Genomic DNA, 57,671 nt, shown 5'->3' with positions numbered 1-57,671 from the left:
AGGCTTCGGCCTCCTGGATGGCTTTCACCGTCTGGTTTAACTGCGCGCCCAGCGAGATTTGCGCGACATAAACATGACCATACATCATCATGCTGACACCAAGATCTTTACGGGCTTTACGCTTGCCATGTTCGCCAAACTTAGTGACGGCGCCAAGCGGCGTCGCCTTCGACGCCTGGCCGCCAGTATTGGAGTAACACTGCGTATCCAAAACCAGAATATTGACATTCTCCGTCAGGCTTAACACATGGTCTAAACCGCCAAAGCCGATGTCGTATGCCCAACCATCGCCGCCAATCAGCCAGATTGATTTTTCTACCAGCGCATCAGCATCCTTTAACAGTTCCTCTGCGCCCGCAACCGATTTCAGATGTTGGCGTAATGCGGCGACCTGCTCACGCCGAACGTCAGGCGTTGCTTCGGCATGCAGCGCATCGTTTAATTCCGCCGGAATACGATCGGCGAATTGCGCCAGTAAACGCATGACGCGCGCCCGGTGCTGATCCACGCTCAGACGGAAACCGAGGCCAAATTCCGCGTTATCTTCAAATAACGAATTCGCCCATGCCGGGCCGCGTCCGTTGGCATCGGTGGTATAAGGCGTCGAGGGCAAATTACCGCCGTAAATAGAAGAACATCCCGTGGCGTTAGCGATTAACATTCTGTCGCCATATAACTGAGTCAGCAGTTTAATATACGGCGTTTCACCGCAGCCGGAACAGGCGCCGGAATATTCAAACAGCGGCGTAATGAGCTGCGATGTGCGGATATCAATTCGTTCCAGTTTGCTGCGATCGATTTCCGGTAAGTCGAGGAAGAAGTCATAATTCACTTTCTCTTCTTCCACATGCTCAAGGCGCGACATCATGTTAATCGCCTTGATCTGCGGATTTTGCCGATCTTTAGCCGGGCAGACCTCTACGCATAAATTACAGCCAGTACAGTCTTCCGGAGCGACCTGCAGCACATATTTCTGGCCGCGCATATCGCGGGACTTCACGTCCAGCGAATGCAGACTGGCTGGCGCGTTCTCCATCGCCTGCGGGGAAACGACTTTCGCACGAATTGCCGAGTGAGGGCAGGCGGCGACGCAGTGATTACATTGTGTACACAGTTCCTCTTTCCAGACAGGAATCTCTTCGGCGATATTGCGTTTTTCCCAGCGGGTGGTGCCCATTGGCCATGTTCCGTCCGGCGGCAGCGCGGAAACAGGCAGTGCGTCGCCGAGGCCCGCCAACATGGCGGCGGTAACGGTTTTCACGAAATCCGGCGCGGCGTCGGAGACGACCGGCGGGCGATGCGCGCTATGCGGATTAACCGCCTGCAACGGCACTTCCGCCAGCGATTCCTGCGCCAGAGCCAATGCCTGCCAGTTACGCTCAACCAGATCCTGTCCTTTGCTGCTATAGCTTTTGGCAATCGCGCCCTGCAGCTCAACCAGGGCGCTATCGCCCGGAAGAATATGCGTCAGGTGGAAGAAAGCCATTTGCATGACGGTATTGATGCGGGCGCCAAGTCCACATTCGCGGGCGATTTTCGCCGCGTTAACCACGTAAAAACGCGCCTTTTTCTGATTCAACACCGCCTGAACTTCTTGCGGCAGACGCGACCAGACCTCGTCGGCGCTGTACGGCGTATTAAGCAGAAAGATACCGCCGGGCTTTAGACGCTCCGCCATCTGATATTTATCGATAAACTGTAATTGGTGGCAGCCGACAAAATCCGCCTGAGCAATTAAGTAAGCGGAACGAATGGGTTTTTCGCTGACGCGCAGGTGCGATACCGTGAGCCCGCCAGCTTTTTTAGAGTCATAAACGAAATAACCTTGCGCATACCACGGCGTAGAATTACCGATAATTTTAATATTATTTTTCGTGGCGGATACGCTGCCGTCGCTTCCCAGACCGTAAAATAACGCTTCAAGTTTAGCGCTGCCGGGCAGGGTATTTTCCGGTAATGGCAGCGAGAGGTTAGTAACGTCATCATAAATGCCCACCGTAAACCGTGGCTTGGGTTTCGCATGGCTGAGTTCATTAAAGACCGCCAGTACGCACGCCGGGCTGAACTCTTTGGATGATAGCCCATAACGGCCGCCAATGGTGCGCGGCAACGTTTCGCGCTCGCCATTATTAAAGGCTTCCGCCAGTGCGGTCATCACGTCCAGATAAAGCGGCTCGGCCTGCGCGCCAGGCTCTTTGGTGCGATCCAGCACGGCGATAGCGCGAACGGTTTCCGGTAATGCCTGTAACAAATGTTTGGCGGAGAAGGGGCGGAACAGACGGACTTTCAGAACGCCGACCTTTTCTCCGCGTATCAGTAGCTCGTCCACGACCTCTTCGCAGGTGCCGAGGGCGGAGCCCATCATAATGATGACGCGTTCAGCCTGGGGATGGCCATAATATTCAAATGGCTGGTACTGACGGCCCGTAGCGTCGCCAAATGCCTTCATCGCCTCTTCAACATGATCATAAACGGCGTTGTACCACGGGTTGGTCGCTTCGCGAGACTGGAAGTAGGTGTCCGGATTCGCTGAAGTTCCACGAATCACCGGATGTTCCGGATTCAGCGCGCGGGCGCGGTGAGCGTCGATCTCCGCCTGCGGCATCAGGTTCAGAATGGTTTCATCCGTTAGCGGTATAATTTTGTTGATTTCATGCGATGTACGGAAGCCATCAAAAAAATGAATAAACGGAACGCGGCTTTTCAGCGTAGCCCTGTGCGCGATCAGCGCAAAATCCTGCGCTTCCTGAACGCTGGCGGCGCATAACATCGCGCAGCCTGTCTGGCGGACCGCCATCACATCGGAATGGTCGCCAAAAATAGAAAGCGCGTGTGTGGCGACAGTGCGCGCGGCAACGTGCAGTACAAACGGCGTGAGCTGCCCCGCCAGTTTATACAGCGTTGGAATCATCAGCAGCAGTCCCTGCGATGATGTAAATGACGTAGAAAGCGAACCGGTTTGTAACGCACCGTGAACGGCGGCGATCGCGCCGCCTTCCGACTGCATCTCTACCACACGCGGCGTATCGCCCCAGACATTTTTAAGCCCATTGCCGGCCCAGGCATCCGCTTGTTCAGCCATTGTTGAACTGGGCGTAATCGGGTAAATGGCGATAACCTCGCTGGTACGGAACGCCACCGACGCTACTGCGCCATTACCGTCAATTGTTTGCATATGACACCCTTACATTGCGCAAAAAAGAGGGACACGCATAATCGTGAGCGCATCCTGTAGTTATCCTTTTATTTTAGCAAAGCCCTTCAAGCCCCATTTTCGCTTTTGTGTCCCTGGCGGGAGGAGAATGACGATTTCTTGCCGAAAAGACGTAAAAAATTGCCAATAAATGTTAATGAAGCGCATAAATGCGCGCTTTGCCTCTCGACGCGTCAGTTTCTGCTGCCTATTATTTAGGGCGGTGTCGTTTGGATGAATAAACAGAGGGGAGAGAAATGCGCGCAGCGTTTTGGGTGGGATGTGCCGCGTTATTATTATCGGCTTGCAGTAGCGAACCTGTTCAGCAGGCAACCGCGGCGCATGTTTCGCCAGGGATGAAAGCGGCGATGTCCAGCGCCGGCGAAGCGAATTGCGCTATGATTGGCGGTTCGCTTTCAGCGGCCCGGCAGCTTGATGGTTCAGTAATTGGTATGTGCGCGCTACCCAACGGCAAACGTTGTAGCGAACAGTCGCTTGCCGCCGGAAATTGCGGGAGTTACTAAGCGCGGCGTTTCGCCTGACGCGTATAACTTTTCACTTAATGGCTTAGTGCGCTAAATCCGCCAGTTTATACATTAGCGTTGTTTCTGCCGTCGCCAGCGTTAATTGGTTCGCGGTTAAATCGACCTGCGCGCCTTTGCTGAAGAGCTCGCTGAGGGTGCCGTCCAGCGCATTAAGCTGCGGATCGGCGCACATCATTCGGGTCATCGCTAAATTTTTCACTTTTAATTCGCCGTCCGACAGTTTTCCTTCGCCGGTGAATTGATTGCACATTTTGCCGGATACCGTCATGTCCTCGCCAAAGCTGAGCTCCGGGCCGGTGACCGTTTTACCGTTTACGCTTTCCAGAACAAAGCGGTGGTGCTCCAGTTGCTCGCGTTTGACGGACACTTTTCCACTGCTCACACACCCCGTCATTATGATGCTCAGGGCGACCAGCGTGACGATTTTCTTCATTGATATTCTCTGTAATCTGATAGTTAACACTGACTATAGTAATGATATGACCGGATAGATCTTCAGGGGTTATCCGAAAATGCTCCCCAGGGCGCAGGGGAGCGACAGGATTAGAACAGCGCGTTCGGGCAGGCTTCGCCCTTCTCAAGCTGGCTTAAGTTTTGTAACGTGGTTTCAGAGATGCTGATCAGCGCTTCTGCGGTCAGGAATGCCTGGTGCCCCGTAAACAGTACGTTATGGCAGGCCGACAGACGGCGGAAAACATCATCCTGGATAACATCGTTTGACTTGTCTTCAAAGAACAGGTCGCGTTCGTTTTCATACACATCCATCCCCAGCGAGCCGATTTTCTGATTCTTCAGAGCTTCGATAGCCGCCTGGGAATCAATCAGCGCGCCACGACTGGTATTAATGACCATAACGCCATTTTTCATTTGATCGAATGCCGCATGGTTCAGTAAATGGTAGTTTTCCGGCGTGAGCGGGCAGTGCAGGGAAATGACATCCGATTCGGCAAACAACGTTTGCAGATCCACATACTCTACGCCGAGGTCAAGCGCGGCGGTGCTGGGATAGGGATCAAACGCCAGTAAACGCATTCCGAAGCCTTTCAGGATACGCAGCGCGGCGACGCCGATTTTACCGGTACCAATGACGCCAGCGGTTTTTCCGTGCATGGTAAAGCCGGTCAGTCCCTCAAGGGAAAAGTTAGCGTCGCGGGTGCGTTGATAAGCGCGGTGGATACGGCGGTTCAATGTCATCATCATGCCAATCGCATGTTCAGCGACGGCTTCCGGAGAATAAGCCGGTACGCGCACCACCTGCAAACCGAGCTCTTTAGCGGCATCCAGGTCGACATTATTAAATCCGGCGCAACGCAGCGCGATGTATTTCACGCCGTGTTTTTTCAGCTCTTCCAGTACCGGTCGGCTCCCGTCGTCATTCACGAAGATACAAACTGCTTCACATCCATTGGCGGTTTTCGCCGTTTTCTCGGTTAGCAGAAAATCAAAAAACTCCAGTTCAAAACCGAACGCTTCGTTCACTTGCTGTAGATATTTCTTGTCATACTGTTTGGTACTATAGACGGCGAGTTTCATATGACCTTCTCCAGTGATGTTAGAATCACACAAATATGCTTAAAATTATCTTACAAAAAATCAAAAATAATTGATAGTCATACATATAATGAATAATTTTAGGTTATCATTCTCCACAACGCCTCAAATAGCCGGAGGGCGTCCCTGCAACATGAACTATTAGGCTATGTACGGGCAATCATGCCAAAATAAAGAGATAGCCGACTGAATTTTTCGTTAAATCAGGAAATTAATGGCCCATGAAGGGTAAATATAAAGCCGCCCTTGCGCTACTGTTACTGCTGATTCTTATCCCTCTGACGCTACTGATGACCCTCGGGCTGTGGGTTCCCACTCTGGCGGGAATTTGGCTACCCGTCGGTACCCGTATCGCTCTGGAACAAAGTCCACGCCTGACACGTCATGGGTTAGTGATTCCCGATCTTCGCTATCTGGTCAATGATTGTTCGTTAGCGCATATTACCCAGGCGGAACTGACGCATCCCAGCCGTTGGTTGCTGAATATTAAAAGCCTCAAACTGGATGCCGCATGCCTGGCGAAACTGCCCGCAACAGAAGCTTCTCCCGCCGCGCCGCGTACGCTGGCGCAGTGGCAGTCAATGCTGCCCAATACCTGGATTAACATCGATAATGTCATTCTCGCGCCCTGGCCGGAATGGCAGGGCAAGCTGGCGATCTCCATGACGCCGGTCATTCAGCAGATACGTTATCAGGGCGAAAAAGTAAAATTTCAAGGGCAGCTACGCGGTCAGGCATTGACGGTGAGCCAACTGGAGATCGCCGCGCTGGCCAACCAGCCTCCCGTTAGCCTGGCGGGGGAATTTGTGTTGCCGCTGGTACCGGATGGCCTGCCGGTCAGCGGTCATGCGGCAGCGACCTTGCGTCTGCCGCAGGAGCCGTCGCTGGTGGATGCGGAACTGGAGTGGCGTGATAACGCCGGACAGCTCATCGTGATGGCGCGAGGTAATCCTGACCCGATTCTCGATCTCCCCTGGGCGGTAACGCGTCAGCGGCTTACCATCAGCGATGGCCGCTGGAACTGGCCATATCAGGGATTCCCCTTGAGCGGACGTCTGGCTTTTAATATCGATAACTGGCAAGCCGGGCCGGATAATGCGCGAGTCAGCGGACGCCTGAATATTCTGACCCAGGGCGATGCCGGTAAAGCGAACGCTGTACTGACTATCGGCCCGGGAAAACTCAGCATGGATAGCAGTGAGATGCCTCTACAGCTTACCGGCGAGGCTAAACAGAAGGATTTAATCTTTTATGCCGTATTGCCCGCTATGTTCCGCGGCAGTCTGGCCGATCCGCAGCTCACCTTTGCACCTGGCGCATTGCTACGCTCGCGCGGACGGGTGATTGATGCGTTAGATATTGATGAAATTCGTTGGCCGCTGGCGGGCGTTAAGGTGACGCCGCGCGGCGTTGATGGTCGATTACAGGCTATTTTACGGGCGCATGAAAATGAGATGGGCGATTTCGTTCTTCATCTTGATGGCCTGGCGAATGATTTTCTCCCTGATGCTGGTCGCTGGCGGTGGCGCTATTGGGGGCAAGGAAGCTTTACGCCAATGCGCGCCCGCTGGGATATTGCCGGACAGGGCGAATGGCATGATAACACCATCAGGTTGACCAGTTTGTCCACCGGTTTTGATCAGTTGCACTATGGCGCAATGACCGTCACATCGCCAAGACTGGCGCTGAATAAACCTATTGTCTGGGTTCGCGACGCCACAACGCCGTCGCTACAGGGCGCGCTGTCTCTGGAGGCGGGAAAAACCGTATTTACCAGCGGGAGCGTGCTGCCGCCTTCTACCATTAATTTTAGCGTTGAAGGGCGCGAGCCAACCCTGTTCCAGTTTAAAGGCGACCTTCGGGCGGGGGCGATAGGGCCGGTACGGCTGAATGGGCGCTGGGATGGCGAACGCCTTCGCGGACAGGCCTGGTGGCCGAAGCAGTCGCTTATCGTTTTCCAGCCGTTGCTTCCACCAGACTGGAAAATGACGCTGCGCGAAGGCTCACTGTATGCGCAGGTGGCTTTTTCCGCCGCACAGGGGCAGGGATTTGAAGCAGGTGGACACGGCGTGTTAAAAGGCGGCAGCGCATGGATGCCGGATAACAAAATCAACGGCGTCGATTTCATTCTGCCATTTCGCTTCCACAACGGCGCGTGGCAATTGGGGACGCGCGGGCCCGTCTCGCTGCGTATCGCCGGGATAGTTAACCAGGTCACGGCGAAAAATATCACCGCTGATTTACAGGGCGGTTATCCCTGGAGCGAGTCGAATCCATTACTGCTAAGCGATGTCAGCGTAGACGTGCTGGGCGGTCAAATCATTATGAAACAGTTGCGAATGCCGCAGCACGACCCGGCGCTGTTACGGGTGCAAAATATTTCATCCAGCGAATTGATTAGCGCCATAAATCCAAAGCAATTCGCCATGTCTGGTCCGGTTAGCGGCGCGCTGCCGCTGTGGCTGAACAATGAAAAATGGATAATCAAAGATGGCTGGCTTACGAATCCTGGGCCAATGACGTTGCGCATCGATAAAGATACTGCGGATGCGGTGGTGAAGGATAATGTTACGGCAGGCTCGGCGATTAACTGGCTACGTTATATGGAGATTACGCATTCGTGGACGAAAATTAACGTTGATAACCTGGGCGTACTAACGATGCAGGCGGCTATTACCGGCAAAAGCCGGGTAGATGGTAAAACCGCGATCGTTAACTTGAACTATACCCATGAAGAAAATGTGTTTACGCTGTGGCGCAGTTTGCGTTTTGGCGACAATTTACAGGCATGGCTTGAACAAAATACAGCATTGCCGCAACCTCCTTGCCGGAAAGACAAGGACTGTGAGGATAAATAATGAAAATGAGTATTGCCATGCTGTCAGCGCTTGCGTCATTTATCGTGGTGGGCTGCACGCCACGTATTGAAGTCGCCGCGCCGGAACAGCCGATTACCATCAACATGAATGTAAAGATCGAGCATGAAATACATATCAAAGTCGATAAAGATGTTGAAGAACTCCTGAAATCACGCAGCGATCTATTCTGAGGCCATAATGAAAAAGTATTTAATGCTATGGGTGCTGACGCTGAGCTTGCTCACACCTTCTGTGTGGGCCTTAACCCTGGACGAAGCGCGCACGCAGGGCCGGGTTGGGGAAACGCTGAATGGCTATCTGGTGGCCTTAAAGAATGATGCCGAAACCCAGAAGCTGGTGCTTGATATCAATCATGCCCGCCGCGCCAGTTATCAGCAGTTAGCGGATAGCAATCATCTTCCCGTGGACGAGGTGGCGAAGATGGCAGGGCAAAAACTGGTTGAGCGCGCCAGGCCGGGAGAATATGTCCAGGGAATTAATGGCAAATGGATGCGTAAATAACCGCTTCCCGACAATTTTTTTACCGCAAAATGCATTTTTATATGGGTAATTTTTGAATACGAAGGTCGTATTTACATTAGGCGAACCGGAAGGCTATTTCTATACTGTCGACTGGTATCACTATTCGCGAGAGTAACCAGGTATGACGTCTGAAAAATTATCTGCTGCTTGCCATTGTGGCAGCGTCGTGTTTACCGTTCAACTTAGCGATGGCTTTCATACCGCCAGGCGCTGCAACTGTTCCTTTTGCCGGATGCGCGGAGCGGTGGCAGTGTCTGCGCCGCTATCGGGTATTAAAGTGCTAAAAGGGCAGGATAAGCTTACCGAATATCGCTTCAATACGGGCAAGGCGGTGCATTTTTTCTGTTCGGTATGCGGGATATATACTTTTCATCAGCGTCGATCCAATCCCGATCAATATGGGGTCAATGTGGCGTGCATCGAAAATGTGTCGCCTTTTGATTTCGCCTGCGTTGAAGTCAATGATGGGGTAACGCATCCCAGCGATGGCGGCAGTAGCGGCGTGGTAGGATATTTGCGCTACGAACCGAAGAAGTCACCTCCCGTCGAAACGGGAGGCAAAAATATTTAAGCGGCCACGACGCTGTCAATCGCGGCTTTTGCATCGGCCTGAGCTTTAGCCGCCACTTCCGGCCCGTAGGCGATGCCTTCGGCAAAGACAAAATTCACGTCGGTAATACCGATAAAACCAAGGAACACTTTCAGGTAAGGCGCAATCAAATCCGTCGGGGTGTCTTTATGGATACCGCCGCGACTGGAGAGAACCACCGCGCGTTTACCGGTTACCAGACCTTCCGGGCCTTTTTCGGTATAGCGGAAAGTGATACCGGCGCGGGCAATCAGATCAAAGTAGTTTTTCAGCTGCGTCGGGATATTGAAATTGTACATCGGTGCCGCAATAACGATGACGTCGTGGGCTTTCAGTTCAGCAATGAGTTCATCAGACAGCGCCAGAGCGTCCTGTTGACGTGGCGTTAAAGGCGCATCGCCCGGACGCATCGCGCCCACCAGCTCGCCATCCAGTACCGGAACAGGGTTGGCCGCCAGATCGCGGACAGTAATTTCATCTGCGACGTGTTTTTCGCGCCATTGTTCAATAAAATAGTCAGTCAACTGACCAGACTGAGAGTACCCTGCCAGAATACTGGATTTAAGAACTAATACCTTGCTCATGGGTGTTTCCTTTTATGTGTTTGAAGGGGCGTGCCCCGTTGCTTGTTGACACTTTATTCACAAATATGTCGCAGGGATAGCGCAATATATCGAACCCTTTGTTCGAAATTATTGAACAACACAAAAAAAGCCCCAATGTGGTACTCTATACCTATCATTTAAAACGATTTTAAACAGGCAGAATGCTGCCCAAGAGCTTTATGACTGAACAATCTATGTTGACGCTTCAGGTGTTACAGCAGCGGCTGGATGCACTGATGCTGCGCGACAAACAGCGCTTTGCGCGCCGCCTGCATGGCGTAAAGAAAGTAAAAAATCCTGATGCGCAACAGGCCATTTTCCAGACGATGGCGAAAGAAATTGAACAGGCTGCGACGCAGGTCGCTCTCCGCGAAGCGGCGCGTCCCTCAATCACTTATCCGCAAAATCTGCCTGTTAGCCAGAAGAAACAGGACATTCTGGAAGCGATCCGCGATCATCAGGTAGTGATCGTGGCAGGGGAAACCGGTTCCGGTAAAACCACCCAGTTGCCGAAAATTTGTATGGAACTGGGACGCGGAATTAAAGGACTTATTGGACATACTCAACCGCGTCGCCTGGCGGCGCGCACCGTCGCTAACCGCATTGCCGAAGAGTTGCAAACGGAGCCAGGCGGCTGCATCGGCTATAAAGTTCGTTTCAGCGATCATGTCAGTAGCAACACCATGGTCAAACTGATGACGGACGGTATCCTGCTGGCGGAAATCCAGCAGGACAGGCTATTGATGCAGTATGACACCCTCATTATTGATGAAGCGCATGAACGCAGCCTGAATATTGACTTCTTGCTCGGCTATCTGAAAGAGCTTCTGCCGCGTCGCCCCGATCTGAAAGTGATTATTACCTCTGCGACCATCGACCCGGAACGCTTCTCGCGCCACTTTAATAACGCGCCGATTATCGAAGTCTCTGGCCGAACGTATCCCGTAGAAGTTCGTTATCGCCCCATCGTGGAAGAGGCTGACGACACTGAACGCGATCAGCTACAGGCAATTTTCGACGCTGTTGATGAACTGGGGCGTGAAAGTCCCGGCGATATTCTGATTTTTATGAGCGGAGAGCGGGAAATCCGCGATACCGCCGACGCCCTGAACAAGCTGAACTTACGGCATACCGAAGTGTTGCCGCTGTATGCACGCTTGTCGAACAGCGAACAGAACCGCGTTTTCCAGTCGCACAGCGGACGCCGTATCGTGCTGGCGACTAACGTGGCGGAAACCTCGCTGACGGTGCCGGGTATCAAGTATGTGATCGATCCTGGCACTGCGCGCATCAGCCGCTACAGCTACCGCACTAAAGTGCAGCGCCTGCCGATTGAACCGATCTCACAGGCTTCCGCCAACCAGCGTAAAGGGCGTTGCGGGCGCGTATCGGAAGGGATTTGCATTCGTCTGTATTCGGAAGATGACTTTTTGTCACGTCCGGAATTTACCGACCCGGAAATTCTACGTACCAACCTGGCGTCGGTTATTTTGCAGATGACCGCCCTGGGGCTGGGTGACATCGCCGCCTTCCCGTTTGTTGAAGCGCCGGATAAGCGCAATATTCAGGATGGCGTGCGTTTGTTGGAAGAGCTGGGGGCGATTACCGCCGACGAACAGCAAACGGCATATAAGCTGACGCCGCTGGGCCGACAATTATCCCAGTTGCCGGTCGACCCGCGCCTGGCGCGTATGGTTCTGGAAGCGCAAAAGCATGGCTGTGTGCGCGAAGCGATGATCATTACTTCCGCACTCTCTATTCAGGATCCGCGCGAGCGCCCAGTGGATAAGCAGCAGGCTTCCGATGAGAAACACCGGCGTTTCCATGATAAGGAGTCCGATTTTCTGGCGTTTGTTAACCTGTGGAATTACCTCGGCGAGCAACAAAAGGCCCTGTCGTCGAATCAATTCCGCCGGCTGTGTCGCACCGACTATCTGAACTATTTACGCGTGCGTGAGTGGCAGGATATCTATACCCAACTGCGTCAGGTGGTAAAAGAACTGGGGATTCCGGTAAACAGCGAACCCGCAGAATACCGGGAAATTCACGTTGCGTTGTTAACGGGGCTGTTGTCGCATATCGGGATGAAAGATGCCGATAAACAAGAGTACACCGGCGCGCGTAACGCCCGATTCTCTATTTTCCCCGGATCCGGTTTATTCAAAAAACCGCCGAAATGGACAATTGTCGCCGAGCTGGTGGAAACCAGCCGTTTGTGGGGGCGCATCGCTGCCCGCATTGAGCCAGAATGGGTGGAACCGGTAGCCCAGCACCTGATTAAACGTTCATATAGCGAACCGCACTGGGAGCGGGCGCAAGGCGCGGTGATGGCGACGGAAAAGGTTACTGTCTACGGTCTGCCGATTGTCGCCGCGCGCAAAGTGAATTACAGCCAGATTGACCCGGCGTTGTGTCGCGAGTTGTTCATCCGCCATGCGCTGGTGGAGGGGGACTGGCAAACCCGTCACGCCTTCTTCCGTGAGAATCTAAAATTGCGTGCGGAAGTCGAGGAACTTGAGCACAAATCTCGCCGCCGCGATATCCTGGTGGATGACGATACCCTGTTTGAGTTTTATGACCAGCGTATTAGCCATGACGTTATTTCCGCCCGCCACTTTGATAGTTGGTGGAAAAAAATCAGCCGCGAGACGCCGGATCTGCTCAACTTTGAAAAAAGTATGTTGATTAAAGAAGGCGCGGAAAAAATCAGCAAACTGGATTACCCGAATTTCTGGCACCAGGGCAATCTCAAGCTGCGTTTGAGCTATCAGTTTGAACCGGGCGCGGATGCTGACGGCGTGACCGTCCATATTCCGTTGCCGCTACTTAACCAGGTTGACGAGAGCGGTTTTGAATGGCAGATCCCAGGGCTGCGCCGTGAATTAGTGATTGCGCTGATTAAATCGTTGCCAAAACCGGTACGTCGCAACTTTGTTCCGGCGCCAAACTATGCTGAAGCGTTTTTAGGTCGCGTAACGCCGCTGGAGCTGCCGCTGCTGGACGCTCTGGAACGTGAACTGCGCCGGATGACCGGCGTCACGGTCGACCGGGAAGACTGGCATTGGGATCAGGTGCCCGAGCATCTGAAAATCACGTTTCGCGTGGTGAATGACAAAAACAAGAAACTGCAGGAAGGGCGTTCGCTCGCCGAGCTTAAAAATGCGCTGAAAGGCAAAGTGCAGGAGACGCTCTCGGCGGTGGCGGATGACGGCATTGAGCAGAGCGGGCTGCATATCTGGAGTTTCGGCGAGCTGCCGGAAAGCTACGAACAGAAACGCGGTAATTATAAAGTGAAGGCGTGGCCGGCATTAGTGGATGAGCGTGACAGCGTCGCTATCAAATTGTTTGATAATCCGCTGGAACAACAACAGGCGATGTGGTGCGGTTTACGCCGTCTGCTGTTGCTCAATATTCCTTCACCGATTAAGTATCTGCATGAGAAATTGCCGAATAAAGCCAAGCTGGGGCTGTACTTTAACCCGTACGGCAAAGTGCTGGAGTTGATTGATGACTGTATCGCCTGCGGGGTAGATAAGCTGATAGATGCCAACGGCGGACCGGTGTGGAGCGAAGCAGGTTTCACCGCGCTGCACGAAAAGGTACGCGCCGAGCTGAATGATACTGTGGTGGATATCGCGAAGCAGGTTGAGCGCATCCTGACGACCGTATTCAATATCAATAAGCGTCTGAAAGGGCGGGTGGATATGAGCATGGCGTTGGGGCTTTCCGATATCAAGGCGCAGATGAGCGGTCTGGTATACCGTGGTTTTGTGACTGGCAACGGCTTTAAACGTCTTGGCGATACGCTGCGTTATCTGCAGGCAATTGAAAAGCGGCTGGAGAAACTGGCTGTCGATCCGCACCGCGATCGGGCGCAAATGCTGAAAGTCGAAAGCGTCCAGCAGGCGTGGCAACAATGGATAAATAAACTGCCTCCAGCGCGTCGCGAAGATGATGATGTTAAAGAGATCCGTTGGATGATTGAAGAACTGCGTGTCAGTTATTTCGCCCAACAGCTCGGTACGCCTTATCCTATTTCCGATAAGCGTATTTTACAGGCCATGGATCAGATTACGGCCTAAAAAGCCAGGCGACGACGTCTTTCAAAGCGATCCGGTACAAGTTCGGAACAAAAAGGAGGAATTATGAATACAACGCCATTTCCGGCGCTCTCTGCGGAAACATTGCTGGCGGTGAATACCGTCGGACAGTGGCTGGCGCAAAATGATTTTTCCGGCGAACAACCTTATTCGTCGGATTGCGTCGTCCTGGCGGGCAATGCGGTGATCCCCACTATCGACGCGGCCTGTCGCATCGCCAAAGCGCAAGGCGTTCCTTTACTGATTAGCGGCGGTATAGGTCATTCGACGCCGTTTTTGTACGCCGTGATTGCCCGGCATCCGCGCTACCATACTATTCGCACAACCGGACGCGCTGAAGCCGCTATCCTCGCGGATATCGCGAACCAGTTCTGGCATATTCCGGCTGAGAAAATTTGGCTGGAAGATCGGTCGACTAATTGCGGCGAAAATGCCCGTTTCTCCTGCGCACTGATCCGTCAGGCGAAAGAAAACATTAACACGGCTATCGTTGTGCAAGACCCCACCATGCAGCGGCGCACTATCGCGGCATTCCGGCGCGTGACAAACGACGACACCGATGCGCCGCGCTGGCTGAGTTTTCCTGGTTTTGTTCCGGTACTGCGCCACCTTAATGACGGTACACGTTTTGCCAATGTTGAAGAGGGCATCTGGACGGTGGAGCGTTATCTGTCTCTGATTGCCGGCGAGCTGCCCCGTTTGCGTGACGATGAAACAGGGTATGGACCGCGTGGTAAAGATTTTATCATTCACGTTGATATCCCACGCGATATTGAAAACGCATGGCAGGTATTGCAGGCAGATACTACGCTGCGCAGTGCGTTAGGACAGAGAGCTTTACGCTAAAAATCGCCCGTTTGCGAGGGTGAACGGGCAAGTGCGACCACCATTTCATAAATTTGATGAATTATTTATAAAAGCTGGTTATGTTGTCGCTTTACGGTTTTCATTCAGGACGCGCTATGGGCAATAAGTATTCCGGCCTGCAAATTGGTATTCACTGGTTAGTCTTTTTTCTGGTTATTGTGGCTTACGCCGCGATGGAGCTACGCGGTTTTGCGCCGCGTAGTTATCGGCCCTGGTTTAATATGACGCATGTTTCATGTGGCATCACTATTTTGCTTTTAATGGTGGCGCGCTTGATTATTCGGCTGAAATATCCCACGCCGCCCATTGTTCCTCGTCCAAAACCGATGATGACCGGAATGGCGCATTTGGGACATCTGGTGATTTACCTGTTATTTATCGCGCTGCCTGTTATTGGTCTGGTCATGATGTATAACCGCGGCAATCCCTGGGTCGCATTTGGCATTACTATGCCGCATGCCGCCGAAGCTAATTTTGAACGCGTAGATATGCTGAAATCCTGGCACGTCACGCTGGCGAATCTGGGCTATTTTGTTATTGGACTTCATGCCATCGCTGCTTTGATGCATCACTATTTCTGGAAAGACAATACGCTGTTACGGATGATGCCGCGTAAGCGTGACTGACCGTCCCGCATGACGTTTGTCGCTGGTGGGGTTAACTGCTTTAGGCAAACAAGGCATCTATCGGAGGGGATGGCGTATTCCATACAGAAAACGCCTGCGTCGAACCAGGACCCGTGACGCAGGCGAAGGAGGACGGGTCTACATCGGAAGCGGGTATTATACTTATTTGTATGACAAATAAAATAAGCAATTACTATTCCGTAATCCAATGTTTAATCAACGGGTTAAACCCACATGATCGCGCTGCCGACCGCCCGGAAGTGCCTACACTTACAATGAACGTGGCATAGTGGCGGAAAATAGCGCAACGGCGCCATGTTGCTCCAAAGTCACCTTAGCGAAATGTTCGTCCAACACGCTGCGTAACGTATCGGCTGAATCATTGGTATTACTGAATATTCCTTTCTTGTTATAAACAGCCATTAATTTCTTACCAAAAGCATTGTGAGGAACCTCTTTGCCCAGAATCGTGGCACCAAAAAGTGTGCCGCCGGGTTTAAGCGCCATACCGGCATTTTTAATTGCCTTCGCTTTTGTTGTCATCTCACCAGGTAAGCAGTGCAGAAGATAGTACATCGAAACGGAATCGAAGCGCCCGTGCCAGTCCGCCGGGAACGTGTCGAAAACATCGTGTTGTAGTGTGGCGCGGATTTTCGTATTACCCACTCGGCTGGCGGCTATTTTCAGGCTATCCGGATTTAAATCCATCAGCGAAATGGCATGAGTCGCAGGTGCATGTTTCAGGTAATAACCTGTACCTACGCCAATATCCAGGTGAGTCTCGCCCATGTGATGCAGGAAGAAAGGAAGTAGTCGCGTATCAGTAGGACACTTCCAGGCATATTTGTTTGAGATATTGAGTACCCACCAGTCATATAAGCTAAGCGTGAATGGGTTATAGACTTTTGCGCCTGATTGTTGTGTATGCTTCATTGTTCTCTCACTAAATAATTTCGCGCTGGAATTAAAACAACGAAGCAATCGTTAGGCAAGCATTAATCAGGTGAGTGAGTAATTTAATACGATGAATAAAGGCGATATTATGAATTAAGCGGCTATCTTAAAGAATATAGAGGATAATAATAGCTGATAAATGAATTGGGCAGTCATATTATTATAAGCTGATAATTAATAATCGTTAATATAAATATATTAAGCCTTATGATAATAGCAATGCAATTAAAAGCATGAGAAACAATATTTATTCATACACATAAAGCGATTATTGCACATTAATTGATATTTTAAATGTTACGCTGAGATAGCCATCTTTATTTAATATCACCTACCTGGAGGCGATATGATTGAGGTTTTTGAAGCGTTTGGCTGGACCTTACTTTTAGGCGGTCTGGCAGTGGCAGTACTGTTTATCACTGCACTGGATAGAAAACGGTAATCATTGCATTTGACGCGCCTGTTGAGTTGGTATTACAAATAATTGTACCTGAAATCTACCACTTCTGAATTTTGCGATATTTTGCCATTCTGACGGCAAGGGGTAATCCTGACTAAAGTTACCGCCGCTTACCAACCAGACACGATGGTAACTTTTTGAAAGCGTTGTCAGAGTATCAATATATGTCTGATCGGCTTGCGCATAAAACAGTGAACCAAAGCCATAGGCATTCGGTCTTCCTGATGTTCCGTGTGCGTTAGGCGGTGTATAAAGAAACGTACGATAATCTCGCTTATTATAATACACATAACTTAAATAATCGAACATTTTACTGACTACCACGGCATCATTAGGCTGGTGACGAGTATTAATATAGTTTACCAGTGGTTTAAACTCGTCTATGTGCTCAGGGTTATTATGATATGAACCATAGCCGAATAATAAGGTGAATAAGATAAACCAGAAGCCACAAACCGCTTTTTTTGCGCGGGTAAGTAATACCGCGAGCAGGGGAGGAATGCTCAGCGATGAGAAGAAGAAATAACGATCGATAAATAACGGCATCCACCAGGAAATGATGAAGACCAGCATTACAGGGATGACCAGATTACAAAATAATATCAGCTGATATCTTTCATATTCTCCGTTGCATAAAGATATTCGCCCCACAGTACCGATAAAACCTCCCACAGCCAGCCACAGAATGAACGACGGAAAACCCTGTCCGTTGTTTCCGGTAAAGAAATGCCAGTACATTACAGGCAGATCACGCCATGTTACGGGGGGAATCCAACCGATATCATTACCGGCTCTCAACTGCGCCAGATGAGTCAGTAAATTAAACAATACGGGCAACCAGGGGAGATAAGCGACAGCAATCGCCAGGTTAGCAAACCACCAGCCAGGAAGTTTAAGGTAGCAGGCCGTTTTATGGCTTTGGCAGGATAATATTGTTACTGCGATCCAGTGGGCAATAAGAGCAAATAGGGTGAAATAATGGGTGTAAAAGCCGAACGTCATAAGTAAAGCATACGCGACAAGATAGCGATTATGGGTGGGTGTTTTTATCCACATCATCAATGCTAACGCGGCAGCGAGCGTTAGCATTCCCATTAACGCGTACATGCGCGTTTCTTGACTGTAATGGACTGCCATCGGCATCAAGGCGGCGAACCATCCCGCCAATAAGGCTGTACGTTCATTTGCCAGCCATCGCGTAAGCGCGATAACCAGCACAACTGTCAGGATCCCAAAGAGTAGACTGAGAGAGCGTACCGCTGCAATGCTATCACCCCATAATATGATCCAGTCATGCAGTAACAGATAATAAAGCGGGGGATGCACGTCAAAAGCGGCATGGAATAGCAGATTATCTACGCTATGTCGACTAATCAGCACGCTGGACGCTTCGTCACACCAAAGGTAGCGGTCAGTTAAAAACAGCAACCGTATAAGGACGGAGAATATGACAATGAGACAAACATGATATTTATACTTTATTTTTCTTAACCCATCGCCGGGCTGCCATATGGATAGTTGTGGTAGCGCCATAATATCCTCAATGGAGTAAGACTTAGACCAGAATGGACACCTAACGCAATAATGAAGGTTAAAATCTTAACCAACACTAAATAAAAATAACTTTGATAATGTCAGCGGTGAATTAATCAGAATAGTGCAGTACAACTCAGTAATCCTGACCGTAATGGCGAAGCAGTCTATGCTCTAAAAACCGGGTCAAACCGACAATAAAGGTAACGCCAATAAGGTACACTATGGCGGCAAAAAGGTAAGCATGGAAGAATTTAAAGCTGGTTGCAGCAACCTCCTGAATTCGCGCGAAAAACTCAGTATATTGGATAAGAAAAACGATGGTGCTGTCTTTAAGGTTATTAATCACCTGATTCGTTAAGGCTGGAATGGAAGACAGCAATACCTGAGGCAGTATAATCCACAAAAAGACTTGCCGTTTGTTCAACCCCTGAACGACTGCTGCCTCCGTTTCATACTTATTCAATGCGTTATAGGCCGTTGTCATGTACGCGGCATTATATGCGCCGACATTCAAGGTAAAACCTGTAACCGCCACGGTAAAAGAGGACAGGTGAATGCCAGATTGAGGTAAACCATAATAGATAACAAACAGAATAAGAATGAGTGGCGTACCGATAAAAAAATCCATGTACAGCCGAGTTATGGCTTTTACCACGGGGCGATGGCTCAGGCTCAGAAAGAAAATAATAATTCCCCACAAAAAACCGGTGATGGAAACAATCAGCGCAAGTTTACAGGTTTCTTTAATACCGTCCACAACAAGTGGCAGTTGTTCAGTCAGGTCATTAAAGAAAAGAGACCAGCCAGCGATCATCGTTGTGCCTCGCTAAAAAAACAGTGGATATCTGGATCCGTTTCTCGTAAGGCAAGATCGGTAAAAGCGCCTTCTGCACGAATCTTGCCATGATTAAGAAACGTTACGTTATCGCTTAGTAATCTGGCGAGGCGAATATCATGAGTGACGCATAATATAGTGACGCCATTGTCGTGAAGTTGCTTGATCAACATTCCGACTTCACGAGTCATGAGCGGATCAAGCGCAGACGTCGGCTCATCAAAAATAATGAGTTCTGGGTCGGTGACCATGGTACGGGCCAGGGCGACGCGCTGTTGCTGGCCGCCCGATAATTGCGAAGGGTATTTCGCGCTATGCGAGACCATATCAAGTTTTTGTAGCTCATGTAAGGCTTTCTCCCGGGCTAGTTGTCCCGGCATGCCAAACACTTTACATAGGGCAAGGGTAATATTATCCATGACGTTAAGATGGCGATACAAAGCGTAATTCTGGAAGACACAACCAACTTTTTTTCTGAACTCAAGAATAGTAAATTCCTTGTCATAAATATTTCTCCCGTGAAAATAAATATCACCATAATCAGGCTCTTCTAATCGAAGCAGACAGCGTAAAAGCGTCGTTTTTCCACAACCCGATGGCCCCATGACTACTTTCATGTCTCCCGAATGAATTTTCAGACTAACCGTATCAAGAACCTTTTTTCCTGAATATTCCTTACTTATCTCTTTTAGTTTCAGTAAAGCCATGAGTATCACCTCTATTTTTATGCTTCAACTGATGTGATATTTTTTCTCAAACACTCCGGCCAGAAGAGTAAAAACTTTATAAATAATGAAATATAATACCCCGGCAAGAGTATAAATCTGTAACCCGTTCAGCGTGATGGCTGTCAGTGACATTGCCTGCTTCGTTATTTCAGCGATGCCTACAGTATAAGCAAAGGGCGTCGCTTTTAATACAGAAGAAAACTCATTGATAATACCGGGCACAGAAAATCGCAACATCTGTGGCAGTTCAATATTTATTATAACCTGTAATTGACGCATTCCTGCTACTTTCGCTACCGTAATTTCGTATGGCTCAACTAATTTAAGCGCCCCTCTGAACACCTCGGCAAGATAGCTCCCACTGATTAAGCCGACGCTGAGGTTCATGGCCACCAGAGGTGAAACATATATGCCAATCGATGGCAATCCAAAATAAACAAGAAAAACAGCAATAAGTATTGGAATTCCCCGAAGAATAAAGACCAGTACGTCGAGTATCTTCTGTAGTGGAAGAGGGGATAGTCGCCGTAATACGGCGACTGTAAGCCCGAACAAAAACGCTGAGAGAAAACAGGTAAAGGTTACAAGCAGCGTATTACCAATCCCTTCCAATAGGAAATAAAAGATAGCCAGCATATTACCTGATGACATAGCTTACTATTTCATCCAGTTATCGACGATGCCAGATATTTTTTGTGGCCCTTGCTCTTTAAGCCATAAGTTAAAATCATCGCGCACGGGAGAGCCTTTCTTAAAGGCAATGCCAAGCTGATCAACATTCTTGAAAACATAACGACTTTCTATCGGCATCTTTTTCTTATTTTTGAAGGTAAAATAAACCGGCTCTTCTATAAAAGCCAGATCAAGATTACCATTTTTTAGATCAGTCATCGTCTCATTATAGGTTGGATACAATTTTACTTTACTTAACGAGTAGTATCCTTTGGGCTCCAGATCGTTTTTGATAAGGTCGGAGTAAGCCATTCCTCGAGGGTATCCAATAGAATATTGATTTAATTCATTGAGGTTATTGAGCGTTATTTTATGATTGGCCATACTGACCAGATAAAAAGAGTTGATGTAATAAGGTTCAGAAAAATCAATAACTTTCTTACGTTTATCTGTGATTGAAATTCCCGAAAATGCTACATCTGCCTGACCACTCGCCACTGCGCCAAGCATTCCATCCCAGGCATATTCGGTGATGTTTAGCTTACAATGCCGTGACTGACAGTAAGACGAAAAAAGCTCCAGATCTATCCCCTGCAATTTGCCATCAGCACTTTTAAATAACATAGGGGGAGAGGCCGGTGATACTGCGACATTGAGTGTTCTCCCTTCAACGATGCTATCAGCAAAAGCTGAAGACGACATTATTCCCAACACTATCATCGATAAGCCAATTTTTTTGGATAACATGTTATCTATTTCCTGTGGTAAGGTAATGCGTATTATAAATTAAGCATTAGGGCGTGAACCTGACATTTGCAGGCGTAAAGTACTTAACGTTATGTATTCCATCGCTGTTAACTAATTTAATCAGGAGGTTTGACAGGAATCATCAAAGGGAATGAGTTGAATATACCATGAGATATCAACTGGATATGAGTGCAGCGACACCATGAAAGGTGAAAATGTAAAGATACCATAGACATTAGTATACTGGACATAGTTTATGCTCCATTTACGCATACATATTTACATGATAAGCAGATAAATGCTTCAGTGACGGTGCCTTTCATGTCTCTAATTATCATCTTACCACTCTGTCCAGGGCCAATATAAAGACTTATCTTTTCTTGTCAAATACATTTTTTGAGCTAAGTTGATTTGCGTGCTATCTATATTTGCAAGCATATAAATTATTTGTCTCATGAACAAAAGACAACAAATCAGGATTTCTGACGATGTTGTTATGTTTATCAAAACGTTAACTTGTTTTAATCGATGATAATCTTAATTCAGAAATATCTGAATATATACGGTTGTTGAGATAAAATTCTCAAATTAACATCGTACATCTTATGTAATAAATATAAATACGATTAATAAATCCAAAACTGAGACTGCCAACCGGATAACAAACAGCAATAAAGAGGGTTCTTCATTAAGTTATCCTGGCAACGGTTAAGGTGGTAACATTTTCGGTGGCTTTACCCATTTTAATCGTGTTCACAGCCGTTAATTACCTTATGATTACCATGGTAATTAAAAATGAATCCTTAATGACTCGTTGGCTGAGTGAAAAAAATTCTACATCACATAGGCGCATGTATCGCGTATAATGGGCTCCGATGCCCCTAATTATTGCTATGACATAATGATATGTATCTTAACCGCTTTTGTTATTTACTCCTGATCTCCGCTGCGGTCGGAAGCATTTTTACATCGCATCCCGTCGCGATGTGGTTCCTGCTCGCCAATGTGCTAACGCTGGCGATCTACGGTATAGACAAAACGGCGGCACGTAAAACCTGGCGCAGAGTGCCGGAATCCACTTTGTTGGTGTTTGGGGCTGTCGGTGGGTGGCCTGGGGCGATTGTTGGTCAACAACTCTTCCGTCATAAAACGCAAAAGCAGCCATTCAAAACATACTTTATCGTCAGTGTGATAGTGAGTATTGTAGTTACGGTGGCGATCTATCGACTCTATCCATTTTTGTCTTACTGAACATAGAGTATGGATCACTTATTGACCAACCGGCAGCAAAGACAATCTCATATTTTCATGCCACCGGCACTATGATATTGAGCGGTGTTTTGCTCAAGGCGTACCGCAGTCGATGGAACATTATTCAGTGGAATAATGATGAGCTATAAAACTTTCTAACATTATGGCAAAACAATGATGGACTTCCTGGGTTGGATGGACAAAGTCATTGAAGACGTATTGCGGACATATATCCAGCTGAGGGTCTTTAGCCCCTAGAACATGTACATAGCCGTGGTGAGTATAAGGGTTTTCCGTATCATAACCAATATTACTGGCCACCTCCATTATTATCTTAAATACATCGGCAGTCTCGAAATAGCATATTTTGTGCTGGGGGTATTTTTCTTTTAATTCTTCAACATTAGCTTTTAACAGGGCATTGTGAGCGATGCTTTCATCCTTAAGTTTTCTTTTTTCATCAGATTGTTTGCCATAGGGCGTTAAAGACAAATCGGGAATCCCCATGACTAAAACATTATTAACTCCACCGGAAATTATTTTTTCAATATCATCAATTTGTTGCTCAACGACCATCATTACATTATCTTTGTGTAGTGTCATATAGTCATTAGCCCCCAATAAAAATATCGCCAGGTCCTGGTGAGAAGGGGTGTAAGATGCGACTTGTCTGTCCGTATTTGATACAAAGTCACCGAGGCAATTAAAGCAGGAATAGCTTGCCGATGTACTTCCCCCTTCAGCAAAATTAAGCATCTCTTTACCTAAGAAGTGTGGAGATGATAAAAACTCAGTCCAGGTAAATCCATTAGTAAACCTTCCGCCAAAATATTGACCATAGGAGGGTAAGATATGATGTGTTTTTTCAAACATACGCCCCATGGAGTCAGATAAACTGTCGCCAAAAAATACCAGTCTGGTAATATCACCTAAAGAAATATTTTTTGGCTTGGGATGTAATTTATTGATTTCTTTGGCAAGACCAAAAGGTTCCGGATGACATTCAACCTCAATAGATAAAATATTTTCATCATTATCATCTTTAATAATCAACTTATCGGCGTGTGCCTGTGATTCTATAATAAACTGTTCTTTACATCCCTGAGACGCTAAGGCTCGAAGTTTGATGTAGGCTCCGCGAACTTGTACCGGCGTTAGATTCAGTTCCTGATAGTGGTAAAGTTTAAAGATACATTCGAGCGCCTCTGCATGGTAAGTGGTGAAGAAATATGCTTTGATTTTCTCCCATAAACTTAATTCCGGAGGGCGTGCGCTTTCTTTTATCACATTAAATCTTTCAGCACTGATAGATGATGTGAAATAACCCTGTCCAACACTCAATGGCATAGTGTCCTCCTTACTAATTAATCACGCTTTAGCAAAACATTAATTAACAAATATTAGCAAGAAAAGTAATCAGGTAAATGGTGTATATAGAATTGCGCTTCTTTAACAGTTTGTCGCCGCCCATAAAATACATGCAATATTTATTATTTTTCAACGAAGTAAATATATCATCAACAACGTGAGGTTAATGCCGGGTACATATTATCTGACTGCTATCATTATTGACTGTGCGTCTGGTTAAGGCAAACCTCTAAAAAAAGTAGCCACTCCTGATTTTAGTGTGCTGGCGTGGGTATGAGCTGGCTTGATACTCAGGAAAATTAGGTAAACTTATCATCCAGCTATTATTTCCAAGGGGGGGTTATATAACGTGTTGATTTCTATTTTCATATTAAATATTTCTTAAGTGAGTTAACTATAATGAGTGATGATTCAATTATTAAAAACTCTTCAATGCTTTTGGCCTATTTAGGTGGTCTGGGATGGGGGAGCGCCTATTTTTATGGCTGGGGCGTCTCCGCGTACTATGGTTTCCCGTGGTGGTATGTAGGCGTCGGCCCTGACAACATTGCCCGAAGTCTATTCCATGCGATTAGCCTGATGGCTATATTCATAATAGCGTGGGGAGTGGGTATTCTATTATTTTTTTTAGTAAAGCAAAAAGCACGTATCCACGACCTTAGCTTCTTACGCCTTTTTTTGGCAGCGGTTTTGTTCTTTATTCCAATTGTTATCGAGTTTTCTCTCTTAACAGAATCGTTTTTGTGGGAGCTTTTTTTTATCATTTTACTGGTGGCTTTATGCTTATCGGTGGGGATGCGTTTTTATAGTAAATTGATGCCAGTGATTTGTTTTACGCAACTCAGTTGGGTGCGAAGGCATTGTTTCACTATAGTTATGCTTGGTTTTATTATATATTTTTTTATATTTTCTTTTTTTGTTGGAATCTATAAGCCACAATTAAAGAAAGAATACGAAATGATATTGTATGATGGAGGCTGGTACTACGTCCTGGCCAGATATCATGATAGTTTTATTTTGTCGAAATCCTTTACTAAAAATAACAATAGATTTATTATTTTTAGACCAGAAGATGGACACTCTTATGAAATTACCCTGGTAAAAGTCAGACTTTAATAAAATACTGGTTGGCAAGAGCGTGAAATGACGCCAGAGCTTCCCATAGCAGAGATTAGAGAAAGAACTGAGCGCCCATATCTGTAGGCTGTGGAATAGCAATGCCGGGAAGGGCATGGCATGACACTTTATCTGACATTACCATTTGAGTGACAGGTTAGCAGATGTTTCAGGCCAAACCCAAGTTGAACTGGAGCGCTCAGAAGCCGATTACCTACATAACAAATATTGGCCGCAAGCTTATGCTGTGGGCGAAATATACGACCGCTATTAGCCAGACTGGCTGTTAACTTATTTACCTTCCCATAGTAACCTATAAAAAAACTTTCAAATAACGCTCATTTGATTTTTTGTCCACATTGATTAAGCCTGGAAAGACACAGGGTTGAGATATTTTCGCTACCCGACGGCGGTGTATCGAAGTTGTGATGTTACGTTCTTACAAGACTGACATCTGTATACCATAACTTTTATTCATTACCACCTGGTGAGTAAATAAAAACTATTGAGTAAATATTTACTTCTGGGTAATGGGACTGGATTCACACGGCATTACCTCGGTGCCCCAGTCGGGCAGAACATTGCAGCTTAGAAAGGAAGCTTTGGCGTTTATTGTCTGTGGCCAGAAAAAGTTCCCGTGAGCTGAATATGCTGAATGTGAGCTGATTCTTGATGATCTATGCCGGAAAGCTATAAGCTATTGATTTTTATATTGTGTGTAATTTTACAATTACATAAACATAAAATTCTGATAGTATACCCCCCTATAGTATATGGAGGTCGAATGCCGCATTCACCTGAAGATAAAAAACGTATCCTTACCCGTGTTCGTCGCATACGCGGGCAGGTTGAAGCGCTGGAGCGGGCGCTTGAGTCTGGCGAACCTTGTCTGGCGATTCTGCAACAGATTGCCGCCGTGCGCGGCGCGTCTAATGGCCTGATGAGTGAAATGGTTGAAATCCATCTGAAAGATGAGCTGGTCAGCGGGGAGACCACGCCAGATCAGCGCGCGGTTCGGATGGCGGAAATCGGCCATCTTCTTCGCGCTTATCTAAAATAACAATTTCCCTCACCGTAACAGGAAGAGATATATGAAATCACGTGCAGCAGTTGCTTTTGGTCCCGGTCAGCCGCTAAAAATTGTCGAGATTGACGTTGCCCCGCCGAAAAAAGGCGAAGTTCTGGTCAAAATCACCCATACCGGCGTTTGTCATACCGATGCATTTACTCTTTCCGGCGATGATCCGGAAGGCGTATTCCCGGCAGTCCTGGGGCACGAAGGCGGCGGCGTGGTAGTCGAGGTCGGCGAGGGGGTAACCAGCCTGAAACCCGGCGACCATGTTATTCCACTGTATACGGCGGAATGCGGCGAGTGTAAGTTCTGTAAGTCCGGTAAAACTAACCTTTGTCAGGCCGTACGCGCCACTCAGGGAAAAGGGCTGATGCCGGATGGCACTACCCGCTTTTCTTATAACGGCGAACCCGTTTATCACTATATGGGAACCAGCACGTTCAGCGAATATACTGTTTGCGCGGAAATTTCTCTGGCGAAAGTGAACCCGCAGGCGCCGCTGGATAAAGTGTGTCTGTTGGGCTGCGGCGTGACGACGGGTATTGGCGCCGTCCATAACACCGCTAAAGTGAAAGCGGGCGACACCGTTGCCGTTTTTGGTTTAGGCGGTATTGGGCTGGCGGTTATTCAGGGCGCGGTTCAGGCTAAAGCCGGGCGTATTTTAGCTGTCGACACGAATCCGGAAAAATTTACGCTGGCGGGCGAAATGGGGGCCACGGACTTTATTAATCCGAATGATTACGACAAACCGATCCAGGACGTTATTGTTGAGCTTACTGATGGCGGCGTAGATTTCAGTTTTGAATGTATCGGCAACGTTAACGTGATGCGAGCAGCGCTGGAATGTTGTCATAAAGGCTGGGGCGAAAGCATTATTATTGGCGTAGCGGGAGCAGGGCAGGAAATCAAAACCCGTCCCTTCCAGCTAGTGACCGGTCGCGTCTGGCGTGGCTCCGCCTTTGGCGGCGTGAAAGGGCGCACGCAGCTGCCAGGGATGGTAGAAGATGCGATGAACGGTAAAATCCGTTTAGATCCTTTTATTACTCACCGCCTGCCGCTGGAGCAGATTAACGATGCCTTTGAACTGATGCATCAGGGTAAATCCATCCGTACTGTTATCCACTTTGGCGATAACTGATTCATCCGCCAGCGGATTTTCCGCTGGCGCTTTTCTGAATTTTCTGGAATGAATGTTGTGAAAATGTGACGAAGGCGATGCTTTTCGCGGTAAGCAAACGTCACGAAGTGCCGATGACTATCTAACGGGCGTGTTTTACGCATAAAACTTACAAGAGAGTCGACGGTCATGGGCAACACATTCTCGATGCAAGCCTCGCATAAACTGGGCTTCCTGCATCATATTCGGCTGGTTCCGCTGTTTTCCTCCATTCTCGGTGGCATCCTTCTTCTTTTTGCTTTGAGCGCCGGGCTGGCAGGCTATTTTCTGTTACAGGCCGATCGCGATCAGCGTGATGTCACGGACGAGATTCAGGTACGGATGGGATTATCCAACAGCGCTAACCACTTACGTACCGCACGTATCAATATGATCCACGCTGGCGCGGCGAGCCGGATTGCTGAAATGGGTGAAATGAAAGCCAATATTGCCGCTGCGGAAACGCGGATCAAGCAGTCTCAGGACGGCTTTAACGCTTATATGTCCAGAGCGGTGAAAACACCCGCCGATGACGCATTGGATAACGAGTTAAACGCCCGCTACACCGCCTATATCAACGGCCTGCAACCGATGCTGAAATTTGCCAAAAATGGCATGTTCGAAGCGATCATTAATCATGAAAACGAGCAGGCAAAACAACTGGATGCCGCATATAACCATGTCCTGTTGAAAGCGATTGAACTGCGCACCGAGCGGGCGAGACTACTTAGCGAGCAGGCTTACCAACGTACCCGGCTCGGTATGATGTTTATGATTGGCGCATTTACGCTGGCGCTGGTATTGACGTTAATGACCTTCATGGCGCTGCGTCGCACGGTGATACGACCCTTGCAGCAGTCTGCGTCACGTATCGAACGCATTGCGGCGGGCGATCTGACCATGGCTGACGAGCCCACAGGACGCAGTGAAATTGGTCGCTTGAGTCATCATCTTCAGCAGATGCAGCATGCGTTGCAACAAACGGTAGGGGCGGTGCGTCAGGGGGCGGAGGAAATTTATCGAGGCACCAGCGAAATTACTGCTGGTAATACGGATTTATCTTCTCGTACTGAACAGCAGGCTGCCGCCATTGAACAAACTGCGGCCAGTATGGAACAGTTGACGGCAACCGTTAAACAGAATGCGGATAATGCGCATCACGCCAGCAAACTAGCGGAAGATGCTTCCGGTAAAGCCAGTCGCGGAGGCCAGATGGTTTCCGGGGTCGTACAAACGATGGGGAATATTTCCACCAGCTCGAAAAAAATCTCGGAAATTACCGCCGTCATTAACAGTATCGCTTTCCAGACCAACATCCTGGCGCTAAACGCGGCGGTCGAGGCGGCACGCGCCGGGGAACAAGGACGCGGTTTTGCGGTGGTCGCCAGTGAGGTTCGTACCCTCGCCAGTCGCAGCGCGCAGGCGGCAAAAGAGATTGAAGGCTTGATCGGCGCATCGGTCAGCCTGATTGAACAAGGATCTGAAGAGGTTATCGCTGCGGGGAGCACCATGAATGAGATTGTGGATGCCGTCAAACGCGTCACCGATATTATGCTCGACATCGCGGCAGCCTCTGATGAGCAAAGTCGCGGTATTGTTCAGGTCAGTCAGGCGATTTCTGAGATGGACAAGGTTACGCAACAAAACGCGTCGCTGGTCGAAGAGGCGTCCGCGGCGGCGGCTTCGCTTGAAGAACAGGCCGCCCGCTTGACGCAAGCCGTTGATGCGTTTCATTTACAGGATACTGGCGCGACGATGCGATCATCCTTCCTTTAGTAAGCGTCGCGCCAGCGGGCAATTTTAGCCGCGGGCGCGTTTATTCTCCGACAGCCGCTATCACAGCGGCATCGATTTACGGATCGCCGCAATCAGCATTTGCGCCCCGGTTGAGAGCGGGATATCAACTCGCGTAAGAATACCTATCGGTTCGCCTGCGCTCTGGGTCGGCACGGGTAATGAGACCAGCGTCGCCTGGCGAAGATCTTCTTTAACCGCGCCAGAGGGGACGAACCAGACGTAATCGTAATCTACGGTCAGTTGTCGTGATAACGATGCGGATAGCGTTTCGATACATCCGGCAGGCATTTTACACCCCTGGCTTTGCAACAGGGCTTCCGCATTCTGGCGCGGTACCGTGCCTTTTGGCGAGACGACTACCGGCCACTCCATAACCCGACTGAGCGTGATCGTCTCCTGTAACAGGGGATGACCGGGGCGTACCACTAATTTAAGCGATTCTAAAAACAGCAGTTCGTAATTTAAACCGCCCATTAATTCCGGGTCTGACATGCGGCCAATACCCAGATCGATCTCGCCTGATTTCAGACCTGCAAGCAACATCGTATTGTTCATGGTCGCGACCTGTAACGAGGTCGATTTTTGCTGTTGATGGAACCGCCCAATAGCCGCCGGGAGTATACCCAGCGCAGCGGTGGGGAGCGCGCCAACACGCACCACATCGGCGCTGGCGTCCTCTTTGCGATTCAGCGCCTGCCCGGCGGTATTCAATGCATCTAATACTTTTACCGCATGAGTCAAAAATTGTTCGCCAGGAACCGTTAATTGCGCGCCCAGTCGCCCGCGTTCGAACAGACGGGTTCCGGTGAGTTGTTCCAGTTCGTTCAGCGTTTTAGAAAGCGCTGGCTGGCTCAGGTTAAGGGTTTCAGCCGCGCGCCCCAGAGTTCCCTGTTGCGCAACGGCGACAAATGTATGAAGGTGGCGCAACCGAATGCGCTGACTAAACAGACCATTTTTTTCCATAAGCGATGTTAAAAACAGAGCCGTGCGGGTGACAAGTAAAGTTGTTTGTTTTTGATAACCTGATAGCAAAATATTATTAACATTTTACCATTTCAAGTTACAACTGTTTTATTTTACTGATGATTCAACTGCCGTTAAGCGTGTTAAGCCGCGATCTGGTCGGGGATATGCCAGCTCATGTCAATCCGTTCTGCATAATGAATTCAGACCGGATCACACTTTATAAATTCTTCTCCCCGGAATGGATGAGGTTTTCTACACTCCAGGTAACATTCACTGGAGGCATGACATTATGGCGAACACCATCACGGCAGATGAGATTCGGGAACACTTTTCGCAGGCAATGTCGGCAATGTACCAGCAGGAAGTTCCGCAGTACGGTACGTTACTGGAACTTGTGGCTGACGTGAATCTGGCGGTGCTGGAAAATAATCCCAAACTGCATGAGCAGTTGGCTAATGCCGATGAACTGGCGCGATTGAACGTGGAACGACATGGCGCCATTCGTGTTGGCACCGCAGAAGAACTTTCTACCTTGCGTCGGATATTCGCCATCATGGGGATGTACCCAGTAAGTTATTACGATCTCTCTCAGGCGGGCGTGCCTGTGCACTCCACGGCATTTCGTCCCATTGACGAGGCTTCGCTCTCGCGTAATCCCTTTCGCATGTTCACTTCGCTATTACGCCTGGAGCTCATTGAAAACGCGGCATTACGCCAGCGGGCGGCGGAAATCTTATCGCAGCGGGATATTTTTACATCGCGCTGCCGACAATTGCTGGATGAGTACGACGAGCAGGGCGGTTTTAGTGCTGCTCAGGCCGAAGAGTTCGTCCGTGAAACGCTGGAGACTTTTCGCTGGCATAGTCAGGCTACCGTTGATGAAGAAACGTACCGCAGCCTGCATCGTGAGCATCGTTTAATTGCCGACGTGGTCTGTTTCCCGGGATGTCACATTAACCATCTGACGCCGCGTACTCTGGATATCGACCGGGTACAGGCCATGATGCCGGAGTGCGGCATTACGCCTAAAATTCTTATCGAAGGTCCGCCTCGCCGCGAAGTGCCTATTCTGTTGCGGCAAACCAGTTTCAAAGCCCTGGAAGAGCAGGTGCTCTTCGTTGATGAAAAGCAGGGTACGCACACGGCGCGCTTCGGCGAAATTGAGCAACGTGGCGTCGCGCTGACGCCAAAAGGTCGTCGATTATATGACGAACTGTTGCACAAGGCGGGAACGGGTAAGGATAACTTCACGCATCAACTCCATTTGCGGGAGGTCTTTAACGCCTTTCCGGATAGCGAATTTCTGCTTCGCCAGCAGGGGCTTGCCTGGTTCCGCTATCGCTTAACGCCTTCCGGCGAGGCGCATCGTCAGGCGATCCATCCTGGCGACGATCCGCAGCCGCTTATTGAGCGCGGTTGGGTGATCGCGCAGCCGATTACCTATGAAGATTTTCTTCCGGTCAGCGCAGCCGGCATTTTTCAGTCGAATTTGGGAAATGAAACGCTGGCCAGAAGCCACGGCAATGCCAGCCGCGACGCCTTTGAACAGGCGCTGGGATGTGCTGTACGGGATGAATTTTCGTTATATCAGGAAGCGGAAGAACGCAGTAAACGCCGTTGCGGTCTGCTTTAAAAGCGGTAAGCTTCACAGGCTGTGAGAATACTGTAAAAGGAAGGCGTTATGTTGAATCCCTCCATCCCGCTGGTGGCGACGCGTCACGGTAAAATCGTGGGCGTCGTACAGGAAGAAATCCATATCTGGCGCGGTATACCTTATGCCGCGCCGCCAACAGGGGAGCTACGCTGGCGTGCGCCGCAGCCTGTTACGCCCTGGCAGGATGTGCGCCAGGCGGATTGTTTCTCCTGCGCCAGTTGGCAGGATATTACCTGGTGTCGTGAACTCGGCGGCGGTGATCCGGGAAATTTTTCCGAAGACTGTCTCTATCTGAACGTCTGGGCTCCCGCCGTGCGTCATGAACCGTTGCCGGTCATGGTCTGGCTACACGGCGGCGGTTACACCATTGGCGCGGGGAGTTTGCCGCCCTATGACGGTCAAGCGCTGGCGAAGCGCGGCGCGATCGTGGTGACGGTCAATTATCGGCTTGGCCATCTGGGCTTTTTCGCGCATCCGGCGCTGGAAGGCGAAGAGGCGGAGTGTATTCATAATTTTGCTTTACTCGATCAAATCGCTGCGCTGCGCTGGGTGCAGGACAATATTGCCGCGTTTGGCGGCGATACGCAGAATGTGACGTTATTTGGCGAATCCGCCGGCGCCCGCAGCGTGCTGTCGTTGATGGCTTCGCCGTTGGCGAAGGGGCTTTTTCATAAAGCGATTATTCAGAGTGGTTATACGCTGCCGGATACGCCCCGCGAGGTGGCGCTAAAAAAAGGCGTTGCGCTGGCGGAACATCTTGGTTTAGCCCATGCCACTGCCGAACAGCTACGCGCTTTACCGGCAGAGACGTTTTGGCCGCTGGACGCGCCTTTTAAAATTGCGCCGACGCCGATTTCCGGCGACGTCGTGCTGCCGCATCCAATGCTGGAAACCTTCTTTGCGGCGAAACAGCATCCAATACCGGTGATGATCGGCTCGAATAGCGATGAAGCCAGCGTATTGGCCGTTTTTGGCGTCGATATTGCCGGTCAAATTCAAAAAATGCGCCGTGAGCGGCGTGTTGGCCTGGGGTTAATCCGGCTGCTTTATCCTGGAGTGAAAGGCGACGAAGCGCTAGGGCGGCAGGTCTGTCGGGATATGGTATTTACCACGTTGGGTTATGTCGTCATGCAAGCGCAGCAGCGGATCGGCGAACCGTGCTGGCGTTACTGGTTTGATTATGTCGCCGAGGCGGAGCATAACACCTACGCGAATGGCGCCTGTCATGGCAATGAAATACCGTATGTATTCGATACGTTAACGCGGGCTGAGCCCACATGCCATTATGTGAATGAGAATGACCTGGCCTTTGCCTCGCAGGTGGCGGATTACTGGGTGAATTTCGCTCGTCATGCCAGCCGCACGCGCGACGTGCTGCACGGCCCGGTTCGCTGGCCCGCCAGCATTCGGGGGCGAGATCGTCTGTTGCGGATTGGGCTGAACAAACTTGCCGGTTTTAAAGTGGAAAACCGCTTTATGCGTGCGCGTCTGGCGCTGTTTAAACGAGTCATGAAACATCACGTTAGTCTGGAATAAACTTTTCATAACCTGAAGAATGCTGCGTGAGGTTTACATCCGATTAGGTCGGTTCTTATCGACATAAAATATTTACGCTTTTGCACAGTTTCCAGGCGACCAACAATTGGATTATTAATGAATTTTGTCTAGAGTGAGCGGTCAGAAACGGGCACATTCTTGCTGCTGAAAAAACCAGCGCGGGACCATTCACAAGACCAGAAGGACTCATTTTCAGGTATGAATCGTAGACGATTTATTAAAGGTTCAATGGCAATGGCCGCCGTGTGCGGTTCCAGCGGTATTGCTTCACTCTTTTCTCAGGCGGCGTTTGCCGCGGAATCCGATATTGCGGATGGTAAAATTGTCCGTTTTGATTTTGCTGGTCTGCAATCAATGGCCCAGGCGTTAGCGAAAAAGCCCTGGGGCGGCGCGCCGGGACCCTTGCCGGATACGCTCGCCAATCTGACGCCGCAGGCCTATAACAGCATTCAGTATGACGCGGCGCATTCACTCTGGAACAGCGTTGCCAACCGGCAGCTCGATATTCAGTTTTTCCACGTAGGGATGGGTTTTCGTCGACGCGTACGCATGTTTTCCGTTGATACGACGACGCATCTTGCTCGCGAGATCCATTTTCGCCCGGAACTGTTTAAATACAACGATGCCGGCGTCGACACGACGCAACTGGAAGGGCAGAGCGATCTCGGTTTCGCCGGTTTCCGTGTCTTTAAAGCGCCGGAACTGGCGCGGCGCGATGTTGTCTCCTTCCTGGGCGCCAGTTATTTCCGGGCGGTAGATGATACTTATCAGTATGGCCTGTCGGCTCGCGGGCTGGCGATAGATACCTATACTGACGGTCAGGAAGAGTTCCCTGACTTCACCGCCTTCTGGTTTGACACCGCGAAGCCGGGCGATACTACGTTTACCGTTTACGCTCTGTTGGACAGCGCTAGCGTGACGGGCGCGTATAAATTTGTGATCCATTGCGAAAAAACGCAGGTGATCATGGATGTAGAAAACCATCTCTACGCCCGTAAAGATATAAAGCAACTTGGCATTGCGCCGATGACCAGTATGTTTAGCTGTGGGAATAATGAACGTCGGGTATGCGACACCATTCACCCGCAAATTCACGACTCCGATCGGCTGGCGATGTGGCGGGGTAACGGCGAGTGGATTTGCCGCCCGCTGAATAATCCGCAGAAATTGCAGTTCAATGCATATATGGACGATAACCCAAAAGGGTTCGGCCTGCTGCAACTCGATCGCGATTTCTCGCATTATCAGGATGTGATGGGCTGGTACAACAAACGTCCGAGCCTGTGGGTGGAGCCGCGCAGTAAGTGGGGGAAAGGCGCGGTTAGCCTGATGGAGATCCCAACCACTGGTGAAACTCTGGATAATGTGGTCTGTTTCTGGCAGCCGGAAAAAGCGATCAAAGCCGGGGATACGCTGGCGTTCAATTATCGTTTGTACTGGAGCGCGCAGCCGCCGGTACAATCCCCGCTTGCGCGGGTCATGGCGACCCGTACAGGGATGGGCGGCTTTCCCGAAGGTTGGGCGCCGGGCGAGCATTACCCGGATAAATGGGCGCGCCGTTTTGCTATTGATTTTGTCGGCGGCGATCTGAAAGCGGCCGCGCCAAAAGGCATTGAGCCGGTAATTACGCTCTCCAGCGGTGAGGCGAAGCAGATTGAGATCCTCTACGTAGAGCCTTTCGACGGTTATCGTATCCAGTTTGACTGGTATCCGACCTCGGATTCTACGGCACCGGTGGATATGCGTATGTTCCTGCGCTGCCAGGGGGAGGCTATCAGCGAAACCTGGCTGTATCAGTATTTCCCGCCCGCGCCGGATAAGCGCCGTTATGTTGACGATCGTATCATGCGTTAGTCAGTTTGCCTTCTGTACCGCCACAAAGGCGGTACAGTTTGCGGAAATTGCCCTGGCATAAACTCATTCGTGAGCTGCTGTTTTTGTGACACGGCCTTTTCATCGTTCTATTTTTGCAACAGTCCTTCCTGTTTATCCCTCTCGATCCTGCGGACAGGGAACATTAAGATAACTTCACCTTATTTAAGATATAAAGTGAATATAATGAAAAAGAATTTTCTTGGTGCTGTCCTGTCTCTGGGTTTATTAAGTGCTGCTCATGCAGATGTATATAAATTTGATAATACGCATACCAATGCGGTATTTAATATCGATCATTTCCAGACCTCAACCAATCATGGCGGGTTTTATGCTATTAGCGGCGAACTGAAATATCAGCCGGAAAAGCAAGTCGCAGAGATGCGCGTGACGATTCCCGTGAGCGCCTTAAATACTGGGGTGGATGCGTTTGATAACCATATTCGCAGTAGCGATATTCTGGATGCGGAAAAATATCCAGAAATAGTATTTAAATCGACAAAATGGCATTTTGAAGATAATAAACCAGTTTCTATTGACGGTTTGTTAACAATGAAGGGAATAACTAAGCCCGTCACCTTAACCACCACCAAGTTTGGCTGTTATATGAGCCCGATATTCAAGGCGCAGGTTTGCGGTGGTGATTTTGTCACGCAAATAGATCGCACCCAGTGGGGGATAGATTATCTGGTCGATATGGGGATGACGAAAGTTGTCGATATAAAAATCCAGGCAGAAGCGGTTAAGCAATAAAAGGAATAATGATGAAAACTCATCACCTCATTCGGGTAGTAGCCTCGCTGGCGATGTTGGCAACGTCAGGCCTGGCTTATGCAGAAGAGTACAAAGCCAGCACGGACGAAAAAGCAATAAAAATGACGAACGTAGCCTCTCTGGAAGCGCGCGTTCAAGCCAGAATGGAGAAAGGGGCATTTGGTTATATTCGCGGTGGAGCCGAAGATGAGAATAACCTTCGCAGCAACACCGAAAGCTTTGACAAAAAATATATTATGCCGCGCGTATTACAGGGCATTGAGTTAAAAGAGATCGATTTATCAACGCAGCTACTGGGTATTCCGCTTAAAACGCCTATAATCCAGGCACCGATGGCAGCACAGGGCCTGGCCCACGCCTCCGGAGAGTTGGCAACGGCGAAAGGCATGGCGCAGGTCGGTTCGATTTTCTCGTTGAGCACTTATGGCAACAAGACCATCGAAGAGGTGGCTAACGTTTCCGGGAAAAATCCGTTCTTCTTCCAGCTTTATATGAGTAAGAATAATCAATTTAACGAATTTATTCTTGCACAAGCGGTAAAGCATGGCGCTAAAGCGATTATTCTGACCGTAGATTCGCCTGTCGGTGGTTATCGGGAAGAAGATATTAAAAATAACTTCCAGTTCCCGTTGGGCTTTGCAAACCTGGAAATGTTCGCCAGAAAAAATGACGATGGTTCAAAAACCGGCAAAGGGGCAGGGATAAGTGAAATTTACGCGCAGGCTAAACAAGCCTTTACGCCGGAGGGTATTGCCTATGTACATCGTATTTCCGGTCTGCCGGTTATCGTAAAAGGCATTCAGTCGCCGGAGGATGCTGAAATTGCTATCCAGGCCGGGGCCGCAGGGATATGGGTTTCTAACCATGGTGGCCGTCAATTAGACAGCGGGCCGTCCTCATTCGATATGCTTCCTGCGATTGCAAAAGTCGTCAACAAGCGAGTGCCTGTTATTTTTGACAGTGGAGTACGCCGTGGTTCGCACGTATTCAAAGCGTTAGCCAGCGGGGCGGATATTGTGGCGGTTGGCCGGCCTGTATTATACGGTCTTAATCTTGGCGGCGCTCAGGGTGTGGCATCAGTGATTGAACAGCTAAACAAAGAGCTGACAATTAACATGATGTTGGGTGGCGCCAGAAATATTGAACAAGTGAAAACGACACGCTTGTTAACTGAAAAAGATCTGCCCCAGTAATATAAAGGTCGGGTACTATACCCGACCTTTTCCTGTATGATTTCCCTCAACAACGCTTCCGGTAGAAAATGACGCGCTCTGTTTCCTCAAATCCTAACGCCTGGTGAACTTTCTGGGAAATTGTATTTTCCGGCGAGGTATCAGAGGCCATTTCCCGACACCCTTTATTCGTTCCCCATCGTTGCACCGCTGCAATCAATTGTTTCGCTACGCCGCGTTGACGGAATGAGGGGAGAACAAAAATACCTTCAAGGAAAACCACGGGCGAATTGTCACAGCCATTGACATAATCGTGGCGGATTGAGGCATCCGCAAAGCCAATCGCCACCCCGTCTGCCATCGCAATAAATGATGCCAGATGATCGGTTTGCAGAATTTCTTCGCCGTCCGCCAGATGGGCGTCATCCGGGTGACCAGGCCAGAGCTGTTTTCGCAATCCGCGCCAGTGCTCCAGATTGGTTTTGTTCATTTGCCTGATGTCCATTAACGCGCTCCTGATGAGGGGTCTGACATGATGAGACGGCATCCCGCTTGCTGATAACGTCGGGCGATAGCAGACGGGAGCGCACTGTCGCTAAGAATGGTAGTAATACAGGACAGCGTCGCCACCGCATGGGGTTCTACAGTATCAAACTTTGAGTGATCGGCCATCAATATGACCTCGCGTGAGCGCTGAATAATGCGCGTTTTAACGCCCACTTCAAACATGGTAGCGTTGGTGATACCCGTTTCTATCGACAGCGCATCGCAGGAGATAAAGGCGCGTTCAACGGCAAAGGCGTTAATCATCTCCAGCGCCAGACTCTCGCCCACCGAAAAGTAGCCGGGGCGGATCAGTCCGCCGATAATGTAGCTCTCTACGTGTGGGAAGCCACCCAGTTCATTAGCGATTTTGATGTCATTGCAAATGACTTTTACTTTGGCGTCAACCAGACATTTTGCCAGTTCCAGACAGGTGGAGCCGGAGTCGAGAAAAAAGCAGTCTCCATCCTTGATGAACGTGCGGGCGAGGGCGGCGATTTCGCGTTTCGCCTCACTTTGTAACGTTCGCTTAACGTCGAAAACATATTCTTTATCTTCCGTACTGTCGTCGAAGTCAATACAACCATGGCCGCGAACCATACCGGGATAACGGCTGGCAATATAGTGAAAATCCCGGCGCACGGTTGCCTCTGCATAGCCAAAAAGCTCAATAGCTTGTTGTGTTGAGAGGTGCCTGTGTTGCCAAAGGTAATGCAACATCTGTTTGATACGGTCGGGGCGCTGTTGGCTCATCAGCATATGACTCCTTTATAGCGCGGTGAATTGTGACAACGTCACATCATAGTTCGCCGTCGTGAACAACGCCCGGCCAATCACCAGATGCTGTGCGCCTGCGGCGGCAAGCAGCCGTGCGGCGCGAAGTGTAATACCGCCGTCCGCCCAGCATTCCGCAGCAGGGAAATGCTCTCTGCTCTGGCTCACTTTTTCACACATCGCGGCGATAAATTGCTGTCCGCGCCCGTCGGGTTCGCTGGTCATGATCATCAGCGCATCCAGTTGCAATGCCAGATAACGATAAGGCAATAGCGGCGTTGCCGGGTTAAGCGCCAGTCCTGCTTTCGCCCCGATAGCGCGAATATCCGCCAGAATCTCCGAGGGGTTTTGCACGCTTTCGGCATGAATGAAAATCCAGCCGGGGCGGATAGCTGCAAGCCAGGGTAGCCAGCGTTGCGGTGATGAGACCATCAGGTGCAATGAGAGCGGATGGCGAGTGTATTGTGCGACTGCCTGAATGGTTTTCATACCGAAGGTAATATTGTTGATGAAACTGGTATCTTCGATATCCAGATGCAACGAGCCGAGGGGCGCATCGTGTAAAGCGGTCAACGCCTCGGCATAGCGCAGCGGATCGGCGGAGGCCAGTGAAGGGTGCAGGATCATCGAAACCTCCATCAGCGCAATGCGGTTAATTGCGCGAAAAGCGCGGCGTCATTTGGCGCATCTTGCAGCATCGCGACGCTTTCCGGCGAGTCGAGCCACTGGCTGATGCGTTGAATGGTGCGAATATGTGCTTCGGCATCCGTGGCGCTGGCGCAAAGCAACAGCCAGATGGGATCGCAATCCGCATTGCCGAAAGCGACCGGCGTTGCTAACGTAGTGACGCTGATTTGATTATGGTTAGCGCCTTGCTCCGGTCTGGCATGGGGCAGCGCAATCCCCGGCGCGATAAGATAATATGGCCCCCATTTAAGGGTGTTCTTAATAATACCGTCCAGGTAGCAGGGGGCCGCCGCGCCGAAGGTAATCAGCGGACGAACGGCGATATCCAGCGCGTGTCGCCAGTCGCTGGCATGGCGTTGCGCCTGAACCCACTTAACATCATTAATCATCGATCGTTGACTCCTTGCCGGTTCGGGTTACTCTGAAACCGATCCCCGGCGTGTCTTTTGGCGAAGGCGACGGAGATCGGCAGAAGAGTTATCGCTCTCTGCAGGGGATAAGCGTTTTGCTTATCCCCATTTTATTGTCGGATATGGCGTACTTTCTCCATAAACTTCGCCACGCGCGCCTGGTCGACAAAGTTGGCGAAGACGCCGTCTTTTTTAAACGTGGTTGCCGTTACGCATCCGTCGGCAATGCAGAGCTGCTCCTCGACGTTTTCCAGACACACCCCGGTATTCGCCAGCACGACCGTGTCGGGAACGGTCTCTTTTACCCGCTTCAGTATGGCGCTATCCGTGCGGGCGCCCGCCGTCAGCCCCGAGACGCACAGGGCATCGGGGTTATTGTTAAATACGGTCGATTTCGCAATTGAACAGACATCGCGGTTTCCCAGATACACCGCCGCTTCCGGCACGATGTTAAACAGCGTTTTCACGTGGCCTGCGCCGATGCGATGCTGATGGCGAATGGTTTCGCCAACATTCGTATCCCAGACGCCAAAATCGCTGGCGTAAGCGCCGGTGAAAATTTCGCGAATAAATTTTGCGTCGGTCGCCATCGCCAAATCAAACGAGGCCACAGGGTCCCACAACACGTTTACCCCAAACGGTACGCGGATTTCACTCATTAACTGACCGATGATTCTTGCCATCGCGGCGGTCGTTTCCGGTCTGACTTTCGTTAAATAAGGCAGACTAAATTCGTTGGAGAACATCACCGCATCCACGCCGCCATTTTGTAGCGCCATTAAATCGTCATGGGCGCGGTCAATTACCCAGTTCATGCCTTTCCTGGTATCGAACCCGGGATCGCCCGGCAACGCCCGTAAATGGCACATGGCGATAACGGCTTTTTCTGTTCCTATTACCTCTTTTAGCCAACTCATTCTGGGTTGCTCCTTATTCCGGTAGTTCACGTTTACGTAAGACAAGTATGATGCTGGCGACAATGCCGACCACAATAACCACGCCAATCATGCCCAGCGACATCAATTCAGATATTGACCAGCCAAACATATTTCCCACCGACAGCGCGGTAATTTGCGCGTTTTCAGCGGCGAAGCTAAAGCCGCCTTTGAGCGCCATATCGGTAAAGTACGGTGCGAACTGGGTGGCGATCAGCAAAACGGTAATCATGACAATGATGCCGCTGAGCAGAGTACGAATCAGATCGCCGCGATGAATAACCGTGGCCATGCAGATAAAAAATGGCGCGACCGGTAAATCAGCCAGCGGCAGGACTTTATTGCCCGGCAGTATGCTCGCCAGAATTAACATGATGGGAATTAACAGCAGCCCAACCGCGATGGTGGTCGGGTGGCCTAACGTCACTGCGGTATCCAGACCGATAAAGACTTCGCGCCCTTTAAAGTGTTTCTGGAAGAACTTACGCGCGCCGTCGGAAATGGGCATTAACCCCTCAACGATAAGGCGAATCATGCGCGGAAACAGCACCATAATCGCCGCTACGGTAATCATTAAGGTTGCGCACCCTTTAAAGCCTTCGCCTGCGGCAAGTCCGAAGATCAGCCCGAGAACAACGCCAATGATCACCGGGTCGCCGACCATCCCATACCGTTTTTGGATCTCCTGAGCGTCAATATTGCGTCCTTTCATAAACGGTATTTTTTCGTATATCGCATCCAGTAATACGAACAACGGCACGGAACTGGAGCCATACCCTTGCGGAATAGAAATCCCTTCCAGACCCACAATGTTCTGTACCCGTTTCGCCGTCCAGTCGGCCATTTTCAACGACAAGGCGGCGTGGCAAATCGCGCCCAGTACGCCATAAATCAGACTGCCGGTCATCAACTGGACGACCGTTCCGGTAATGGCGTAGTGCCAGTAGTTATAAATATCAACGTTCATGGTTTTGGTCAGACGAGTCACCAGCATACCGACGTTGAGCAGAAAGATAACGGGAATGATCATCGCGCCGATGGCCGTCGCATAGCCGACGCCGGATGCGGGCCCGGCGCCGACGTCAAACACATGCAGCGTCAGGCCAAAACGCTCAATCATCACTTTAATCGGCGGACTGAGACTGTCGATCGCCATGACGATCACCAACCCCATGCCGACAAAACCGATGCCGACCGTCACCCCGGCTTTCACCGCCTGTAGCCAGGGAATACGAAAGATTAAGCCGATGATAATCATAATGATGGGCATAAAAACGGTGCCGCCGAGAGACAGGATGTAATCAAACATAATGCCCCCTTTATTGTGTTAACAGCGCCTTGATTTCTTGTTTTAATGCGTCGTCGTTGATGCCTGTCAGCAGGGCGGCGCCATTGAGCGTCGGGATGCCATAGTCACTGTGCGTACGCATGGACGTTACGATGAGATCCATACCGTTACAGTTCAACGGGATCTCATTCAGACAACATTGCGCCGTGGTTGCCGCAATGCCTTGCTCCGCAAGAAAGTCCTGCAGTTTTTGTGCAATCATGGTTGATGTCGACATGCCGGTACCACATGCCACAAGGATCTTCTTCATCATGGTCGTGCCTCTTGTGTAGCGCCTGTTTCAGGCTCAATGGGAAACTGTTCTGGCGACATATTGGCCAGCGCAGTCAGTAAACGGATACAATCAGCCAGGTCGCGCAGGCTGGCGACTTCGGCTGGCGAGTGGGTATAGCGGCAGGGAATAGAAAGACTGGCGCAGGGAATACCGTCCAGTTCAACCTGAATGTAGCCGGTTTCGGTGATGACGCCTGGCGCGACTTCTCGCTGTACGGGAATATTATTTTCGTGCGCGGTGGTCTCCAGCATCCGCAGCAAACGCGGCGGCGTAATCAGTCCCGCCAACGTACCGCGTCCGTGATAGTTCAGACAGGTGATGCCGACGCCGTGGTTGACCCGCACATCAGAGTAATCCTGCAGGTCAGGCGTGTCGCAGGAGGGGGTGATATCAATACCAATCGCCAGGTCGGGGCGCACGCGTCGTAAAACGGGAACAATACCGCGAATATTGAACTCTTCCTGTACCGACGCGACCAGGAATACCGCGATATCGAGCGGTGTGGAGGCGAGGGCCTCGGCGACGCCCAGTAGCGCCGTACACCCCAGCCTGTCATCCAGCGCCTTACTGCACACCAGGTCGTTGCCCAGACAGTGCGGCGGGTTGTAAAGGGTTACTGGCGTCCCCACCTGAATACCCATTCGTTCGGCATCCGCTTTATCTTTTGCGCCGATATCAATCCAGAGTTTATCGAGAGCGGGTGGCTGGGTGCGCTCGTCACCCTTCGCGAAGTGATATGCTTTAATACCGATACAGCCCATGATATCGCCTGAACGTCCGGCAAGCGTCACAACCGAACCGGGCATAGTAATTTGCGCCGGGCCGCCCACGCGTTCAAAACGTAAAAAACCGGAGGGTTCGATCTTGCGTACCATAAAACCGACTTCATCCATATGCGCAAAAATCATCAGGCGAAGCGCGTCGGGTTTATCGCTGCCATAACGGGCGACGACATTGCCTAAGCGATCCCGCCAGACGTCTTTGGCCTGCTGTTCAAACGCGTGCTGCATAACGTTTGCAATACTGCTTTCATGTCCTGAAATCCCGTTTAGCCGCAGTAAAGAAAAAAGCGTTTCCTGCACAGAAAAGGTCATTGGCGTCTCCGTGGTGATAAAACAATCAGTCGTTGAGCGTTTTATAGGCGGAGAATGGTTGGATAAGTGTGAAATGTGTCACGCGGAAATACGCTAAATATGGCCAATAAAAAATAATGTGATGGCGATACAATAAAAACGCTCATATCACCTGCGGGTTATCGGTAAACCAGGCTATTTATGTGATTACGACCAACAACGAAGAAGGGCAACGCGATGGTGGAAATTATTCCTGTTAGCACGACGCTGGAACTACAAGCGGCAGATGAAAGTCATGTTCCGGCGCTGCACCAACTGGTACTCAAAAACAAAGCGTGGCTACAACAGTCGCTCGACTGGCCGCAATATGTCACGTCGCAGGAGGAAACGCGTAAGCATGTGCAGGGTAATATGCTGTTGCACCAGCGTGGTTACGCCAAAATGTACCTGATTTTCTGCCAGAATGAGATGGCGGGCGTACTCTCATTTAATGCCATCGAACCGATAAACAAAGCCGCCTATATCGGTTACTGGCTGGATGAGTCCCTCCAGGGACAAGGGATAATGTCGCAATCATTACAGGCGCTGATGACACATTATGCCCGGCGCGGCGATATTCGGCGCTTCGTCATTAAATGCCGCGTTGATAATCAGGCCAGTAACGCAGTCGCACGGCGCAACCATTTTACGCTGGAAGGCTGTATGAAGCAGGCGGAGTATCTTAACGGCGACTATCACGACGTTAATATGTATGCCCGCATTATTGATGCGGATTAAAGGGAACCGACTAAGGGGGTACGCGTAATACGATCCTCGCCATTGATCACTTTTGGGCCGCGCAGGTGAATAGTATTGCCGTCAAAGGCTATCACCGCCGCCCGTCCGCTAATCTCGACCTGGTGCTCAATCAGAATTTCGCCCTGTATACAGGCATGGCCTTCAATCAGCACGCGGTCGTCCAGTAAAATCGGGCCTCCGCGTACCTCAGCATGTCCGCCTACCAGCACATGATGTTTTAACACACAGTTGCCTTCGATTAACGCATGTTCCGCTACCTGTGAGCTGTAGCGAAGGGTAGGGATCGCATCTTCCTCTGTGCCGGCGATAACCCGCGCATGGCCATAGACTTTGGCGCAGTCACAGATCCAGACATTATTGTCTTTGTTGCCTTCGATGAGCGCGAAATCAAAGACCTCCGCCCGGTGCTCAATAAAAGCGTGTGTGATAGTGGCGTCGCCATAAAGCTGTACCTGATGGACAATCCGCGAATGGTTCACGGTGGCGCGATCGTAAATTTGTAAAATCTGCGCATGTTCATGCGTTAGTCCCTGAACGGCGAGAATTTCTGACTGGTTTAACACGCGGGCATCACCATAAATCGCACACTCTCCGCGCACGGAAGAGGACTGAATGGTGACGTTGTCACTTATCCGCGCGCCATCGCTGATATCAGCGCGATCAATCCAGACGTTATCGCCTATTCGCACGTTATTGTAGAGCGTGCACGGCTGCGTGATACGCGCGTTACCCGTAATTTCCGTGCCCGCAAAGGCCATCGCGTTTTCATCATAAATCCAGCAATTCCCCTGTTGTGACAGCACATTATCGGCATCAACCCAGCCGCCGGAGGTTCCGGCTTTAACATCGTTAAAATCCGTTACGGCAATAACTTGTCGTAATAAGACGCTTTTCTTCTCACCGTCTACCTGATAAGTAAAAGCACGAGGTTCTTCACTCAGTCGATATTTGGTCATAGGGAAATTCCGTGTGAACGATTAAGATAACCGTAGCAAAGGTACTGGCGAAACAACCAGAAATTCCATAAAATGCATTTCAAATATACTTTATAAATTAAACAAAATGCGTAATCACAAGCAGAGCGATCGCGTGCTCAATCTGCCTGCGGGCTATTTTGGCATCGTCCTTGGCACTATCGGTATGGGATTCGCCTGGCGTTATGCCAGCCAGATATGGGGGATAAGCCACTGGCCCGGCGACATCATGGTGATCCTGGCGATGATTATTTGGGCACTCTTGACCCTGGCGTTCCTTAGCCGTCTGGTGCGCTTTCCCCATAGCGTGATGGCTGAAGTGCGACATCCGGTAATGAGCAGTTTTGTCAGCCTGTTTCCCGCCACCACGATGCTGGTCGCGATCGGTTTCGTTCCCTGGTATCGCCCGTTGGCCGTTGCGCTATTCAGCGTGGGGGTCGTCATACAACTGGCGTATGCCGCCTGGCAGACGGCGGGACTTTGGCGCGGAGCGCATCCGGAAGAAGCGACAACCCCAGGACTTTATCTGCCCACGGTAGCGAATAATTTTATCAGCGCTATGGCCTGTGGAGCGCTCGGTTACAATGATGCCGGACTGGTGTTTTTAGGCGCAGGCGTCTTTTCGTGGTTAAGTCTGGAGCCGGTTATTTTGCAGCGACTGCGTAGCTGCGGCGAATTACCGGCGGTGCTGCGTACGTCGCTGGGTATCCAACTGGCGCCCGCGCTGGTCGCCTGTAGCGCCTGGCTGAGCGTCAATGGCGGGGAGGGCGACACGCTGGCGAAAATGCTATTCGGCTACGGTCTGTTACAACTTTTATTTATGCTGCGATTAATGCCCTGGTATTTATCACAACCGTTTAATGCTTCCTTCTGGAGTTTTTCGTTCGGCGTTTCCGCGCTGGCGACCACGGGGTTACATCTTGGTCACGGTAGTGAATCAGGGCTTTTCCATATTCTGGCCGTCCCGCTGTTTATTTTCACTAACGCTATTATCGCCTTATTGCTGGTTCGTACATTTCTATTGCTGGTGCAGGGGACGTTGCTTATTCGCACTGAGCGCGCTGCACTGTTGAAAACGGAGGAAAAAAATGACCGTTCGTGACGAAAATTATTTTACTGAGAAATACGGATTAACCCGCACGCATTCGGATGTGCTGGCGGCGGCAAAGGTTGTCGCGCCGGGCCGAACGCTGGATTTGGGATGTGGCAATGGCCGCAATAGTCTGTATCTGGCCGCGAACGGTTATGACGTTACCGCGTGGGATAAAAATCCGGCCAGTATGGCTAACCTTGAGCGTATTAAAGCGGCAGAAGGGCTGGATAATCTGCAAACCGACCTTGTCGATCTGAATACATTGACCTTTGACGGCGAGTACGATTTTATTCTCTCGACGGTGGTTATGATGTTTCTTGAGGCGCAAACCATTCCCGGTTTAATTGCCAATATGCAACGCTGCACAAAACCCGGCGGGTATAATTTGATTGTTGCGGCAATGGATACGCCGGACTTTCCCTGTACGGTGGGATTCCCGTTCGCTTTTAAAGAAGGCGAATTACGCCGCTATTACGAAGGATGGGACATGCTGAAATACAACGAAGATGTCGGCGAGCTTCACCGCACGGACGAAAACGGCAACCGTATCAAACTGCGCTTTGCTACGATGCTGGCGAGAAAAACGGCCTGAGCGATGCAAGTTCTGTAAGTCTCGCAGCGTTCGGCATTTTTTTGTCGGGCGCCGCGTTCAAATTGTGCTGTCGTTACCATTTTTAGTGCATCCAGAATGATTTCGTTTTGCTATTATTTCCTTTGCATCATTGCGAAGACTAAAGGGATCGTTTCATGCGTACTCATACTTTATTTAAAGTTGCAGTGCTTACTGGCTTGCTGGCGTTATCCGGCTGTGCGTCCAAAGTCACACAGCCGGATAAGTATTCTGGATTCTTAAAAAATTATTCGGACCTGCAGGAAACTACCTCCGCCACGGGAAAACCGGTGTTGCGCTGGGTAGATCCACATTTCAATGACTCTAACTATGACAGTATTGTTTACAATCCGATAACATACTATCCCGTCCCCAAACCAACGACCCAGGTCGGGCAGCAAGTTCTTGATAAACTGCTGGCTTATACGAACACTAAAGTAAAATCAGCAATTGAACAGCGCAAACCGCTGGTCACGACGCCAGGGCCGCGCAGTTTGATTTTCCGCGGGGCGATTACGGGCGTGGATACCAGCAAAGAAGGGCTGCAATTCTATGAGGTAATCCCTGTAGCGCTGATTGTGGCGGGCACGCAAATGGCGACAGGCCACCGGACCATGGATACCCACCTCTATTTTGAGGGTGAGCTGATAGATGCCGCGACCAACAAGCCGGTCGTCAAGGTAGTACGTCAGGGTGAAGGTAAAGACCTGAGCAATTCCAGTACGCCAATGGCGTTTGAGACGTTGAAACAGGTCGTGGATGATATGGCGACGGATACCTCTATGTTTGACGTTAACAAAAAATAATTCTGCGGCGCCATCGCAAGATGGCGCAAACCCCGGCAGATTAGCGGTCACCATCAGCCAGACAACGATGGGCGGCGCGTTCTCGTTAATACTGCGTAGCCTATCCCACCAGCGATCAACCCCCAGAATGCCGATCCGATGCCCATCAGCGTTAGCCCGCTGGCGGTGACGAGAAATGCGATAACTGCCGCGTCACGCTCACTTTCGTGAGTAAGCGCCTGATACAGGCTACCGCTAATCGTACTTAACAGTGCCAGACCAGCCAGCATTTGCACCCAGCTAACCGGCAGGGCGACCATCAGCGCGGTTATCGAACCGCCAAACCACCCGGCAAGTAAATAAAAAACGCCTGCGGCGGCGGCCGCTAACCAGCGACGCGTTGGATCGGGGTGCGCGTCCGGGCTTTGACAAATGGCGGCCGTAATGGCGGCAATGCAGATAGAATAAACGCCAAATGGCGAAAGCAGCAGCGCCAGCAATCCGGTAAAAATCATTAACGGAGAGACAGGAAGCTGGTAGCCAGATGCCTTCATTGTGGCGACGCCGGGGGCGTTTTGCGATGCCATCGTCACCAGGAAGAGCGGCACCGCGACGCTCAGGCTTTGAGCGAATGAAAAGTGGGGGGAAACGAAGGTGGGCCACACCGGCGCGAAATGAATACCGCTCATCGCCACCTTACCCTGGATGAGCGCCACCGTTATTCCCATCACCATGGCAGCAATAACGGCATAGCGGGGCGCGAATACTTTAAAGAGTAGCCACGCCAATAGCATACCGCCGCACATGACAAATTCTCCATTGAGCGTCCCGAACGCCTGCAGGCCGAAGCGTAGCAGTATTCCCGCCAGCATTGCAGCGGCAAGAGAATGGGGGATTATCCGCATCAAACGCGCAAACAATCCCGTGACACCGCACAGCACAATCAGGGCATTGGCGACAATGAATATGCCCACGGCATCTGGCAACGATAATCCCTGAAGCCCTGTCACCAACAGGGCGGCGCCAGGCGTTGACCAGGCGGTTAAAACCGGCGCACGATACCACAAGGTTAACGTTAGTGTGCTTATGCCCATGGCTATACCGAGGGCGGTCATCCAGCCGGCGATCTCTGCGGGTGTTGCGCCAGCGGCAAGCGCCGCCTGCCAGATAATGGCGGCGGAACTCGCATAGCCGACCAGAACGGCGACCAGACCAGATAATACAGTAGGTAACGGCAGTGATAACAGACGCATGATCGCCTCTTGTGCGTTATAACGGTCAGTCAATGTAGCATTGTGCGTTATAGCGTACAAGTGATACGCTATGGTCTTACAGGGGGGGAAAATGGATAACCTGACACACTATCTGGCGACCACGTTAAGAACGTTACGCCATCAGCGAGGCTGGAGTTTATCGCGTCTGGCGGAGATCTCCGGCGTCTCAAAAGCCATGTTGGGGCAGATAGAGCGTAATGAATCCAGTCCGACAGTCGCAACGCTGTGGAAAATTGCGACGGGCCTGAACGTTCCATTCTCAATGTTTATTTCGCCTCCGCAGGCCGAATTTCCGCCAACCTTCGATCCCCAGCAGCAAGCGATGGTAATTACACCGCTGTTTCCGTGGGACCCTGAACTCTGTTTTGACTATTTTTCCCTATTGCTGGCGCCTGGCGCGTGCAGCGAATCAGCGCCGCATAAAGCCGGCGTTATCGAACATGTGGTGGTGATTCAGGGTCGGCTGGACATGTGTACTGGTGGGGTATGGCAAACCATAGACGCCGGTAAAGGTTTGCGTTTTGCCGGCGATACGGCGCATACCTATCGCAACAGCAGTGACCAGACGGTTCATTTTCACTCGCTGATCCATTACCCGCGTGATTAAGCGGGAAAACTATTTCGTTAGTTTGCGCTTCTGACTACAATAGCCGCCATTTCGCTGCTATTGGATAAGAAAGACTGTATGCGCCAGCAACCTCACTATCTCGAATTGTTAAGTCCGGCCCGTGACGCCGCAATTGCTCGCGAAGCGATTTTGCATGGCGCAGATGCCGTCTACATCGGCGGACCCGGTTTTGGCGCACGTCATAACGCCAGTAACAGTCTGCGCGATATCGCCGATCTGGTCCCGTTTGCTCACCGTTACGGCGCCAGGATTTTTGTCACGCTGAATACTATCCTGCATGATGATGAGCTGGAGCCCGCGCAGCGGTTAATCACCGATTTGTACAACACCGGGGTGGATGCGCTGATTGTGCAGGATATGGGCATTCTGGAACTGGATATCCCGCCGATTGAGCTTCACGCCAGTACACAGTGTGATATTCGCAGCGTGGAAAAAGCGAAGTTTCTTGCCGATGTCGGTTTTTCACAGATTGTACTGGCGCGCGAGCTTAATTTGACTCAGATAGCGGCTATTCATCAGGCTACTGACGCCACGATTGAGTTCTTCATTCATGGCGCGCTGTGTGTCGCTTATTCTGGACAGTGTTATATCTCTCATGCGCAAACCGGGCGCAGCGCCAATCGGGGCGACTGTTCGCAGGCCTGTCGTTTACCGTATACGTTAAAAGACGATCAGGGGCGGGTGGTCTCTTACGAAAAACATTTGCTATCGATGAAAGATAACGATCAAACGGCTAACCTCGGCGCGTTGATCGATGCAGGCGTACGTTCCTTCAAGATTGAAGGGCGCTACAAAGACATGAGCTATGTCAAAAACATCACCGCGCATTATCGTCAGATGCTGGACGCGATTATCGAGCAACGTGGCGATCTGGCGCGTGCATCGGTTGGTCGGACCGAGCACTTTTTTGTTCCCTCCACGGAGAAAACCTTCCATCGCGGCAGCACCGACTATTTTGTTAACGCGCGTAAAGGTGATATTGGCGCATTTGATTCACCAAAATTTATTGGCTTGCCGGTAGGCGAGGTGCTGAATGTGGCGAAGGATTATCTCGACGTAGAAGCTACGGAGCCGTTGGCGAATGGCGATGGTCTGAACGTGTTGATTAAGCGTGAAGTGGTGGGTTTTCGCGCCAATACGGTGGAGAAAACCGGTCATAACCGCTACCGCGTTTGGCCAAATGATATGCCTGCCGACCTGCATAAAGTCCGTCCGCATCATCCGTTGAATCGTAATCTGGATCATAACTGGCAGCAAGCGCTGACAAAAACCTCCAGTGAGCGCCGTGTGGCGGTTGATATCATGCTGGGCGGCTGGCAGGAACAGCTTATTCTGACGCTGACCAGTGAAGACGGTGTCTGCATCACGCATACGCTTGACGGGGTATTTGAGGAAGCCAACAACTCTGAAAAAGCGTTGAATAACCTAAAAGCCGGACTGGCGAAGCTGGGACAGACGCCTTACTACGCGCGTGATATGCAGGTGACATTACCGGCGGCGTGGTTCGTGCCAAATAGCCTGCTCAATCAGTTCCGTCGGGAGGCGATTGATATGCTTGACGCGGCGCGGCTGGCCCATTATCAACGAGGTCGTCGGAAACCCGTGGCGCAGCCTGCGCCGGTCTATCCGCAAACGCATCTCAGCTTTCTCGCTAATGTCTACAACCACAAAGCGCGGGAATTTTATCACCGTTACGGCGTACAATTGATTGATGCGGCCTATGAGGCGCATCAGGAGAAGGGCGAGGTGCCGGTCATGATCACCAAACACTGCCTGCGTTTTGCGTTCAACCTTTGTCCAAAGCAGGCGAAAGGAAATATTAAGAGCTGGAAAGCCACGCCGATGCAGTTGGTGCATGGCGATGAAGTACTGACGCTAAAATTCGACTGCCGCCCTTGCGAAATGCATGTCATTGGCAAAATTAAAAACCACATCTTAAAAATGCCCCAGCCCGGCAGCGTTGTCGCTTCAGTGAGCCCTGAAGCGCTGATGAAAACGCTGCCGAAGCGTAGGGGCGTTTAATTAACGAAAATAGCTCTCTGGTTTGCGCGATTTCTGCCAGTTGTGGTGCTCGCGCAAGCCTTCCGCGGATTCTTCCGCTGCCGCCCGTAATTCATCACTGTCGGCTTCGTGTCTAAGCTGGTGCCCTCCCGTCGCAAACCATACGAATGCGTGGTCTTGCTGTTTCGCCAGTAACTGGCCTGAAAACAGCGCACAGGTCAGTAAAACTACTGATAACGTTTTTGTAAGCATCATGCCACCTTCCAGTTACGTCGTGAGGCTATGATGCCAATAATTTCTTTGAGTTATTATTCAACACTTCAAATTAGCGAAAACGGTTTGTCAATAAGTGCGATAAGTTGTATGAGAAAATATACTTATACTCAGTATCTCAATTATAAAAATAACGAGCCAATTCGTTCCATGCGAAATTCATTATTTCCTGGAAGTATATTTTAAAGGTATTGTATTAGATGGTTTTGGTATTGCCAGGGGATTGTAAGCCATACTATTTATGGTGTGGTCAACTCTGGTGATGAGCCTCATTTTTTGTTGTTTCAACGAGTGAAGATAAATCTTCAGAAAAAAGGCTGTTATGAACTTGTAGCGCTACATATTCAGCAAGATCGTTTAAACATAGCAGGCCATGAGAGGAACTTTCTTCCAGCATATTCATTAGTATCTCATTCTTAAACAAACATGAATAAACAATTTGAGTAACTGAGCTTTGTGCATAATTTGGTTCAAATGTTGCATTCTTTAAGTTATTATTCTCAATAACCTTTGCGGCTATTTTGTTTTTGATAGCGACGTCAATAGTTGGTACATCTGCCTGGGCGATGCCCAGATTAATCCTGGAGGAGATGGCGGCTTTTCTTTCCTGTTCCTTCCAGTCACATAAATTACCCTTTTCTGCCATGGCGATAAGCGTCTCTTTTATATTTTTTAGGTCAACGGAAAATGTTATACCGCCGGATAGCGAGAGTAGTAACCGCTCAGGAAACAAGCAACATAGCTCTTCACAAACATAAGTGCTAGTTTTTATATTAATATCAGAATATCTTTTCAGGTGGGCAGACTGAGTATCAACACAGAGTACTGTTCTATTCAGTATCTCATAATAGTAGTGATCCTGACGTATCACAATGCATAACGGAATATCTTCGCCATCTTTAATGCAGAGATTTGTATATTGATACTCACCATCTTTATAGTGCTGAAAATGGAAATTTCCTCTGCATGACGGCGATGATAATTCATATAACTTGCAAAATAAATCAAATAAACGTTGCGCGTCAGGTGGAGAGGCAACATCACATAATTCCTTTATATATTGATCGGCAGCGGATCTTTGCGTGCTACAGAAAAAATCTTTAATCCTTTCCCATAGTAACGTAAAGAAGGAGCGTTGAGAGATGGCACTTTGGGAAAACATCTCACTCTTTAAAAACCCTCTCCCGATAGTAATTGGCATAATGTAGACCACAAGTGATTATATAATACTTCATTACTGGAATAGGTGGTATTCAAAATATTATCCCATGTTGCCCATCGGTTTGCCTATCGGTGAAACACCTGATTTTTACTGTTCAAATCGACCCGTAGCTTTAGTCATGCCCACGCCTCCTGGCCATGAAGTATGTCAGGTAAAACGAATGAAAGTAAAATGGTTTTCTTAATTCTCACATCATCATGTACCATGAGCAATGATTAATTACGCGCTATATTATTTTTAGAGAAAGTAAATAGTTGCTCAACCGTGTAGAAATTGTCTTATAAGAAGTTAAACTAAAAGTATTATTAGGCTAACAACAATGAGATATTTAGCGGCAGGGCAGAAGGCCAATACTGATAGCACTTATGATATAAACACCTTACTCTTTAGTTTTTGTCTTAATTATATTTGTTGTAACGATTAGCTGACGGCTTTATTTCCTGTTGGGCGATAAAATTATAAAAACCTGCGAGGAGGCTCAAAATGAAGAAATCAGATGGTGAAATTCACGAAAAGACAGCATCCTGGGGCATTTTGCAGTCAGAATGGCTAAAAAAATGTGGACGGCTATTATTGCTGTTACTTTACCGCTTCGTTATCGGATGGGCTTTTTTTCAGTTACTCGCCATGATTGTGGCAGGGATATTTTTGTTAGGCGTCTTATTATTTCATCCCATAATATTTGTACAGACTATCGTAATCACTGAGAAGTTAAATCATGCTTCGCTTGATTTATGGCATATCCTTAAGTTATGCCTGTGGCATTACGGTATCATCGCAGGGTTTATTTTTATGGCGGAGTGTACGTTAAGTAAAAGTATACGGCAGGTTCAGCGCTTGTCCAAAAAGTTTGGGGCACAGGATTTTTCTTCACGCCCGTGATCCGCCGCTGCAACCTGCGTTCTTACTGAATAATGACTATGGCCAGCAGACCGAATTATCTCGGTTCGAAGGAGGACTATGTGTTTGAACAACTGCGGTGAATCGTAATTTCAGATGCATTATCGCCGACAATTGACGCGTTCCTCACTAATTGCCTTCCTGACTATATAGCGGTCTTATCTTTGGCGAAACAATGTTATTTAGTTATGGAAGGCAACAACAACTGTACTACTGCTTATCAAATAACCTTTCTGGTCAGGTAGACTCGCCTTTGTGAAAACACATCGTTATCTGTGCTCCTGGGACTCACTCCCTTGCCGCCTTTAAGCAACTCGAATTATTTTGGGTATAGAACAGGCGGCGTAATGGTCATATAAGCAAAATATAACCTCTCCGTTTGTGATAAGGCACAGATTACAGGGGGAATGATGTTTATTTTAACCATCTGTTTAAGCGCTGTCCGCTAATCTTTACCTGCTCAAATACATAATCACCCCTGTGACTCTCGCGAGGTGTAACATATGGTAAAATGCGTATCTTCTTTCCTCCTGTTCAGCCTGTTGTCCGTTCAGGCAATGTCAGCTGAAAACCATATTGATCTCCACCAGCCAAAAGACTTTGTCGATATTACTACGGTCGCCCCCGACGTACAGGTAGACATGCGATACTTCACTTCCCATAACTTTATTGGTCGCCCCATTAAAGGCTATAACGCGCCTGTTTGCCTGTTAACACGACCAGCCGCGAACGCACTAAAGCAGGTCGCCGATCGTTTACGCCCCTTCGGACTTACCTTAAAAATATATGATTGCTACCGTCCGCAAAGCGCAGTGAATGACTTTATCGCGTGGGCCAAAGATCCTTCTCAAAACCAAATGAAAAACGAATTTTATCCGCAAGTAGAGAAAAAGCGTCTGTTTGAGGAAGGTTATCTTGCCGCCAGATCCGGCCACAGTCGGGGAAGTACGCTTGATCTAACAATTGTTCCACTCGACAGTAAAATACCGATATACCATCCCGGACGACCACTGGTGAATTGTACTGCGCCCGCGGCGCAACGCTCGCCAGATAATAGTCTGGATTTTGGTACCGGCTTTGACTGTTTTAGTCCGTTATCCCATCCCGATAATGTCATGCTTACCGCTCAGCAACGCGCAAATAGGTTGTTATTACAAACATTGATGCGTGATGCGGGCTTTACGCCACTGGATACTGAATGGTGGCACTTCTCCCTTACTCATGAACCATACCCGAACACCTGGTTTGACTTTCCCGTTAAGCAGAGACCCTGAAACGGCGTTTTGTTGCGAAATCTAATCATTACGCCTGTTGGGAAGCACCATAACAGTTAGCAAATCATTGTTAATTTTAACAACTGATATACACTGCGGTTGCCACCTGCAAGCAGCGCTCAATGAGAACGAATAATGAAAAAATATCAACGTCTGGCGGAGCAAATTAGAGAACAAATCGCCTCTGGCGTTTGGCAACCCGGCGATCGATTACCCTCGCTGAGGGAGCAGGTCGCCAGTAGCGGCATGAGTTTTATGACTGTCGGTCACGCGTACCAGTTGCTGGAAAGTCAGGGACGGATTATCGCTCGTCCGCAATCCGGTTATTATGTCGCGCCGCATCCGGTTTGTCGGTCAGTCGCGACGGCAGCGCACGTTATTCGGGATGAAGCCGTAGATATCAATACCTATATTTTTGAGATGCTGCAGGCGAGCCGTGATACCTCAGTGGTGCCCTTTGCTTCAGCGTTTCCCGATCCGCGCCTGTTTCCCTTGCCGCAATTGAACCGCTCTCTGGCGCAGGTCAGTAAAACCGCGACGGCAATGAGCGTCATCGAAAACTTGCCGCCAGGTAATGCAGAATTGCGCTATGCGATAGCACGCCGTTACGCGCAGCAGGGGATTACCGTTTCTCCTGACGAGATTGTCATTACCGCTGGCGCGCTGGAAGCGTTGAATCTTAGTTTACAGGCGGTGACGGCGCCGGGAGACTGGGTGGTGGTGGAGAACCCCTGTTTCTACGGTGCGCTACAGGCCCTGGAGCGATTGCGCCTGAAAGCGTTGTCGATACCCACCGATGTTAAAGAAGGTATCGATCTTATGGCGTTGGAACAGGCGTTACAGGAATATCCGGTGAAAGCGTGCTGGTTAATGACCAACAGCCAGAATCCGTTAGGGTTCACGCTGAGTGCTGAGAAAAAAGCGCGGCTGGTTGCGTTACTCACGCACCATAACGTGACGCTAATTGAAGACGATGTTTATAGCGAACTCTACTTTGGCCGCGAGAAACCGCTGCCCGCCAAAGCATGGGATCGCGACGATACCGTGTTGCATTGTTCATCTTTTTCCAAATGTCTGGTTCCCGGTTTTCGCATTGGCTGGGTTGCGGGAGGAAGCCATGCCAGACAAATTCAGCGTTTGCAGTTAATGAGCACATTATCCACCAGTTCCCCCATGCAATTGGCGTTAGTGGATTATCTCTCGACACGTCGATATGACGCGCATCTGCGTCGATTGCGAAGGCAGCTTGCCGAACGTAAACAGCAAGCCTGGCAAACCCTTTTGCGCCATCTCCCGGCGGAAGTAAAAATTCACCATAACGATAGCGGTTATTTTCTTTGGCTGGAGCTACCTGAGCAGCTTGATGCCGGTGAACTTAGCGCCAAAGCGCTTGAACACCTTATCAGTATCGCGCCGGGGAAAATGTTTTCAACGTCCGGCGCCTGGACGCGTTTCTTTCGTTTTAACACCGCATGGCATTGGGGAGAACGGGAAGAACAGGCCGTAAAACAGCTTGGCAGCCTGATTCGCGAGATGCTGAGCGCTAAAAGCCTTGTGTGAGATGGAATGCGTGTCAGCTCACAACCTGACTAAATTTCCCGAGTGTGCCGGGTGAGCATCTGGCGCGCCGTCTATTTTTAGGAAAGCGGCGGCCCGTTCGCCGGAAATCGATTAATGACGATATGGGAAAATGCTATGCAATATCAATTACTGATTAATGGCGTGCTGGTGGACGGCGAGGGAGAAAGGCAGTCTGTTTATAACCCGGCGACAGGCGAGGTCATACTTGAGATTGCGGAAGCGTCGCCCGCGCAGGTTGACGCCGCAGTGCTGGCCGCCGATAGCGCGTTTGCCGAATGGGGGCAGACCACACCCAAAGCACGGGCGGAATGGCTGTTAAAACTGGCGGACAGCATCGAGCAAAACGCCCTTGAGTTCGCCCGGCTTGAATCGCAAAACTGCGGTAAGCCTTTGCACTGCGTAATTAATGATGAAATTCCGGCAATCGTGGATGTCTTTCGCTTTTTTGCCGGCGCGGCCCGTTGTTTGAGTGGGCTGGCGGCGGGCGAATATCTGGAAGGACATACGTCGATGATCCGCCGGGATCCGATTGGCGTGGTTGCCTCTATCGCGCCGTGGAATTATCCGCTCATGATGGCGGCCTGGAAGCTGGCGCCAGCGCTGGCGGCAGGTAACTGCGTGGTGATTAAGCCTTCTGAAATCACGCCGCTGACGGCGCTTAAACTTGCCGCGCTGGCGAAGGATATCTTTCCGCCGGGGGTGCTCAATGTCCTGTTCGGACGAGGGCAGACTGTTGGCGATGTATTGACCGGTCATGAAAAAGTACGCATGGTCTCTTTAACCGGTTCTATCGCGACCGGGGAGCATATTCTGCGCCATACTGCGCCAGCGATAAAACGTACGCATATGGAACTCGGTGGTAAAGCCCCGGTAATTGTTTTTGATGACGCCGATCTGGATGCGGTGGCGCAGGGCGTCCGGACTTTCGGTTTCTATAATGCCGGACAGGATTGTACTGCGGCGTGCCGTATATACGCGCAGCGCGGTATCTATGATGCGCTGGTCGAAAAGCTGGGGAACGCGGTGAGCAGCCTGAAAATGGGCGCGCCG

General features: G+C 49.9%; 53 protein-coding genes and 2 pseudogenes (2 of these 55 only partly in view). 29 read left to right on the top strand and 26 right to left on the bottom strand.

Annotated features, from left to right (window positions below):
- Together nifJ and ABVN44_RS12670 are read right to left on the bottom strand one after the other, a co-directional pair.
- A protein-coding gene (nifJ, locus tag ABVN44_RS12675; protein WP_023231255.1) for a pyruvate:ferredoxin (flavodoxin) oxidoreductase crosses the window boundary here: on the bottom strand, nucleotides 1-3,175 show its 5' portion. It extends 350 nt beyond the left edge of the window; the window shows 3,175 of its 3,525 coding nt (coding positions 1-3,175); it begins with the start codon at nucleotides 3,173-3,175; its stop codon lies off the left edge, out of view.
- 60 nt (nucleotides 3,176-3,235) lie between these two features.
- Nucleotides 3,236-3,547, bottom strand: coding sequence for a hypothetical protein (locus ABVN44_RS12670; RefSeq protein WP_031619378.1), 312 nt, complete (start codon nucleotides 3,545-3,547; stop codon nucleotides 3,236-3,238).
- Between ABVN44_RS12670 and ABVN44_RS12665 the strand changes: the two genes are divergently transcribed.
- Nucleotides 3,451-3,717 (top strand): DUF333 domain-containing protein, encoded by a 267-nt coding sequence (locus tag ABVN44_RS12665; protein WP_001200679.1) that lies wholly within the window; start codon nucleotides 3,451-3,453, stop codon nucleotides 3,715-3,717. The genes ABVN44_RS12670 and ABVN44_RS12665 overlap by 97 nt on opposite strands.
- A gap of 43 nt (nucleotides 3,718-3,760) precedes the next feature.
- Here ABVN44_RS12665 and hslJ read toward each other — a convergent pair whose 3' ends face one another.
- Entirely contained in the window at nucleotides 3,761-4,171 is a 411-nt protein-coding gene (gene hslJ, locus ABVN44_RS12660; RefSeq protein WP_000725242.1) for a heat shock protein HslJ, read from the bottom strand.
- Between the two features lie 110 nt (nucleotides 4,172-4,281).
- The gene (gene ldhA, locus ABVN44_RS12655; RefSeq protein WP_000762206.1) at nucleotides 4,282-5,271 is read right to left on the bottom strand and encodes a D-lactate dehydrogenase; all 990 of its coding nucleotides are present in this window, start codon (nucleotides 5,269-5,271) and stop codon (nucleotides 4,282-4,284) included.
- Between the two features lie 239 nt (nucleotides 5,272-5,510).
- Here ldhA and ABVN44_RS12650 point away from each other — a divergent pair, with 239 nt between their 5' ends.
- The 4 genes from ABVN44_RS12650 (at nucleotide 5,511) to ABVN44_RS12635 (ending at nucleotide 9,261) form a co-directional block, all read left to right on the top strand.
- Nucleotides 5,511-8,147 carry a YdbH family protein gene (locus ABVN44_RS12650; protein ID WP_023231256.1) on the top strand — a complete coding sequence of 879 codons (2,637 nt, stop codon included), beginning with the start codon at nucleotides 5,511-5,513 and terminating at the stop codon, nucleotides 8,145-8,147.
- Nucleotides 8,147-8,338, top strand: coding sequence for a YnbE family lipoprotein (locus tag ABVN44_RS12645; RefSeq protein ID WP_000784063.1), 192 nt, complete (start codon nucleotides 8,147-8,149; stop codon nucleotides 8,336-8,338). Before ABVN44_RS12650 ends, ABVN44_RS12645 begins: the two co-directional genes overlap by 1 nt.
- Nucleotides 8,339-8,345: 7 nt before the next feature.
- Complete coding sequence (locus tag ABVN44_RS12640) at nucleotides 8,346-8,669, top strand: YdbL family protein (RefSeq protein WP_000760414.1); 324 nt, start codon at nucleotides 8,346-8,348, stop codon at nucleotides 8,667-8,669.
- Between the two features lie 142 nt (nucleotides 8,670-8,811).
- Complete coding sequence (locus tag ABVN44_RS12635) at nucleotides 8,812-9,261, top strand: GFA family protein (RefSeq protein ID WP_001518898.1); 450 nt, start codon at nucleotides 8,812-8,814, stop codon at nucleotides 9,259-9,261.
- On the opposite strand, the gene azoR is transcribed toward ABVN44_RS12635, so the two are convergent.
- On the bottom strand, nucleotides 9,258-9,863 hold the full coding sequence (azoR, locus tag ABVN44_RS12630; RefSeq protein ID WP_000048924.1) for an FMN-dependent NADH-azoreductase: 606 nt from the start codon (nucleotides 9,861-9,863) through the stop codon (nucleotides 9,258-9,260). The two genes, ABVN44_RS12635 and azoR, sit on opposite strands and share 4 nt — an antisense overlap.
- 200 nt (nucleotides 9,864-10,063) lie before the next feature.
- Here azoR and hrpA point away from each other — a divergent pair, with 200 nt between their 5' ends.
- The 3 genes from hrpA to cybB all read left to right on the top strand — a co-directional run bounded on the left by hrpA (nucleotide 10,064) and on the right by cybB (nucleotide 15,477).
- Nucleotides 10,064-13,966: an ATP-dependent RNA helicase HrpA gene (hrpA, locus tag ABVN44_RS12625; RefSeq protein ID WP_048348892.1), complete on the top strand. Its 3,903-nt coding sequence runs from the start codon at nucleotides 10,064-10,066 to the stop codon at nucleotides 13,964-13,966.
- 63 nt (nucleotides 13,967-14,029) lie between these two features.
- Complete coding sequence (locus ABVN44_RS12620; RefSeq protein WP_023231530.1) at nucleotides 14,030-14,830, top strand: YdcF family protein; 801 nt, start codon at nucleotides 14,030-14,032, stop codon at nucleotides 14,828-14,830.
- Between the two features lie 116 nt (nucleotides 14,831-14,946).
- Entirely contained in the window at nucleotides 14,947-15,477 is a 531-nt protein-coding gene (cybB, locus tag ABVN44_RS12615) for a cytochrome b561 (RefSeq protein ID WP_000527277.1), read from the top strand.
- A gap of 270 nt (nucleotides 15,478-15,747) precedes the next feature.
- On the opposite strand, the gene ABVN44_RS12610 is transcribed toward cybB, so the two are convergent.
- The 6 genes from ABVN44_RS12610 to ABVN44_RS12585 form a co-directional block, all read right to left on the bottom strand.
- Nucleotides 15,748-16,410 carry a class I SAM-dependent methyltransferase gene (locus ABVN44_RS12610; protein WP_000683309.1) on the bottom strand — a complete coding sequence of 221 codons (663 nt, stop codon included), beginning with the start codon at nucleotides 16,408-16,410 and terminating at the stop codon, nucleotides 15,748-15,750.
- Nucleotides 16,411-16,873: 463 nt separating this feature from the next.
- Nucleotides 16,874-18,424, bottom strand: coding sequence for a glycosyltransferase family 39 protein (locus ABVN44_RS12605; protein ID WP_023231529.1), 1,551 nt, complete (start codon nucleotides 18,422-18,424; stop codon nucleotides 16,874-16,876).
- Between the two features lie 136 nt (nucleotides 18,425-18,560).
- Nucleotides 18,561-19,241 (bottom strand): amino acid ABC transporter permease, encoded by a 681-nt coding sequence (locus ABVN44_RS12600; RefSeq protein ID WP_000560165.1) that lies wholly within the window; start codon nucleotides 19,239-19,241, stop codon nucleotides 18,561-18,563.
- Entirely contained in the window at nucleotides 19,238-19,969 is a 732-nt protein-coding gene (locus ABVN44_RS12595; RefSeq protein ID WP_023231528.1) for an amino acid ABC transporter ATP-binding protein, read from the bottom strand. The genes ABVN44_RS12600 and ABVN44_RS12595 overlap by 4 nt, the downstream gene beginning before the upstream one ends.
- 24 nt (nucleotides 19,970-19,993) lie before the next feature.
- Complete coding sequence (locus ABVN44_RS12590; protein WP_129339457.1) at nucleotides 19,994-20,641, bottom strand: amino acid ABC transporter permease; 648 nt, start codon at nucleotides 20,639-20,641, stop codon at nucleotides 19,994-19,996.
- Between the two features lie 6 nt (nucleotides 20,642-20,647).
- Complete coding sequence (locus tag ABVN44_RS12585) at nucleotides 20,648-21,409, bottom strand: transporter substrate-binding domain-containing protein (RefSeq protein WP_000949382.1); 762 nt, start codon at nucleotides 21,407-21,409, stop codon at nucleotides 20,648-20,650.
- Between the two features lie 906 nt (nucleotides 21,410-22,315).
- Between ABVN44_RS12585 and ABVN44_RS12580 the strand changes: the two genes are divergently transcribed.
- Complete coding sequence (locus tag ABVN44_RS12580) at nucleotides 22,316-22,660, top strand: DUF1294 domain-containing protein (protein ID WP_000281189.1); 345 nt, start codon at nucleotides 22,316-22,318, stop codon at nucleotides 22,658-22,660.
- A gap of 120 nt (nucleotides 22,661-22,780) precedes the next feature.
- Here the strand turns inward: ABVN44_RS12580 and sseJ are convergent, their stop codons facing one another.
- The gene (sseJ, locus tag ABVN44_RS12575) at nucleotides 22,781-24,007 is read right to left on the bottom strand and encodes an SPI-2 type III secretion system effector SseJ (protein ID WP_023231527.1); all 1,227 of its coding nucleotides are present in this window, start codon (nucleotides 24,005-24,007) and stop codon (nucleotides 22,781-22,783) included.
- Between the two features lie 420 nt (nucleotides 24,008-24,427).
- Between sseJ and ABVN44_RS12570 the strand changes: the two genes are divergently transcribed.
- Nucleotides 24,428-25,144 carry a hypothetical protein gene (locus tag ABVN44_RS12570; RefSeq protein ID WP_001588428.1) on the top strand — a complete coding sequence of 239 codons (717 nt, stop codon included), beginning with the start codon at nucleotides 24,428-24,430 and terminating at the stop codon, nucleotides 25,142-25,144.
- Nucleotides 25,145-25,272: 128 nt separating this feature from the next.
- On the opposite strand, the pseudogene steB reads toward ABVN44_RS12570, so the two are convergent.
- Nucleotides 25,273-25,461 (bottom strand): annotated as a pseudogene (gene steB / locus ABVN44_RS12565) (type III secretion system effector SteB); the annotation flags it as partial.
- A gap of 467 nt (nucleotides 25,462-25,928) precedes the next feature.
- On the opposite strand from steB, the gene ABVN44_RS12560 reads away from it, so the two are divergent.
- From ABVN44_RS12560 to ABVN44_RS12550, 3 genes are all read left to right on the top strand, one after another.
- Nucleotides 25,929-26,204 (top strand): metal/formaldehyde-sensitive transcriptional repressor, encoded by a 276-nt coding sequence (locus ABVN44_RS12560; protein ID WP_001120770.1) that lies wholly within the window; start codon nucleotides 25,929-25,931, stop codon nucleotides 26,202-26,204.
- Between the two features lie 31 nt (nucleotides 26,205-26,235).
- Nucleotides 26,236-27,354 carry an S-(hydroxymethyl)glutathione dehydrogenase/class III alcohol dehydrogenase gene (locus ABVN44_RS12555; RefSeq protein ID WP_000842141.1) on the top strand — a complete coding sequence of 373 codons (1,119 nt, stop codon included), beginning with the start codon at nucleotides 26,236-26,238 and terminating at the stop codon, nucleotides 27,352-27,354.
- 168 nt (nucleotides 27,355-27,522) lie between these two features.
- Nucleotides 27,523-29,148 (top strand): methyl-accepting chemotaxis protein, encoded by a 1,626-nt coding sequence (locus ABVN44_RS12550; RefSeq protein WP_023231525.1) that lies wholly within the window; start codon nucleotides 27,523-27,525, stop codon nucleotides 29,146-29,148.
- 60 nt (nucleotides 29,149-29,208) lie between these two features.
- Here the strand turns inward: ABVN44_RS12550 and ABVN44_RS12545 are convergent, their stop codons facing one another.
- The gene (locus ABVN44_RS12545) at nucleotides 29,209-30,132 is read right to left on the bottom strand and encodes a LysR substrate-binding domain-containing protein (RefSeq protein ID WP_000414259.1); all 924 of its coding nucleotides are present in this window, start codon (nucleotides 30,130-30,132) and stop codon (nucleotides 29,209-29,211) included.
- A gap of 292 nt (nucleotides 30,133-30,424) precedes the next feature.
- On the opposite strand from ABVN44_RS12545, the gene ABVN44_RS12540 reads away from it, so the two are divergent.
- The 5 genes from ABVN44_RS12540 (at nucleotide 30,425) to ABVN44_RS12520 (ending at nucleotide 37,185) form a co-directional block, all read left to right on the top strand.
- Nucleotides 30,425-31,768, top strand: coding sequence for a VOC family protein (locus ABVN44_RS12540; protein ID WP_023231524.1), 1,344 nt, complete (start codon nucleotides 30,425-30,427; stop codon nucleotides 31,766-31,768).
- 48 nt (nucleotides 31,769-31,816) lie between these two features.
- Nucleotides 31,817-33,325 carry a carboxylesterase/lipase family protein gene (locus ABVN44_RS12535; RefSeq protein WP_000933978.1) on the top strand — a complete coding sequence of 503 codons (1,509 nt, stop codon included), beginning with the start codon at nucleotides 31,817-31,819 and terminating at the stop codon, nucleotides 33,323-33,325.
- 219 nt (nucleotides 33,326-33,544) lie between these two features.
- Nucleotides 33,545-35,200 carry a glucan biosynthesis protein D gene (locus ABVN44_RS12530; protein WP_023231523.1) on the top strand — a complete coding sequence of 552 codons (1,656 nt, stop codon included), beginning with the start codon at nucleotides 33,545-33,547 and terminating at the stop codon, nucleotides 35,198-35,200.
- A gap of 195 nt (nucleotides 35,201-35,395) precedes the next feature.
- Nucleotides 35,396-35,971, top strand: coding sequence for a YceI family protein (locus ABVN44_RS12525; RefSeq protein WP_023231522.1), 576 nt, complete (start codon nucleotides 35,396-35,398; stop codon nucleotides 35,969-35,971).
- An 11-nt stretch (nucleotides 35,972-35,982) separates the two neighbouring features.
- Nucleotides 35,983-37,185 carry a lactate oxidase gene (locus tag ABVN44_RS12520; RefSeq protein WP_023231521.1) on the top strand — a complete coding sequence of 401 codons (1,203 nt, stop codon included), beginning with the start codon at nucleotides 35,983-35,985 and terminating at the stop codon, nucleotides 37,183-37,185.
- A 46-nt stretch (nucleotides 37,186-37,231) separates the two neighbouring features.
- Here ABVN44_RS12520 and aac(6') read toward each other — a convergent pair whose 3' ends face one another.
- From aac(6') to ABVN44_RS12480, 8 genes are all read right to left on the bottom strand, one after another.
- A complete protein-coding gene (aac(6'), locus tag ABVN44_RS12515; protein ID WP_048348829.1) occupies nucleotides 37,232-37,669 on the bottom strand; it encodes a cryptic aminoglycoside N-acetyltransferase AAC(6')-Iy/Iaa in 438 nt (145 codons plus the stop codon).
- Complete coding sequence (locus ABVN44_RS12510) at nucleotides 37,669-38,460, bottom strand: DeoR/GlpR family DNA-binding transcription regulator (protein WP_001670738.1); 792 nt, start codon at nucleotides 38,458-38,460, stop codon at nucleotides 37,669-37,671. The genes aac(6') and ABVN44_RS12510 overlap by 1 nt, the downstream gene beginning before the upstream one ends.
- 15 nt (nucleotides 38,461-38,475) lie before the next feature.
- Nucleotides 38,476-39,108, bottom strand: coding sequence for a ribulose-phosphate 3 epimerase family protein (locus tag ABVN44_RS12505; protein ID WP_024156955.1), 633 nt, complete (start codon nucleotides 39,106-39,108; stop codon nucleotides 38,476-38,478).
- Between the two features lie 11 nt (nucleotides 39,109-39,119).
- Nucleotides 39,120-39,557 carry an SgcA family PTS sugar transporter subunit IIA gene (gene sgcA / locus ABVN44_RS12500; RefSeq protein WP_023232561.1) on the bottom strand — a complete coding sequence of 146 codons (438 nt, stop codon included), beginning with the start codon at nucleotides 39,555-39,557 and terminating at the stop codon, nucleotides 39,120-39,122.
- A gap of 131 nt (nucleotides 39,558-39,688) precedes the next feature.
- Entirely contained in the window at nucleotides 39,689-40,495 is an 807-nt protein-coding gene (sgcQ, locus tag ABVN44_RS12495; protein WP_000118615.1) for a BtpA family protein SgcQ, read from the bottom strand.
- A gap of 13 nt (nucleotides 40,496-40,508) precedes the next feature.
- Nucleotides 40,509-41,822: a PTS sugar transporter subunit IIC SgcC gene (gene sgcC, locus ABVN44_RS12490; protein WP_052908350.1), complete on the bottom strand. Its 1,314-nt coding sequence runs from the start codon at nucleotides 41,820-41,822 to the stop codon at nucleotides 40,509-40,511.
- Nucleotides 41,823-41,832: 10 nt separating this feature from the next.
- Nucleotides 41,833-42,114, bottom strand: a complete 282-nt coding sequence (sgcB, locus tag ABVN44_RS12485) for a PTS sugar transporter subunit IIB SgcB (protein WP_000976132.1) — start codon at nucleotides 42,112-42,114, stop codon at nucleotides 41,833-41,835.
- The gene (locus tag ABVN44_RS12480) at nucleotides 42,111-43,229 is read right to left on the bottom strand and encodes a M42 family metallopeptidase (RefSeq protein WP_023231511.1); all 1,119 of its coding nucleotides are present in this window, start codon (nucleotides 43,227-43,229) and stop codon (nucleotides 42,111-42,113) included. The genes sgcB and ABVN44_RS12480 overlap by 4 nt, the downstream gene beginning before the upstream one ends.
- 216 nt (nucleotides 43,230-43,445) lie before the next feature.
- On the opposite strand from ABVN44_RS12480, the gene rimL reads away from it, so the two are divergent.
- Complete coding sequence (gene rimL, locus ABVN44_RS12475) at nucleotides 43,446-43,985, top strand: 50S ribosomal protein L7/L12-serine acetyltransferase (protein ID WP_023206029.1); 540 nt, start codon at nucleotides 43,446-43,448, stop codon at nucleotides 43,983-43,985.
- Here rimL and ydcK read toward each other — a convergent pair.
- Complete coding sequence (ydcK, locus tag ABVN44_RS12470; RefSeq protein WP_023231512.1) at nucleotides 43,982-44,962, bottom strand: YdcK family protein; 981 nt, start codon at nucleotides 44,960-44,962, stop codon at nucleotides 43,982-43,984. The genes rimL and ydcK overlap by 4 nt on opposite strands.
- Before the next feature lie 106 nt (nucleotides 44,963-45,068).
- On the opposite strand from ydcK, the gene tehA reads away from it, so the two are divergent.
- The 3 genes from tehA (at nucleotide 45,069) to ABVN44_RS12455 (ending at nucleotide 47,489) form a co-directional block, all read left to right on the top strand.
- The gene (gene tehA / locus ABVN44_RS12465; RefSeq protein WP_001244002.1) at nucleotides 45,069-46,082 is read left to right on the top strand and encodes a dicarboxylate transporter/tellurite-resistance protein TehA; all 1,014 of its coding nucleotides are present in this window, start codon (nucleotides 45,069-45,071) and stop codon (nucleotides 46,080-46,082) included.
- Nucleotides 46,069-46,665: a tellurite resistance methyltransferase TehB gene (tehB, locus tag ABVN44_RS12460; RefSeq protein WP_000218280.1), complete on the top strand. Its 597-nt coding sequence runs from the start codon at nucleotides 46,069-46,071 to the stop codon at nucleotides 46,663-46,665. The genes tehA and tehB overlap by 14 nt, the downstream gene beginning before the upstream one ends.
- Before the next feature lie 155 nt (nucleotides 46,666-46,820).
- Nucleotides 46,821-47,489, top strand: a complete 669-nt coding sequence (locus ABVN44_RS12455) for a DUF3313 domain-containing protein (protein WP_001259025.1) — start codon at nucleotides 46,821-46,823, stop codon at nucleotides 47,487-47,489.
- 53 nt (nucleotides 47,490-47,542) lie between these two features.
- Here the strand turns inward: ABVN44_RS12455 and ABVN44_RS12450 are convergent, their stop codons facing one another.
- Complete coding sequence (locus ABVN44_RS12450; RefSeq protein ID WP_023231515.1) at nucleotides 47,543-48,721, bottom strand: benzoate/H(+) symporter BenE family transporter; 1,179 nt, start codon at nucleotides 48,719-48,721, stop codon at nucleotides 47,543-47,545.
- Nucleotides 48,722-48,812: 91 nt separating this feature from the next.
- Between ABVN44_RS12450 and ABVN44_RS12445 the strand changes: the two genes are divergently transcribed.
- Both ABVN44_RS12445 and ABVN44_RS12440 read left to right on the top strand, forming a co-directional pair.
- Nucleotides 48,813-49,349: a helix-turn-helix domain-containing protein gene (locus ABVN44_RS12445; RefSeq protein ID WP_000369543.1), complete on the top strand. Its 537-nt coding sequence runs from the start codon at nucleotides 48,813-48,815 to the stop codon at nucleotides 49,347-49,349.
- A gap of 78 nt (nucleotides 49,350-49,427) precedes the next feature.
- Nucleotides 49,428-51,392 carry a U32 family peptidase gene (locus tag ABVN44_RS12440; protein WP_023231516.1) on the top strand — a complete coding sequence of 655 codons (1,965 nt, stop codon included), beginning with the start codon at nucleotides 49,428-49,430 and terminating at the stop codon, nucleotides 51,390-51,392.
- Here ABVN44_RS12440 and ABVN44_RS12435 read toward each other — a convergent pair whose 3' ends face one another.
- Together ABVN44_RS12435 and sifB are read right to left on the bottom strand one after the other, a co-directional pair.
- Entirely contained in the window at nucleotides 51,393-51,623 is a 231-nt protein-coding gene (locus ABVN44_RS12435) for a DUF2554 family protein (protein WP_000956438.1), read from the bottom strand. It abuts the gene before it with no gap.
- A 271-nt stretch (nucleotides 51,624-51,894) separates the two neighbouring features.
- On the bottom strand, nucleotides 51,895-52,845 hold the full coding sequence (sifB, locus tag ABVN44_RS12430) for an SPI-2 type III secretion system effector SifB (protein WP_023231517.1): 951 nt from the start codon (nucleotides 52,843-52,845) through the stop codon (nucleotides 51,895-51,897).
- Between the two features lie 504 nt (nucleotides 52,846-53,349).
- Between sifB and ABVN44_RS12425 the strand changes: the two genes are divergently transcribed.
- The 5 genes and pseudogenes from ABVN44_RS12425 to patD all read left to right on the top strand — a co-directional run.
- The gene (locus tag ABVN44_RS12425) at nucleotides 53,350-53,748 is read left to right on the top strand and encodes a hypothetical protein (RefSeq protein WP_001649405.1); all 399 of its coding nucleotides are present in this window, start codon (nucleotides 53,350-53,352) and stop codon (nucleotides 53,746-53,748) included.
- 32 nt (nucleotides 53,749-53,780) lie between these two features.
- A pseudogene (locus ABVN44_RS12420) lies at nucleotides 53,781-54,011 on the top strand (hypothetical protein).
- A 258-nt stretch (nucleotides 54,012-54,269) separates the two neighbouring features.
- The gene (locus ABVN44_RS12415) at nucleotides 54,270-55,040 is read left to right on the top strand and encodes a M15 family metallopeptidase (protein ID WP_023232541.1); all 771 of its coding nucleotides are present in this window, start codon (nucleotides 54,270-54,272) and stop codon (nucleotides 55,038-55,040) included.
- A gap of 135 nt (nucleotides 55,041-55,175) precedes the next feature.
- A complete protein-coding gene (ycdR, locus tag ABVN44_RS12410; protein ID WP_000760692.1) occupies nucleotides 55,176-56,600 on the top strand; it encodes a GntR family transcriptional regulator YdcR in 1,425 nt (474 codons plus the stop codon).
- 114 nt (nucleotides 56,601-56,714) lie between these two features.
- Nucleotides 56,715-57,671, top strand: the 5' portion of a protein-coding gene (gene patD, locus ABVN44_RS12405) for an aminobutyraldehyde dehydrogenase (RefSeq protein ID WP_024148515.1). 489 nt of this gene lie beyond the right edge of the window; only the first 957 of its 1,446 coding nucleotides appear in the window; the start codon lies at nucleotides 56,715-56,717; its stop codon lies beyond the right edge, outside the window.

It is taken from the genome of Salmonella sp. SJTUF15570, assembly GCF_043357055.1.
GTDB classification, from domain to species: Bacteria; Pseudomonadota; Gammaproteobacteria; order Enterobacterales; family Enterobacteriaceae; genus Salmonella; species Salmonella enterica.
This window is presented reverse-complemented; position numbering and strand designations above follow the sequence as displayed.

Coding starts and splice junctions, on each gene's coding strand:
- ABVN44_RS12665 (WP_001200679.1), top strand. CDS start 3,451: ATGCGCGCAGCGTTTTGGGTGGGATGTGCCGCGTTATTATTATCGGCT.
- hslJ (WP_000725242.1), bottom strand. CDS start 4,171: ATGAAGAAAATCGTCACGCTGGTCGCCCTGAGCATCATAATGACGGGG.
- ldhA (WP_000762206.1), bottom strand. CDS start 5,271: ATGAAACTCGCCGTCTATAGTACCAAACAGTATGACAAGAAATATCTA.
- ABVN44_RS12650 (WP_023231256.1), top strand. CDS start 5,511: ATGAAGGGTAAATATAAAGCCGCCCTTGCGCTACTGTTACTGCTGATT.
- ABVN44_RS12645 (WP_000784063.1), top strand. CDS start 8,147: ATGAAAATGAGTATTGCCATGCTGTCAGCGCTTGCGTCATTTATCGTG.
- ABVN44_RS12640 (WP_000760414.1), top strand. CDS start 8,346: ATGAAAAAGTATTTAATGCTATGGGTGCTGACGCTGAGCTTGCTCACA.
- ABVN44_RS12635 (WP_001518898.1), top strand. CDS start 8,812: ATGACGTCTGAAAAATTATCTGCTGCTTGCCATTGTGGCAGCGTCGTG.
- azoR (WP_000048924.1), bottom strand. CDS start 9,863: ATGAGCAAGGTATTAGTTCTTAAATCCAGTATTCTGGCAGGGTACTCT.
- hrpA (WP_048348892.1), top strand. CDS start 10,064: ATGACTGAACAATCTATGTTGACGCTTCAGGTGTTACAGCAGCGGCTG.
- ABVN44_RS12620 (WP_023231530.1), top strand. CDS start 14,030: ATGAATACAACGCCATTTCCGGCGCTCTCTGCGGAAACATTGCTGGCG.
- cybB (WP_000527277.1), top strand. CDS start 14,947: ATGGGCAATAAGTATTCCGGCCTGCAAATTGGTATTCACTGGTTAGTC.
- ABVN44_RS12610 (WP_000683309.1), bottom strand. CDS start 16,410: ATGAAGCATACACAACAATCAGGCGCAAAAGTCTATAACCCATTCACG.
- ABVN44_RS12605 (WP_023231529.1), bottom strand. CDS start 18,424: ATGGCGCTACCACAACTATCCATATGGCAGCCCGGCGATGGGTTAAGA.
- ABVN44_RS12600 (WP_000560165.1), bottom strand. CDS start 19,241: ATGATCGCTGGCTGGTCTCTTTTCTTTAATGACCTGACTGAACAACTG.
- ABVN44_RS12595 (WP_023231528.1), bottom strand. CDS start 19,969: ATGGCTTTACTGAAACTAAAAGAGATAAGTAAGGAATATTCAGGAAAA.
- ABVN44_RS12590 (WP_129339457.1), bottom strand. CDS start 20,641: ATGTCATCAGGTAATATGCTGGCTATCTTTTATTTCCTATTGGAAGGG.
- ABVN44_RS12585 (WP_000949382.1), bottom strand. CDS start 21,409: ATGTTATCCAAAAAAATTGGCTTATCGATGATAGTGTTGGGAATAATG.
- ABVN44_RS12580 (WP_000281189.1), top strand. CDS start 22,316: ATGTATCTTAACCGCTTTTGTTATTTACTCCTGATCTCCGCTGCGGTC.
- sseJ (WP_023231527.1), bottom strand. CDS start 24,007: ATGCCATTGAGTGTTGGACAGGGTTATTTCACATCATCTATCAGTGCT.
- ABVN44_RS12570 (WP_001588428.1), top strand. CDS start 24,428: ATGAGTGATGATTCAATTATTAAAAACTCTTCAATGCTTTTGGCCTAT.
- ABVN44_RS12560 (WP_001120770.1), top strand. CDS start 25,929: ATGCCGCATTCACCTGAAGATAAAAAACGTATCCTTACCCGTGTTCGT.
- ABVN44_RS12555 (WP_000842141.1), top strand. CDS start 26,236: ATGAAATCACGTGCAGCAGTTGCTTTTGGTCCCGGTCAGCCGCTAAAA.
- ABVN44_RS12550 (WP_023231525.1), top strand. CDS start 27,523: ATGGGCAACACATTCTCGATGCAAGCCTCGCATAAACTGGGCTTCCTG.
- ABVN44_RS12545 (WP_000414259.1), bottom strand. CDS start 30,132: ATGGAAAAAAATGGTCTGTTTAGTCAGCGCATTCGGTTGCGCCACCTT.
- ABVN44_RS12540 (WP_023231524.1), top strand. CDS start 30,425: ATGGCGAACACCATCACGGCAGATGAGATTCGGGAACACTTTTCGCAG.
- ABVN44_RS12535 (WP_000933978.1), top strand. CDS start 31,817: ATGTTGAATCCCTCCATCCCGCTGGTGGCGACGCGTCACGGTAAAATC.
- ABVN44_RS12530 (WP_023231523.1), top strand. CDS start 33,545: ATGAATCGTAGACGATTTATTAAAGGTTCAATGGCAATGGCCGCCGTG.
- ABVN44_RS12520 (WP_023231521.1), top strand. CDS start 35,983: ATGAAAACTCATCACCTCATTCGGGTAGTAGCCTCGCTGGCGATGTTG.
- ABVN44_RS12510 (WP_001670738.1), bottom strand. CDS start 38,460: ATGAGCCAACAGCGCCCCGACCGTATCAAACAGATGTTGCATTACCTT.
- ABVN44_RS12505 (WP_024156955.1), bottom strand. CDS start 39,108: ATGATCCTGCACCCTTCACTGGCCTCCGCCGATCCGCTGCGCTATGCC.
- sgcA (WP_023232561.1), bottom strand. CDS start 39,557: ATGATTAATGATGTTAAGTGGGTTCAGGCGCAACGCCATGCCAGCGAC.
- sgcQ (WP_000118615.1), bottom strand. CDS start 40,495: ATGAGTTGGCTAAAAGAGGTAATAGGAACAGAAAAAGCCGTTATCGCC.
- sgcC (WP_052908350.1), bottom strand. CDS start 41,822: ATGTTTGATTACATCCTGTCTCTCGGCGGCACCGTTTTTATGCCCATC.
- sgcB (WP_000976132.1), bottom strand. CDS start 42,114: ATGATGAAGAAGATCCTTGTGGCATGTGGTACCGGCATGTCGACATCA.
- ABVN44_RS12480 (WP_023231511.1), bottom strand. CDS start 43,229: ATGACCTTTTCTGTGCAGGAAACGCTTTTTTCTTTACTGCGGCTAAAC.
- rimL (WP_023206029.1), top strand. CDS start 43,446: ATGGTGGAAATTATTCCTGTTAGCACGACGCTGGAACTACAAGCGGCA.
- ydcK (WP_023231512.1), bottom strand. CDS start 44,962: ATGACCAAATATCGACTGAGTGAAGAACCTCGTGCTTTTACTTATCAG.
- tehA (WP_001244002.1), top strand. CDS start 45,069: ATGCGTAATCACAAGCAGAGCGATCGCGTGCTCAATCTGCCTGCGGGC.
- tehB (WP_000218280.1), top strand. CDS start 46,069: ATGACCGTTCGTGACGAAAATTATTTTACTGAGAAATACGGATTAACC.
- ABVN44_RS12455 (WP_001259025.1), top strand. CDS start 46,821: ATGCGTACTCATACTTTATTTAAAGTTGCAGTGCTTACTGGCTTGCTG.
- ABVN44_RS12450 (WP_023231515.1), bottom strand. CDS start 48,721: ATGCGTCTGTTATCACTGCCGTTACCTACTGTATTATCTGGTCTGGTC.
- ABVN44_RS12445 (WP_000369543.1), top strand. CDS start 48,813: ATGGATAACCTGACACACTATCTGGCGACCACGTTAAGAACGTTACGC.
- ABVN44_RS12440 (WP_023231516.1), top strand. CDS start 49,428: ATGCGCCAGCAACCTCACTATCTCGAATTGTTAAGTCCGGCCCGTGAC.
- ABVN44_RS12435 (WP_000956438.1), bottom strand. CDS start 51,623: ATGCTTACAAAAACGTTATCAGTAGTTTTACTGACCTGTGCGCTGTTT.
- sifB (WP_023231517.1), bottom strand. CDS start 52,845: ATGCCAATTACTATCGGGAGAGGGTTTTTAAAGAGTGAGATGTTTTCC.
- ABVN44_RS12425 (WP_001649405.1), top strand. CDS start 53,350: ATGAAGAAATCAGATGGTGAAATTCACGAAAAGACAGCATCCTGGGGC.
- ABVN44_RS12415 (WP_023232541.1), top strand. CDS start 54,270: ATGGTAAAATGCGTATCTTCTTTCCTCCTGTTCAGCCTGTTGTCCGTT.
- ycdR (WP_000760692.1), top strand. CDS start 55,176: ATGAAAAAATATCAACGTCTGGCGGAGCAAATTAGAGAACAAATCGCC.